The organism is Nitratireductor rhodophyticola, from assembly GCF_019891355.1.
Lineage (GTDB): Bacteria > Pseudomonadota > Alphaproteobacteria > Rhizobiales > Rhizobiaceae > Nitratireductor > Nitratireductor rhodophyticola.
Genome location: NZ_JAHSSF010000006.1, coordinates 1 through 56340 on the forward strand (window position 1 = coordinate 1; position 56340 = coordinate 56340).

Annotated in this window: 55 protein-coding genes, 1 tRNA gene and 2 pseudogenes; 31 read left to right on the top strand and 27 right to left on the bottom strand. The window is 61.6% G+C overall.

Annotation, left to right across the window (positions count from 1 at the left end; all coding sequences use genetic code 11):
* The 3 genes from KUG85_RS19820 to KUG85_RS19830 form a co-directional block, all read right to left on the bottom strand.
* Nucleotides 1-913: copper resistance CopC/CopD family protein (locus KUG85_RS19820; protein ID WP_223006612.1), on the bottom strand; the 913-nt coding region annotated here is incomplete at its 3' end.
* Between the two features lie 24 nt (nucleotides 914-937).
* Nucleotides 938-1459, bottom strand: a complete 522-nt coding sequence (locus KUG85_RS19825) for a YcnI family copper-binding membrane protein (RefSeq protein WP_223006613.1) — start codon at nucleotides 1457-1459, stop codon at nucleotides 938-940.
* A 216-nt stretch (nucleotides 1460-1675) separates the two neighbouring features.
* Nucleotides 1676-2536, bottom strand: a complete 861-nt coding sequence (locus KUG85_RS19830; RefSeq protein ID WP_322098575.1) for a multicopper oxidase family protein — start codon at nucleotides 2534-2536, stop codon at nucleotides 1676-1678.
* On the opposite strand from KUG85_RS19830, the gene KUG85_RS19835 reads away from it, so the two are divergent.
* Nucleotides 2503-2865: a MerR family DNA-binding protein gene (locus KUG85_RS19835; protein ID WP_223006615.1), complete on the top strand. Its 363-nt coding sequence runs from the start codon at nucleotides 2503-2505 to the stop codon at nucleotides 2863-2865. The two genes, KUG85_RS19830 and KUG85_RS19835, sit on opposite strands and share 34 nt — an antisense overlap.
* A 395-nt stretch (nucleotides 2866-3260) precedes the next feature.
* On the opposite strand, the gene KUG85_RS19840 is transcribed toward KUG85_RS19835, so the two are convergent.
* A complete protein-coding gene (locus KUG85_RS19840) occupies nucleotides 3261-3527 on the bottom strand; it encodes a hypothetical protein (protein ID WP_223006616.1) in 267 nt (88 codons plus the stop codon).
* A gap of 363 nt (nucleotides 3528-3890) precedes the next feature.
* On the opposite strand from KUG85_RS19840, the gene KUG85_RS19845 reads away from it, so the two are divergent.
* Nucleotides 3891-4889, top strand: coding sequence for a L,D-transpeptidase family protein (locus KUG85_RS19845; RefSeq protein WP_223006617.1), 999 nt, complete (start codon nucleotides 3891-3893; stop codon nucleotides 4887-4889).
* A gap of 17 nt (nucleotides 4890-4906) precedes the next feature.
* Here the strand turns inward: KUG85_RS19845 and KUG85_RS19850 are convergent, their stop codons facing one another.
* On the bottom strand, nucleotides 4907-5641 hold the full coding sequence (locus tag KUG85_RS19850) for a DUF1624 domain-containing protein (RefSeq protein WP_255606501.1): 735 nt from the start codon (nucleotides 5639-5641) through the stop codon (nucleotides 4907-4909).
* 727 nt (nucleotides 5642-6368) lie between these two features.
* On the opposite strand from KUG85_RS19850, the gene KUG85_RS19855 reads away from it, so the two are divergent.
* From KUG85_RS19855 to KUG85_RS19870, 4 genes are read left to right on the top strand one after another with little or no spacing between them, the layout of a single operon-like run.
* Entirely contained in the window at nucleotides 6369-7061 is a 693-nt protein-coding gene (locus tag KUG85_RS19855; RefSeq protein WP_255606529.1) for a L,D-transpeptidase, read from the top strand.
* Between the two features lie 52 nt (nucleotides 7062-7113).
* Nucleotides 7114-7416, top strand: coding sequence for a hypothetical protein (locus tag KUG85_RS19860; protein WP_223006618.1), 303 nt, complete (start codon nucleotides 7114-7116; stop codon nucleotides 7414-7416).
* A gap of 53 nt (nucleotides 7417-7469) precedes the next feature.
* Complete coding sequence (locus KUG85_RS19865) at nucleotides 7470-8036, top strand: L,D-transpeptidase (RefSeq protein ID WP_223006619.1); 567 nt, start codon at nucleotides 7470-7472, stop codon at nucleotides 8034-8036.
* Nucleotides 8036-9100, top strand: a complete 1065-nt coding sequence (locus tag KUG85_RS19870) for a flavin-containing monooxygenase (protein ID WP_223006620.1) — start codon at nucleotides 8036-8038, stop codon at nucleotides 9098-9100. Before KUG85_RS19865 ends, KUG85_RS19870 begins: the two co-directional genes overlap by 1 nt.
* A 32-nt stretch (nucleotides 9101-9132) precedes the next feature.
* Here KUG85_RS19870 and KUG85_RS19875 read toward each other — a convergent pair whose 3' ends face one another.
* Nucleotides 9133-9489: an alkaline phosphatase gene (locus tag KUG85_RS19875; RefSeq protein WP_322098571.1), complete on the bottom strand. Its 357-nt coding sequence runs from the start codon at nucleotides 9487-9489 to the stop codon at nucleotides 9133-9135.
* Here KUG85_RS19875 and KUG85_RS21145 point away from each other — a divergent pair.
* Nucleotides 9397-9657 carry an alkaline phosphatase gene (locus KUG85_RS21145; protein ID WP_255606503.1) on the top strand — a complete coding sequence of 87 codons (261 nt, stop codon included), beginning with the start codon at nucleotides 9397-9399 and terminating at the stop codon, nucleotides 9655-9657. The two genes, KUG85_RS19875 and KUG85_RS21145, sit on opposite strands and share 93 nt — an antisense overlap.
* A 66-nt stretch (nucleotides 9658-9723) precedes the next feature.
* On the opposite strand, the gene KUG85_RS19880 is transcribed toward KUG85_RS21145, so the two are convergent.
* Nucleotides 9724-10176, bottom strand: coding sequence for an alkaline phosphatase (locus tag KUG85_RS19880; protein WP_255606504.1), 453 nt, complete (start codon nucleotides 10174-10176; stop codon nucleotides 9724-9726).
* Here KUG85_RS19880 and KUG85_RS19885 point away from each other — a divergent pair.
* Nucleotides 10081-10362: a class I SAM-dependent methyltransferase gene (locus KUG85_RS19885; RefSeq protein ID WP_223006622.1), complete on the top strand. Its 282-nt coding sequence runs from the start codon at nucleotides 10081-10083 to the stop codon at nucleotides 10360-10362. The genes KUG85_RS19880 and KUG85_RS19885 overlap by 96 nt on opposite strands.
* A gap of 141 nt (nucleotides 10363-10503) precedes the next feature.
* Here KUG85_RS19885 and KUG85_RS19890 read toward each other — a convergent pair whose 3' ends face one another.
* A complete protein-coding gene (locus tag KUG85_RS19890) occupies nucleotides 10504-10968 on the bottom strand; it encodes a hypothetical protein (protein WP_223006623.1) in 465 nt (154 codons plus the stop codon).
* Entirely contained in the window at nucleotides 10955-11332 is a 378-nt protein-coding gene (locus KUG85_RS19895; protein ID WP_255606505.1) for a hypothetical protein, read from the bottom strand. Before KUG85_RS19895 ends, KUG85_RS19890 begins: the two co-directional genes overlap by 14 nt.
* A gap of 133 nt (nucleotides 11333-11465) precedes the next feature.
* Here KUG85_RS19895 and KUG85_RS19900 point away from each other — a divergent pair, with 133 nt between their 5' ends.
* From KUG85_RS19900 to KUG85_RS19930, 7 genes are all read left to right on the top strand, one after another.
* Nucleotides 11466-11939, top strand: a complete 474-nt coding sequence (locus KUG85_RS19900; protein WP_223006625.1) for a MerR family transcriptional regulator — start codon at nucleotides 11466-11468, stop codon at nucleotides 11937-11939.
* A gap of 42 nt (nucleotides 11940-11981) precedes the next feature.
* Complete coding sequence (locus tag KUG85_RS19905) at nucleotides 11982-12944, top strand: arsenic resistance protein (protein ID WP_255606506.1); 963 nt, start codon at nucleotides 11982-11984, stop codon at nucleotides 12942-12944.
* 343 nt (nucleotides 12945-13287) lie between these two features.
* Nucleotides 13288-14232, top strand: a complete 945-nt coding sequence (gene msrP, locus KUG85_RS19910; protein ID WP_223006627.1) for a protein-methionine-sulfoxide reductase catalytic subunit MsrP — start codon at nucleotides 13288-13290, stop codon at nucleotides 14230-14232.
* A 35-nt stretch (nucleotides 14233-14267) separates the two neighbouring features.
* Nucleotides 14268-14879 carry a protein-methionine-sulfoxide reductase heme-binding subunit MsrQ gene (gene msrQ / locus KUG85_RS19915; protein WP_255606507.1) on the top strand — a complete coding sequence of 204 codons (612 nt, stop codon included), beginning with the start codon at nucleotides 14268-14270 and terminating at the stop codon, nucleotides 14877-14879.
* Nucleotides 14880-15030: 151 nt separating this feature from the next.
* Nucleotides 15031-15342, top strand: a complete 312-nt coding sequence (locus KUG85_RS19920; RefSeq protein ID WP_223006629.1) for a hypothetical protein — start codon at nucleotides 15031-15033, stop codon at nucleotides 15340-15342.
* A 95-nt stretch (nucleotides 15343-15437) separates the two neighbouring features.
* Nucleotides 15438-15887: a pseudoazurin gene (locus tag KUG85_RS19925; protein ID WP_223006630.1), complete on the top strand. Its 450-nt coding sequence runs from the start codon at nucleotides 15438-15440 to the stop codon at nucleotides 15885-15887.
* Between the two features lie 37 nt (nucleotides 15888-15924).
* Nucleotides 15925-16428 (top strand): cupredoxin domain-containing protein, encoded by a 504-nt coding sequence (locus tag KUG85_RS19930; RefSeq protein ID WP_255606508.1) that lies wholly within the window; start codon nucleotides 15925-15927, stop codon nucleotides 16426-16428.
* Between the two features lie 349 nt (nucleotides 16429-16777).
* Here the strand turns inward: KUG85_RS19930 and KUG85_RS19935 are convergent, their stop codons facing one another.
* From KUG85_RS19935 to KUG85_RS21150, 6 genes are all read right to left on the bottom strand, one after another.
* On the bottom strand, nucleotides 16778-17260 hold the full coding sequence (locus tag KUG85_RS19935) for a DCC1-like thiol-disulfide oxidoreductase family protein (RefSeq protein WP_223006631.1): 483 nt from the start codon (nucleotides 17258-17260) through the stop codon (nucleotides 16778-16780).
* 240 nt (nucleotides 17261-17500) lie between these two features.
* Nucleotides 17501-18001, bottom strand: coding sequence for a cytochrome b (locus tag KUG85_RS19940; protein WP_255606509.1), 501 nt, complete (start codon nucleotides 17999-18001; stop codon nucleotides 17501-17503).
* Nucleotides 18002-18118: 117 nt separating this feature from the next.
* Complete coding sequence (locus tag KUG85_RS19945; protein WP_255606510.1) at nucleotides 18119-19975, bottom strand: glycoside hydrolase family 15 protein; 1857 nt, start codon at nucleotides 19973-19975, stop codon at nucleotides 18119-18121.
* Complete coding sequence (locus tag KUG85_RS19950) at nucleotides 19932-20423, bottom strand: SDR family oxidoreductase (protein WP_223006632.1); 492 nt, start codon at nucleotides 20421-20423, stop codon at nucleotides 19932-19934. The genes KUG85_RS19945 and KUG85_RS19950 overlap by 44 nt, the downstream gene beginning before the upstream one ends.
* A complete protein-coding gene (locus KUG85_RS19955) occupies nucleotides 20386-22680 on the bottom strand; it encodes an NAD-dependent epimerase/dehydratase family protein (protein ID WP_223006633.1) in 2295 nt (764 codons plus the stop codon). Before KUG85_RS19955 ends, KUG85_RS19950 begins: the two co-directional genes overlap by 38 nt.
* Before the next feature lie 30 nt (nucleotides 22681-22710).
* A complete protein-coding gene (locus tag KUG85_RS21150) occupies nucleotides 22711-22839 on the bottom strand; it encodes a hypothetical protein (protein WP_255606511.1) in 129 nt (42 codons plus the stop codon).
* A gap of 311 nt (nucleotides 22840-23150) precedes the next feature.
* Here KUG85_RS21150 and KUG85_RS19960 point away from each other — a divergent pair, with 311 nt between their 5' ends.
* Nucleotides 23151-24254: a permease gene (locus tag KUG85_RS19960; RefSeq protein ID WP_223006634.1), complete on the top strand. Its 1104-nt coding sequence runs from the start codon at nucleotides 23151-23153 to the stop codon at nucleotides 24252-24254.
* A gap of 89 nt (nucleotides 24255-24343) precedes the next feature.
* On the opposite strand, the gene KUG85_RS19965 is transcribed toward KUG85_RS19960, so the two are convergent.
* The 3 genes from KUG85_RS19965 to KUG85_RS19975 form a co-directional block, all read right to left on the bottom strand.
* Nucleotides 24344-24886 carry a CBS domain-containing protein gene (locus KUG85_RS19965; RefSeq protein WP_255606512.1) on the bottom strand — a complete coding sequence of 181 codons (543 nt, stop codon included), beginning with the start codon at nucleotides 24884-24886 and terminating at the stop codon, nucleotides 24344-24346.
* A 498-nt stretch (nucleotides 24887-25384) separates the two neighbouring features.
* Nucleotides 25385-25996: a class I SAM-dependent methyltransferase gene (locus KUG85_RS19970; protein ID WP_223006635.1), complete on the bottom strand. Its 612-nt coding sequence runs from the start codon at nucleotides 25994-25996 to the stop codon at nucleotides 25385-25387.
* A gap of 93 nt (nucleotides 25997-26089) precedes the next feature.
* Nucleotides 26090-26485 carry a hypothetical protein gene (locus tag KUG85_RS19975; protein ID WP_223006636.1) on the bottom strand — a complete coding sequence of 132 codons (396 nt, stop codon included), beginning with the start codon at nucleotides 26483-26485 and terminating at the stop codon, nucleotides 26090-26092.
* 1154 nt (nucleotides 26486-27639) lie between these two features.
* On the opposite strand from KUG85_RS19975, the gene KUG85_RS21155 reads away from it, so the two are divergent.
* Both KUG85_RS21155 and KUG85_RS21160 read left to right on the top strand, forming a co-directional pair.
* Nucleotides 27640-28314 (top strand): cysteine desulfurase family protein, encoded by a 675-nt coding sequence (locus KUG85_RS21155; RefSeq protein ID WP_255606513.1) that lies wholly within the window; start codon nucleotides 27640-27642, stop codon nucleotides 28312-28314.
* Between the two features lie 50 nt (nucleotides 28315-28364).
* The gene (locus tag KUG85_RS21160) at nucleotides 28365-28766 is read left to right on the top strand and encodes an aminotransferase class V-fold PLP-dependent enzyme (RefSeq protein ID WP_255606514.1); all 402 of its coding nucleotides are present in this window, start codon (nucleotides 28365-28367) and stop codon (nucleotides 28764-28766) included.
* Between the two features lie 80 nt (nucleotides 28767-28846).
* On the opposite strand, the gene KUG85_RS19985 is transcribed toward KUG85_RS21160, so the two are convergent.
* The 5 genes from KUG85_RS19985 to KUG85_RS20005 form a co-directional block, all read right to left on the bottom strand.
* Nucleotides 28847-29002, bottom strand: coding sequence for a hypothetical protein (locus KUG85_RS19985; RefSeq protein ID WP_223006637.1), 156 nt, complete (start codon nucleotides 29000-29002; stop codon nucleotides 28847-28849).
* A 215-nt stretch (nucleotides 29003-29217) separates the two neighbouring features.
* Nucleotides 29218-29517, bottom strand: a complete 300-nt coding sequence (locus tag KUG85_RS19990; RefSeq protein ID WP_223006638.1) for a hypothetical protein — start codon at nucleotides 29515-29517, stop codon at nucleotides 29218-29220.
* 29 nt (nucleotides 29518-29546) lie between these two features.
* Nucleotides 29547-32840: an error-prone DNA polymerase gene (locus tag KUG85_RS19995; protein WP_223006639.1), complete on the bottom strand. Its 3294-nt coding sequence runs from the start codon at nucleotides 32838-32840 to the stop codon at nucleotides 29547-29549.
* On the bottom strand, nucleotides 32837-34360 hold the full coding sequence (locus KUG85_RS20000) for a Y-family DNA polymerase (RefSeq protein WP_223006640.1): 1524 nt from the start codon (nucleotides 34358-34360) through the stop codon (nucleotides 32837-32839). The genes KUG85_RS19995 and KUG85_RS20000 overlap by 4 nt, the downstream gene beginning before the upstream one ends.
* The gene (locus KUG85_RS20005; protein ID WP_223006641.1) at nucleotides 34275-35036 is read right to left on the bottom strand and encodes an ImuA family protein; all 762 of its coding nucleotides are present in this window, start codon (nucleotides 35034-35036) and stop codon (nucleotides 34275-34277) included. Before KUG85_RS20005 ends, KUG85_RS20000 begins: the two co-directional genes overlap by 86 nt.
* Before the next feature lie 191 nt (nucleotides 35037-35227).
* On the opposite strand from KUG85_RS20005, the pseudogene KUG85_RS20010 reads away from it, so the two are divergent.
* The 3 genes and pseudogenes from KUG85_RS20010 to dinB all read left to right on the top strand — a co-directional run bounded on the left by KUG85_RS20010 (nucleotide 35228) and on the right by dinB (nucleotide 39144).
* Nucleotides 35228-37298, top strand: a pseudogene (locus KUG85_RS20010) (ATP-dependent helicase).
* 14 nt (nucleotides 37299-37312) lie between these two features.
* Nucleotides 37313-37984, top strand: coding sequence for an SOS response-associated peptidase (locus KUG85_RS20015; RefSeq protein WP_223006642.1), 672 nt, complete (start codon nucleotides 37313-37315; stop codon nucleotides 37982-37984).
* Between the two features lie 119 nt (nucleotides 37985-38103).
* Nucleotides 38104-39144, top strand: coding sequence for a DNA polymerase IV (dinB, locus tag KUG85_RS20020; protein ID WP_255606530.1), 1041 nt, complete (start codon nucleotides 38104-38106; stop codon nucleotides 39142-39144).
* A gap of 77 nt (nucleotides 39145-39221) precedes the next feature.
* On the opposite strand, the gene KUG85_RS20025 is transcribed toward dinB, so the two are convergent.
* Both KUG85_RS20025 and KUG85_RS20030 read right to left on the bottom strand, forming a co-directional pair.
* Entirely contained in the window at nucleotides 39222-39809 is a 588-nt protein-coding gene (locus tag KUG85_RS20025; RefSeq protein ID WP_223006644.1) for an RES family NAD+ phosphorylase, read from the bottom strand.
* Entirely contained in the window at nucleotides 39806-40522 is a 717-nt protein-coding gene (locus tag KUG85_RS20030; RefSeq protein WP_223006645.1) for an antitoxin Xre/MbcA/ParS-like domain-containing protein, read from the bottom strand. The genes KUG85_RS20025 and KUG85_RS20030 overlap by 4 nt, the downstream gene beginning before the upstream one ends.
* 243 nt (nucleotides 40523-40765) lie before the next feature.
* Between KUG85_RS20030 and KUG85_RS20035 the strand changes: the two genes are divergently transcribed.
* The 5 genes and pseudogenes from KUG85_RS20035 to KUG85_RS21165 all read left to right on the top strand — a co-directional run.
* Nucleotides 40766-44332: an AAA domain-containing protein gene (locus KUG85_RS20035; RefSeq protein ID WP_223006646.1), complete on the top strand. Its 3567-nt coding sequence runs from the start codon at nucleotides 40766-40768 to the stop codon at nucleotides 44330-44332.
* Nucleotides 44329-46077, top strand: coding sequence for a phospholipase D-like domain-containing protein (locus tag KUG85_RS20040; RefSeq protein WP_223006647.1), 1749 nt, complete (start codon nucleotides 44329-44331; stop codon nucleotides 46075-46077). Before KUG85_RS20035 ends, KUG85_RS20040 begins: the two co-directional genes overlap by 4 nt.
* 317 nt (nucleotides 46078-46394) lie before the next feature.
* Entirely contained in the window at nucleotides 46395-48014 is a 1620-nt protein-coding gene (locus KUG85_RS20045) for a Mu transposase C-terminal domain-containing protein (protein WP_223006648.1), read from the top strand.
* A 12-nt stretch (nucleotides 48015-48026) separates the two neighbouring features.
* A complete protein-coding gene (locus tag KUG85_RS20050) occupies nucleotides 48027-48908 on the top strand; it encodes a TniB family NTP-binding protein (protein ID WP_223006649.1) in 882 nt (293 codons plus the stop codon).
* A 34-nt stretch (nucleotides 48909-48942) separates the two neighbouring features.
* A pseudogene (locus tag KUG85_RS21165) lies at nucleotides 48943-49101 on the top strand (hypothetical protein); the annotation flags it as partial.
* A 372-nt stretch (nucleotides 49102-49473) separates the two neighbouring features.
* On the opposite strand, the gene KUG85_RS21170 reads toward KUG85_RS21165, so the two are convergent.
* Complete coding sequence (locus KUG85_RS21170) at nucleotides 49474-49740, bottom strand: hypothetical protein (protein ID WP_255606533.1); 267 nt, start codon at nucleotides 49738-49740, stop codon at nucleotides 49474-49476.
* Nucleotides 49741-49862: 122 nt separating this feature from the next.
* Nucleotides 49863-49938: transfer RNA gene (locus KUG85_RS20060), tRNA-OTHER, on the bottom strand.
* Between the two features lie 199 nt (nucleotides 49939-50137).
* On the opposite strand from KUG85_RS20060, the gene KUG85_RS20065 reads away from it, so the two are divergent.
* From KUG85_RS20065 to nadE, 5 genes are read left to right on the top strand one after another with little or no spacing between them, the layout of a single operon-like run.
* Nucleotides 50138-51301 (top strand): hypothetical protein, encoded by a 1164-nt coding sequence (locus KUG85_RS20065; RefSeq protein WP_255606515.1) that lies wholly within the window; start codon nucleotides 50138-50140, stop codon nucleotides 51299-51301.
* A 16-nt stretch (nucleotides 51302-51317) separates the two neighbouring features.
* Entirely contained in the window at nucleotides 51318-53255 is a 1938-nt protein-coding gene (gene asnB / locus KUG85_RS20070; RefSeq protein WP_223006651.1) for an asparagine synthase (glutamine-hydrolyzing), read from the top strand.
* Between the two features lie 12 nt (nucleotides 53256-53267).
* The gene (locus KUG85_RS20075) at nucleotides 53268-53522 is read left to right on the top strand and encodes an acyl carrier protein (RefSeq protein WP_223006652.1); all 255 of its coding nucleotides are present in this window, start codon (nucleotides 53268-53270) and stop codon (nucleotides 53520-53522) included.
* A gap of 10 nt (nucleotides 53523-53532) precedes the next feature.
* The gene (locus KUG85_RS20080) at nucleotides 53533-55071 is read left to right on the top strand and encodes a class I adenylate-forming enzyme family protein (protein ID WP_223006653.1); all 1539 of its coding nucleotides are present in this window, start codon (nucleotides 53533-53535) and stop codon (nucleotides 55069-55071) included.
* A complete protein-coding gene (gene nadE / locus KUG85_RS20085) occupies nucleotides 55068-56078 on the top strand; it encodes an NAD(+) synthase (RefSeq protein WP_223006654.1) in 1011 nt (336 codons plus the stop codon). The genes KUG85_RS20080 and nadE overlap by 4 nt, the downstream gene beginning before the upstream one ends.
* The last annotated feature ends 262 nt before the right edge of the window (nucleotides 56079-56340 follow it).

Consider the following 56340-nt stretch of genomic DNA (forward strand, 5'->3'; position numbering starts at 1 on the left):
GCAGCGAGCCGACCCAGAATGCGGCAATGGCGACGTGCAGCAGAAGAGGCGGAACCGTCAGCTTGGGCGGCCCCGCAGTAACAACGTGTCCACTGAGCGCAAAGCTCGCCAGGACCAAGATCGAGCCTACCGCGGAAATGCTCAGCGTTATTGCCGATCGGGCAGTCCGGACGGCAATCCAGATCAGGGCGAAGCCCATGATTGCGGAGATCGCCGTTCGTCCGAAGGGCGACTTGGCTCCGATCAACCAGGTCTCTGCATCGAGCAGGAAGCCGGGAGGGCCTCCTAGCAGCATGCCGCCCTGCAGACCGAGCCCGATCAACGCGGCGGTGACGCCGGTGACGGACGACACAGCGATGATGCGCCGCGTTGCGTGTCGAAGATGATCGGATGGCTTAGCAACAAGGAGGAGCGCCACCCCGCCGACCGCTCCAAACATCCCGAAATACAGGGCCACTCGGATCGCGAGGAACGCATATCGCCAGACGGATGGTTCACTCGCCGCCTGCTCCCCCGGTGCGCGCGCCGCCTGCTCCCCCGCTACCTGGCCGGAGATCTTCCCGAAGCTGAAGATCATAGAGCCAGCGACGGGATGTCCGTCGAGCGACATTACGTGGTAGCTGACCGTGTAGGTGCCTTCGACCAGCGAGGCGGGGAGCCCGAGGCGGAGTTCGCCGTCGTCGCTTCGGGTGCCATCCGACACGAGGACATCGCGGCCGGCCGGGTCGAGAATCTGAGCCCGCACGAGCGACACCGGCTCGTTAAAGCGGACAATGACCTCCGGCGGGGCGTCCGCCAAAACCACACCGTCGGGCGGATCGGCGCCGGTCACGACGGCATGGGCATGCACCGCTCCCGCTCCTGCAATGAGCAGGAGGAGCGGCAGGATAAGGAGCCGTATGCCCTTGAACATCCGATCAATCCTGACAGATGGTGCTTATTTCCCGGCCGGAGCCGTCAGTGTGACGGCGGGCGCAGGCTCCTGGAGATCCTCGACGCTCTGCCCTGCGGCGGGCACCTGGATCCATCGGCTGACAGCTGAACCGCACTCCTGGATGCTAGGAAAATAGATGATCTGTCCGACTTGCCCCTCCGGCAATTGGGCACGGAAGACGAACTCGTCGTACCATTCATCGGGAAGGCTGCCGCCGCTCCAGGTGATCTCGCGAACGCCTTCGGTGAGGGTCCGGTCACGGTACTGCACCGGCTCGGAATAGGCGGCGACGGAAGTCTCGAGCGTCCAACCCGGCTTCGGCATAGGCTTGACGGCAACGACACCTTCAGGGATCTGCACGCGGACGGCAGTGGTGGGAGCGCCTTCGCAGCCGTGTCCCACACGAATGACCCCCTTGTAGGTGCTCCCCGCAGGCGCCTCCGCGGTTTCCAGGGTGAGGTGTGCCAGAGCGGGGCTGGCTGCGAACATCAGAGCAGAAAGAAGCGCAAGTTTCTTGATGGTCATCGTTGTCTCCGAATAGTTGGTTGGTGTTGAGGGTTGCGCCCGGCTCCAGCTGTGCCAGGCGCGAGCGTGTCAATGAGGCATTCCGTCGGTCCTTCTTGTGTCGAGCCTTTTCGGCGTTTCAAACTTCGCCGCCATTGCGGGCGCGTTGAACGTCCGATGCGTTCCCAGATCCTGCGGCGAAGGGCCATGGTCTTGTCGTGGCGAAGGCCTCCCTGATCATGATGAGTCGACGTAGGAGAGGACCGTCGCCATCCCGGTCGGCAGGTGGTAAGCGTTGTGGCAGTGAATGAGCCACTGGCCGGGATTGTCGGCGGTGAAGTCGACGTCGATCCGTTGACCGGGCGGGACGAGGAGGGTGTCCTTGATTGCGCCGTGTTTGATGTTCGCGACCGGCGGACCCCTGCCATAATTGGCGGCGACAGAGCGGATCGCGAAGCTGTGCCCGTGCAGATGCACCGGGTGATACATCGGTGTCTGGTTAATCAGCGCCAAGCGTACGCGCTGTCCGTAGCGGACCTCGAGCGGCGTGATCCCGTCGAAGGGCGCGTGCGGGTGGTAGGTCTCGGCGTTGATGCGCCATGCAAACTCTTCCATATCGCCCGTGAGGTAGACCAAGTGGGTCACGTCCGGATCCCGTGCGGACACGCGCACCGGGGCCGTCGCCGCCATGTCGGTGAGCGCCAGAACCCGGCCAGCGAGCTCGCGCGGCGCGGCATCCGGCGGAGGGGCGGCACCCCTACCGGTGCGTACGACGCCCATCGCCTGTGCCAATCTGCCTTCCGCCACGGCAACCAGCGGGAAGACGCCGTCGTCCAGCGTGACCATCAGGTCGTAGCGCTCGCCCGAGGAGATCAGCAGAGTGTCCACGTCCACGGGCCGCATCGGGAAGCCGTCGCTGTGCGTCACGGTGAGCCGGTGCCCACCCAAGGCAATGCGGAAAACCGTGGCGCCGGCAGCGTTGATAATCCGGAACCGGGCCCGCTGCCCCGGCTTGGCGTTGAAGGTTTGTGGGGCGGTGGGCAGGCGTCCGTTGAGCAGGTAGAATGGATATTCCCGCTGCCGGACGCACCGAGGCAGGCTATCGCCTCTACACCAATAAGGACGTCAACACACTGCGCTTCATCCATCGTGCCCGACAACTGGGGTTTTCGATGGAAGATATCCGCCGGCTCTTGGGGTTGTGGCAGGACGACAGCCGCACGAGTATGGACGTCAAGGCGCTCGCGCGGGCCCACATCAGCGTTCTCGATGAGAAGCTGGCGAAACTCAAGGCTATGAAGCGGACACTAAAGCACCTCATTGACCATTGTGAGGGTGATGAACGCCCGGATTGTCCGATCCTGGACGATCTGGCGGGAGAAGACACCGAGCTTCCACCCGGCCAAGTCGGGCCACGGTTCAATTAATGGTCTCCTGCTCACTGTCCTCTTGGATTTGCCGGCACGTTACGCGTAAGGATCAGGATCACTCCAAGCGCACCGGACAGGATAATCGGCGTGGAGTACATATGCAGCATGACCAGGCCGCTATGTTCGGAAAGGTAGCACGCGACTGACAGCAGAGCGTACATCCCAAATAAGGAGGCAAGAACAGCAAGGAGGATTTTGGACGCCAGTATGAACATAAGGGGAAGGTGCATCATTTGAGGTCCAGATCAAGGAGGCCGTGACCGAGTGCCGAACGAAAGCCGTTCAAGTTTGCGTTACATCGCGATGCTCAACGTTTGGGGTATCCTTTCACTGCGCATGCTGGCGCAAGTCCCACCTCTATGGCGGCCGTCAACGCATCCGGAACTTATCCGTCAAGGTGGGCAACTCGCGGCGGTTACGATCCGTCGTTCCGCAAGGCGTTGATGCAGGTCGCGGGATCTGTCGACGAGGCTTGGCTCATGGCCGGCGCCAAAGTGTCTGTCCATGATGTCGAACAGCTCTAAGCCAACACGCAGGATCCCGCGATCGACGCCGAGATCGAGGGCAATCTCAAGCTCGCCCAAGCGCGGCGGATCAACGGCACGCCGGGCTTCGTCGCCGGCGATGAAATCCTGCGCGGCGCCACCCCTCGAAATCATCGGCCTTGAAAGGAGATGATACGATGAGCGTCATACTGGTCTTTCTCTTCATGATCATTAGCTTTGCAGTGTGGTGGCTCGCCCGCCAAAGAATCCTGTCGAAGCCGTGGCTGGAACCTGGAGTGGCTGGGCCGTATGCGCATGGACACTATCAGTGCCGTTTTTTCTCGATCTGCGGATTTGTGGTTAGCGGCGGCCACCGTAAAACCTCCAGCGGGTTGAGGTGCAAGCCGCTCCGTCAATCGTCCGTTAATCATGCTGACGAACAATAGATATGTTGCTATCAGGAGCGGGGGACAGTTCACGCTGCAAAGTGCTGGTCCTTCGTGATGCTGCAAACAGGAAGGGGTTATCTTGATCTCGATGCTGCTCAGACTCGTCTCGCTTGCCTTACTGGCAGCGCTGGTATCGGGATGCGTCTCATCCGTTCTCAATGTCGACAAAAAGGCCGCGCAACCAATTCCCACCAGGCTGGTTAACGAGATGGGTGGGAAGGGAATGTCGCCGACGGACCCAATCCTCGTTCGCATCTTCAAGCAGGAGAGCGAACTCGAGATTTGGAAACGCGACCAGACCGGCCGCTACGCGCTGTTGAAGACCTATCCGATGTGTCGATGGTCGGGAAAGCTCGGACCCAAAACGCGTGAAGGCGATAGGCAGGCGCCGGAGGGCTTCTACCACGTTTCCGCCGGCATGCTTAATCCGAATTCCCAATACTATCTCTCGTTCAATCTCGGCTATCCAAACAGGCTCGAGGACGCGCTTGGCTATACCGGTGATGCGCTGATGGTGCATGGCGCCTGTTCATCGTCGGGTTGCTATGCCTTGACCGACGAGGGGGTGGCGGAAATCTATGCTGTCGCGCGCGAAGCTTTGGAGGGCGGACAAAGGGTCATTCAGGTTCAGGCGTTCCCGTTCCGGATGACCCCTGAGAACATGGCGAAGAACCGCGGCGATCCCAATTTCGAATTCTGGATGAATCTGAAGGGCGGTTACGATATTTTCGAGGTGACCCGACGCCCGCCGAAGGTGTCGTATTGCGGCGGGCGGTACGTCTTCGATGCACGGTTCAAGGACGGCGAACCGGCAGATCCTCTTGCGGCTTGTCCACCCACGGTGACAGCTAAGAACCCAGCAGTGGCATCGCGTGCCGAAGCGGATTGGCTTGCGATGGAGCAATTGCTGTCGGCAAGCACCACGCTCTCAGCGCACGCCTACGTGGATGGTGGCATGCACCCCTATTTCCGCGAGTTGCTTGGGCGAATTGGTCCGGAGGCGTTGTCAAAGAGGACGTCGGTGAGTTCCGTCCCGGTAAGCCGGCCCGAGGCAGCGCTCGCCGATACCCATGTCGAGGGAGAATAGCGAACGACACTGCTGCGTCATTTCACAAGCCATGCCGTCGGCAAGATCAGCGCAAGCAAAATCGGTTGGTGCAGCAGATAGATCATCAGGCTGTGCCGTCCCAACCAGCCGAGCGCCATCACCGTCGGACCTGCGGGCTCGTGCTTCAGAAACCAGGTGTCGTATCCGCGCGCGATGCCGGCCTTTGTAAGGCCCAGGCCCATAAGCGTGAGACCAGCCCATGGAAAGATCGGCACGTAGTCATTGCTGATGGGCGGGGTTTCCGCAAAACCGATCCACGCAAGCCAGCGTGCGTCGAAAAGCGAATCCGAAAAAAGTGAAGGGAAGATCAGCATCGCGGCGCCCGCGCCGAAACTCGTCAGTGCGGGAAGCGGGACAAAGAAGACGCCGATCAAGCTCGCGGCTGCTATGGCATGCAATATCCCGAAATAGATGAAGGCTTCAGGAAATACCAGCCGCGTAGCTGCCGAGATGGCCACCGCGGCCGCCACGATAACCCAAAGCCGATTGAAGAACGGACGCCATCGGATCCGGCTTCCGTGCGCCAATGCAAGGCTCACGCCCACTAGAACCATGAATGTTCCGGCGAGCGAGCGACCGAACAGCAGCCAGGCCGGATGGCGTGACAGGTTCCCTGGCAAGAGGCCTGAAAAATCGAGATCCCAACCAATATGGAACAGAACGACGCCGGCAATTGCCAAACCACGCAGGGCATCAATGGAACGCAAGCGCGCGCGCAGCGGTTCGGTCAACAAAGTACTCCCTGTTGCTGGAATCACTTCACGGGAAGATTGACCCTCATCCCGCTAGAGGTTCAACCCTGCCCTCACAACAAACTCAATCCTTCAAGAGCACCTGCTTTCGGCGTAGATTCAGCTTTGTTTAACCATGCTGCTGCTTTAATTCGATATCATGGTCCGAGCCGTCGTTGCGATACTGCTGGCACTTGCGCTTTCCGTCCACGCGGCAACCTGGGCGGTCGCCGCGACATCGGGCGTGGGCATGGTATCCGACTTCGAGATCACGACCGATTTCCAGGCCGCACAAACCACTGCTCAAAGCGTGTGCAGTCTCAGCGACCCTGCAGAAGGGGGCAGCACTGAAGACGACGGTGTGCAGCCCAGTCAGCATGTTTCGCCATACCAGGATCACTGCGGATGGCTTGCCCCCACCATGCAGATGCGCCTCTGCGGGGCCATGAATGAAGCGCCCCACCCTGCGCTCGCACGATTGGTTTCGTTGCCCATTTTGGTCTCGGTACCACCGCCCCAGGAAAACAACGCCTCAGAACGCAGAGCCTCCCGCCGTCTCTAGGAACTGCCGCAACGGCGCATGTCTGCTGCCCGAGTAGTCCCCCGGCGGCGACAGAATACGCTTTGGCGGATCGAGAGATCGTCCCGCCGGCGCGTGTCGGGCTCTCCCGAAAAGGTCCCGCTATTCCCAAACATTTTTTCAAAGAGTGTCGTCTTGAGCAAAAACATGCAATTCAACGAAGCCCGCCGGAGCTTCCTGACAGCCTCCGCTGCCGCGAGCGTCCTCGCTCTCGGCGGATGCGCGACGGTCGAGACGAAGGATTCCGCTCCGGCGGAACCCGAGATCGATCGCTCCTATCTTTCGATGTATCGCGCGATGCCGGAGGAAAAATTCCCGATTCCGGCGGTCGATCTGTCAAAAGTCGACCCGAAATTCTATCGGCGCCTGGTCGATGATCCGACCGGCGAAACACCGGGAACGATCGTCGTCGATACGAGATCCTTCTTCCTCTACCTCGTGCGGCCGGGCGGAAAGGCGCTGCGATACGGTGTCGGATTGGGAAGGGCCGGCTTCGAATGGTCCGGGCACGGCGTCATTGCCTGGAAGCAGAAATGGCCCAAATGGACGCCGCCGGACGAGATGATCGAGCGGCAGCCCGAACTGGAAAAATATAGTGTGCGAAACGGTGGGATGCCTCCCGGCCTGGACAACCCCTTGGGTTCGCGGGCGCTCTACATCTTCCAGAACGGCAAAGACACTCTCTACAGGCTGCACGGAACACCCGAATACTGGACGATCGGCAAGGCGGTTTCCAGTGGTTGCGTGCGTCTTCTGAATCAGGACGTGATCGACCTTTATGAACGGGTCCCCGCCAATACCCCAATAGTCGTCCGCAACGGGACAGGAGTTCATGCCTAAGCACAATCGCTTGTCTCTCCAGCCCCTAGAGGATGCATCATCTGCGAATCGCATGAAGGAATATCCAATGATACGTCGCCAATTCATCGCAGGCGCAGTGATGCTGGCCATCGCCGGCATCGCAGCCCCAGCCCTTGCCCAACCCACGATGGAGCAGTTGCTTGCGCCCGTGAAGCTCGAAGAACGCCGCCAGCGCCCGGCACCTGATTGCGAGGGGGTTTCACCGCGAATTCGGGCGGCCCTCGAGGCGGCGGAAGCAAGGCATATCATCGCCGAACTGCGCGCGAAGGCCAGGATCGAGAAGCTGATCCCGGATGTATCGCCGCCTGCCTCGAACGATGATCATAAAGATTGATGACTGCCGTTTTGCAGAACTCTTTCCATTCTGAAACCATGGGCGGGGGCAAGATGATTGATCGACGCATATTCGTCCTTTCTGTCGCGGCAATTTTGGCTGTGCCTGGGGCGGCGCATGCGCATCCGGCGAAAAAGCCGGTCGCACTCGACCCGCGCTTTCTGCCGCAACTGGTCGACATATCGGTTGAACATGAAGTCGGAACGCTCGTGGTCGACCCGAACAACCGGTTCCTCTACCTTGTCGAAAAGCTAGGAATCGCCCGCCGCTACGGTATCGGCGTCGGCCGCGCCGGGCTATCATTCACCGGCACCGCAGTGGTGGGACGCAAGGCGAAATGGCCGAGCTGGCGGCCGACCAAGAACATGATCCGGCGCGATCCGCAGAAATACGCCAAATACGCCGACGGCGTTCCAGGCGGACCGACAAATCCGCTCGGCTCACGCGCCCTGTATCTCTACCGGGATGGCAGAGATACGCTCTACCGCATTCACGGCACGACCGAACCGTCAAGCATCGGCAAGGCGGTCTCCAACGGATGCATCCGCATGCTGAACGAGCATGTCGAGGACCTATTTGAGCGAGTTCCGGTCGGCACGAAGGTCGTGGTGCTTGAGTGATGTCGAAATTCGTGCTGGTCATCGGCGCCGGTCAGGCGGGCCTTGCGACCGGATACCACCTCCGAAAAGCTGGGCTGCCGTTCCAGATTGTCGATGCTGCCGGCCGGGTCAGCGACAGCTGGAGAAATCGCTACGCTTCGCTCACGCTGTTCACTCCGCGTCAGTTCAGCGCCTTGCCTGGACTGCTTCACACCGGAAACCGGGAGCTCTATCCCTCTCGAGACGAGTTCGCCGATTATCTGCAATCCTACGTTGCCCATTTCGATCTGCCGATCCGCCTCGATAGTCGCATCGTCCGGCTGGTCAAGGAGGCCACAGGCGGTTTCGAGGCGCAACTGCAGAACGGGGAACGAATTCGTGCCACACATGTTGTGATTGCCACAGGCGCATTCCAAAAGCCCATAATCCCTTCAACCGCATCGCAATTCGCACCCGACGTTGTTCAGTTCACAGGCGATTCCTACAGGGATCCGTCCCAGGTTCCGGCCGGGCCTGTACTGGTGGTTGGCGATGGAGCGACCGGGAGGGATATCGCAGCTGAGCTTTCCGCAGGCCACACCACATTTCTCTCCGTCGGCAAGCCACGAAAGCTGTTTCCCGAACGCATCCTGGGCAAGAGCGCCTGGTGGTGGCTGCACTGGTCCGGCTTGATGCAAGCGCCGAAAGAGTCGCGCCTGGGGCGCTACATGCAGAAAGCGGATCCCTTTCCCGACCGGGACCGAAATCTCGACAGCCTGGCGCGCAACGGTGTCCGGATCATGCCGCGACTTATGAGTGCCGCCGGCTCCATCGCACAATTCTCCGACGGATCGGCGACGGAGGTTGTCTCGGTCGTGTGGGCGGTCGGCTTTCGCGATGACAGCTCTTGGGTCGAAATCGCAGGTGCGGGCGGTTCCAACGGATCATTTGTTCACACCGAAGGCGTATCCGAAATCCCGAATCTGTTCTTCGTCGGGAGACCTTGGCAGCGAAATCGCGCTTCGGCGTTGATCATGGGAGCGGGACCCGATGCGGCCGCGATCGTAAAACGGATCGTTTGTTTAGTCACGGCCCCTTGGCCATAACAGCACATCCTCGCCCGAATGGGTCTCTGAGGTCATCGGGACCAGCTGCCGTCGGTGAGCGTGCGGTGAAGATTGCCGTCATGGTTCGCATGATCCACGCGGCCGGCCTCGACATTGAGATAGCCGTTCTCGTTGTTCTTGAGCGCCTTGATGGCGGTCTCGGTCATCTCGGCCAGCGACGGCTCGCCGGTACGGTCATGCTCGTAATTCATATGCGAGGACTCGAACAGGCCGAGGATCGGGGCGTTGCTGCCCTCCGTGTTCAGTTTCGCAAAGGTCCTGTCATCCCAGACATATTGCCCGCCGAGTGTCTTGACCTCCTCGACGAGGCCGACGAGCTGACCGACGACGCCGACACGCTGATCATCGTCACTGCCGACCATGAACATGCGATCGCCTTCAACGGCTATTGTGGACGCAGTTCGGCGGTCACGGGCCTGTGCTATGGGATTGATGATGAGGGCACCAAGCATCTCGACACGCTGAACAACGGCATCGACGGTAAGCCCTGCACGGTGGCCGGCTATCTGAACGGCCACCGGCTCGATCCTGCATGAGCAGAGTGACGGCGCCTATTCCGGTTCGCGCCCCGACTTGACCAACGAGGAGACGATGGACCCGGACTATCTGCAGCAGGCGCGATGCACGGTCTTGGCGTAGACTGCAGCGGGCGTGGCGTGGGTGATGCGAGCGGCGGCCACGACGCCCACCGACTTGCCGGCGGCGCTGGCCACCTCGGCGAAGGTGGTCAGCTCATTGCCAGTGATGCCCGCGCAGTCGCCGACATTCACGTCTTCGCCGACATTGATCATCGTGTTCTTGGTCTTGACCCCGGTGTTCATGGCGGTTGCCGTGGGCGCCGAGTCGGGCGTCTGGCCGTTGGTCGTGTAGGTCTTCACGAGCGCCAAATTGGGAAAGGCTTCCTGGGGCAGCACGTAGTCATCGCCCAGGCCGCCCGCCTTCTGGCCGGCAAAAGACGGATGGCGCAATTGGTGCCGACGCCGTTGCCGTCGGCGGTGAACAGGATCACGTTCTTGGCGCGGCCGGTATTCGGCTGGCGGGCTTGCTTCGGACACAAGAATTTAGACATACTCGAAGTCGGTTGCGGGTCCGGCTGGCTCTGTCCCCGATTGTTGCCCTATGGCCGCGTGACTGGAACCGACCTATCCGACGCGGTAGTGGAGCGTGCGCGACGGCGCCCGCCGGAGGTTGCGTTCGTGCCCGGCGACTTCATGGATTTGGACTTCGGGTTGAGAGATTGAAGGAAGCCATGGGTTTGGGCTGGGCGCTGATGGTCCTGGTAAGGCGACTTGAGTGGCGAACATGATACCGCTCTCGCCCACGGGGCCATCCGTCGCGCCACCGCATGCCTCAAATCAGGTTGGCTCGGCCAGGATGCCAGGTCAGCCGGCGGCGGAGCGCGCGGAACGGGACGCCGGAAGGTACTTGTCCAATGCCCACAGCAGAAGTCCGAACAAAAGATGGGGCACGAATGACGCCGGGATCAGCCTGAGGCTGACGGAGACGCCGGCAAATCCCCAACCCACAACAGGGAAAAACACCACCAGGATCACGAGCCACAGGACGCCGGCAAGCCCCAGCGCCGTCCACAGGTCCCTGTGCGGAATGTACCGGACAAAGATCACCGACCAGAAGGTCACATAGAGGGTATGAAACAGGAGCCCAACCGGCGGGGGCAGAGTGCGCCCAAGCATCGTCTCCGCGAAGGCGAGCGAAGGTGGCTTCGGGAACGGTGACAGGCCGGCGGCAGTCAGCGCAAGCATCATCGCCGCGGTGATGATGGAGACCAGGAGGCCGATCCCGACGGCTTGCGGCCAGGACCTTGCGTTGGGTTCAGCAGCAGCCATTGTCTTCTCCCTTCCGGTTGGACGTCCCCGCGCACGCGCAACCTCTGCTCTGGGGTGAGCCCATCAGGAAAGGCTCGAATTTTGCGTCCAAGGCATCGGCGGCGCCCTCCGGCGCCTTGATGACAAGCGTCACACGGCCCTCGTCCTCCCTGAGGTCGAAGCCGAGAAAACCGCAACATTGCTGTTCCCGACGGACCATCTCGCGGACGCGGTCCGCCTGTTCCCGACGATAGGTCAGGATCAGCCGCTGTCCTATCCGCTGCACGTCCAGCAATGCGGCCCGGTTAAGCTCTGCAATCCAGTCGAGGCGCTTTCCGAACTCTCCAGCCTCAAGGGTGCAGGCGATCGGTTCTGCTTCAGACATTGTTCCGTCCATTCTTTACTCCACCAGTTTTGCCGTGACGCGTCGGAGGCATCGCGGCGATTACTGGCGCAAAGGTAGGTCTTCAAGTAACTTGAGGTTCAAGAGGCGAATGTAAATTGTAAGGAAACGAGCGATGCCCGCATTGAAGATCGGCGACCTCGCCACACGCACCGGCACGAATGCGCCGACGATCCGCTACTACGAGGAGATCGGCCTCATACCGCGCGCCGATCGCCAGGACGGGGGACAGCGCCGCTATGGCGACGAGGATGTCAAGCGGCTAACCCTGATCCGCCGCTGCCGCGCGTTCGGCTTCCCGATCGAACAGGTGCGGTCGCTGGTGGCGCTCGCTGAGGAACCTGGCCGTTCCTGCCTGGAAGCACGCGACCTCGCCCAGGAGCATCTGACAACCGTGCGCGCCAAGCTGCGCGAGCTTAAAGCGCTGGAACAGAGCCTCGCGCGCTTTGTCGAAAGCTGCGAGACCGCCTGCGCCGGCGGTCCCGGCCCTGACTGCACGATACTGAAAGACCTTGCCAAACCGTCCGGTCAGGCGAGAACCGCAAGCGAAGCCGGGCGGCCGGCAAGACGACGTCGTGCCCGCCGGTAGCATCAAGCGCCCTCAGTCGAAGCCGAAAGAATGGAGGCATGTGTGGAGCAGGTTCGCTCGGTTCTCGAAGAGCACCAGGTGGCGATCTATCTGGGTGCGATCGCCATCGGGGCGCTTGCCGGCCTCGGCGTCCCGCGGGTCAGCGCGCTTGGGGCAGCGATCAACCCCGCTCTTGCGTTCATGCTCTTCGTCACCTTCCTCCAGGTTCCACTGGCGGAACTCGGATCGGCGATGCGCAACACGCGCTTCCTGGGTGTGCTGCTTGCGACGAACTTCATCCTGATGCCGGCGGCCACGGCGCTCTTGGTGCAGCTGCTGCCCGACGAGCCGATGCTGCGGCTGGCGGTGCTGTTCGTGCTTCTGACGCCGTGCGTCGACTATGTGGTGACGTTCACACATCTCGGACGTGGCGACGCCAGGCTTCTGCTGGCGGCGACGCCGGCGCTCCTGCTCGTGCAGATGGCGCTGCTGCCGCTCTATCTGCACCTGCTGCTCGGTAGCGACGCCTCCGGTCTCGTCCGCCCGGAGCCCTTCCTCCACGCCTTCTTGTGGCTGATCGCCGTGCCGCTGCTGCTTGCGGCGGGCGTGCAGCTCGTGGCGGCCCGGACGGCAACCGGCGAGCGCGCATTGACTGCCCTCGGCCTGCTGCCGGTGCCGGCCACGGCCCTCGTGCTCTTCCTCGTTCTGGCCGCCGTCATGCCGCAGATCGGAGAGGCCGCGGGCGCGGCGCTGACCGCGGCGCCGATCTACCTGGCCTATGCCATCGTGGCGCCGGTGCTTGGCTGGATCGCCGCGCGCAGCGGCCGCCTTGCCCCTGGCGCTATGCGGGCCGTGGCGTTCAGCGCCGCCACGCGCAACTCGCTCGTCATCCTTCCGCTCGCCTTTGCGGTGCCGGGCGGTGTACCGCTCGTTCCGGCCGTCGTCGTCACGCAGACGATGATCGAGCTGGTGAGCGAGCTCGTCTATGTGCGCTGGATACCGATCATGGCCGGGTCGCCGAACTGAAAGGCCGAGAACAAGGAAGCTGTACGTCAGTGCGGCGATCGCACCCTGCCTCTCCAACCATGTCGCGCGCAAGCTGTCAAAGCCGGCAGCTACGCGAGTCGATCGGGGATTTTGCCAAGAGAGCGTGCGAGCCCGGTAAGCAGGAGAAGATTTCTCGCCCGAAGAGCTGCCTATGGTGCCTCCGGTCTGCTCTTTGATTGGCGACACTGTTCATGCCCGGGTCTGAGCCAACGAGACGCGGCCGCAGACACGACATTGTGTGCAGATATGAATTTCCAGAAGCGGGCCCGATGCTATTATATGACCAGCCTTCCTTAGGGATCGCTACCTCAGGGATTCATCGATGTTGATTTCGCATGCACCACTTATCCGTCCGTCGGAGATCACGCCGCGCGGCGTCTATCTCAACCGTCGCAGCCTGATGCTGGGTGCAGCCGCCGCAGGGCTTTCCGCCGCCATGGCGCCACGGGGCGCGGAGGCGGCGCAGCTTGAAGCATCGCCCAGCCCGCTGTCGACCGACGAGGAGCCGACCGCGCTCGAACACATCACGAACTACAACAACTACTACGAGTTCGGCACCGGCAAGGAAGACCCGGCGAAAAACGCCCACACCCTCACCACGGAACCGTGGACGGTGAAGGTGGACGGCCTCGTCTCTCGGCCGGCCGAATTCGACCTGGACGACCTCCTGAAGCCGGTGACGCTGGAGGAGCGCATCTACAGGCTGCGCTGCGTGGAAGGATGGTCCATGGTCATCCCATGGGTCGGGTTCCCACTGTCGGAGGTGCTCAACCGCGTGGAGCCCCTGGGCAGCGCCAAGTTCCTGGCGTTCGAAACTGTCGTGAGGCCGGACGAGATGCCGGGCCTGCGGGCGTTTTTCAACGTGCTCGACTGGCCCTATGTCGAGGGGCTCAGGCTCGACGAAGCCATGCATCCGCTCGCCATCCTGGCGGTCGGCCTTTACGGGGAGACCCTGCCCAACCAGAATGGCGCGCCGATCCGGCTGGTTGTACCGTGGAAATATGGCTTCAAGAGCATCAAGTCGATCGTCAGGATCACGCTCACCGAGGGGCAGCCGCCGACCTCGTGGAACAAGCAAAACCCGCGCGAATACGGCTTCTACTCGAACGTCAATCCGGAGGTGGACCATCCGCGCTGGAGCCAAGCGACGGAGTTGCCGATCGGGCAGGGTCTCTTCGCCAAGCGCAAGCCGACGCTGATGTTCAACGGCTACGGCGATGAGGTGGCTCAGCTTTACGCCGGCATGGACCTCACCAAGTTCTACTGATGCTTCAGATCACTGACGTCGCGAGGAAGCCAAGATTGTCCAAAGCGCTGCGCTTCCGCCTGTTGCGCGCCGCGCTCTACTGGGTAGGGTTCGCACCGGCCGTATGGGTCTTCTATCTGGGCTTCACCAACCAGCTCGGCGCAAATCCGATCAGGACGTTGGAACAGGAACTCGGCATCTGGACGCTGCGCTTCCTGATCGCCACACTCACGGTGACGCCGCTGCGCGACCTCATGGGCATCAGCCTTCTGCGCTACCGGCGCACGCTCGGACTGCTGACCTTCTACTATGCCCTTCTGCATTTCGCGACATACATGCTGATCGACTACCGGCTCGACCTGCAGGCGATCGCGGCCGACATCGTCAAGCGCCCCTACATCACCTTCGGCATGCTGGCCTTGGCTATCCTGGTACCGCTTGCCGCCACATCGAACGACATCATGGTGCGGCGCATGGGAAGCGCCTGGACCAAGCTTCACCGCTGGGTCTATTTGGCAGCCGCGGCGGCGGCCGTGCACTATCTGCTGGTGGTGAAATCCTGGCCCATAGAGCCGCTCGTCTATTTCGCGATCGTCGCTGTGCTTCTTGCCTATCGGCTCGGAAAGCACCTGCACCGTCGCAGGCACCGGCGGCCTTCCGCAGCGTGAAGCAAGCTAAGAAGACATTCAACCCTGCCACAAGAACACGCAAGCTCGTGGAAACGATAATCATCGAGTTTACACATTCTTATCACATTCATGCTGTTTGGTAGCGAGCCGAACCATGATGAAATGACCAAGGAATTGCGCCCCTTCAAGCATGCGGCAGATTCTCTTCACGTTCATGATTGTTCTGGGACTGATCGGAACCCAGATATCCGCCATCGCACATGGGCATATGGGTGGGGCAGTCGCGATTGCCCAAACACAGGGTGACGCCAATGGCCATCCGCGGGGACAAAGCACTGGTCATTGTCCGGCGAAAATTTCCTGTGCGCACGCGCTGCTGACTCTAAAGCCAGTCCCGGATTCCGCACTGGCGGGTAACTCGGGCGGATTTGCTCTGTCGCTTGCCGAGCGCGAACCACGCCCTTTCTTGCCAGGAATCGACCCGCCGGTGCCGCGGAGCTGATCCACGCAGGCCTCTAGAAGCGACCGTTCGGCGCGTCCAAAACGCAGTTGTCGAGCGGTCGATATTCAACCGAACAAATGAATATGGAGAATGCAATGCGCGCAAAACGCATGCGAGCAGCCTTGTTGTTCGCCGCCGCCACAGCTGTGGCTGGTGTTGCTTCGGCATCGGCGGAAACGGCGACTATCGAAATGCTGAACAAAAAGGGCGATGAGCGGTTCGTCTATTCCGCGCCATTGGTTCGCGTCGAACCCGGCGATACGCTGAGGATCGCCGCCACTGACAAAGGGCACAATGCGGTCTCGATAGGCGGCATGCTTCCCTCCGGTGCCGAGCCGATCAATGTCCCGTTCAACAAGGATGGGGAGATCACCCTGACCGAGCCGGGTGTCTACGGCATCAAATGCACCCCGCATGTTGGCTTGGGCATGGTCGCTCTTGTGGTGGTCGGCGATCCAGCCAATCTCGATGCGGCCGCGGCCGCCGCAGACAAGCTCCCTCCCAAGGCAAAGAAACGCATGTCAGAGCTGTTCTCCCAGCTTTGACCGACATCCACTCGTTAAACCCAGGATAAAGATTGTCATGATGAAAAATTCCATTCACAGCCTCCCCATTCTCGCCGCATTCAGTGCTTCGCTTCTCGCCCATGCATCTGTCGCTTGGGCCGATGCCGGGCATGGCACCGTGAGCTTCGGTAAACCGGGCAGTGCCGCTGAAGTCGACCGTACCATCGAGTTGACCGCGGACGGGATGAGCTACGGGATCGACAGCTTGCAAGTACGCGCTGGGGAGACCATCCGTTTCGTGATCGAGAATGGCGGCGAGCTCAATCACGACTTCACGATCGGCGATCAGGCCACGCAGGCGGAACATCGCGCCAAAATGACGGAGATGATGGCGTCGTCGTCCGGCATGATGGATCATGACGACGCCAACGCCGTGTTCCTCAAGCCAGGTGAGACGGGAGAACTGATTTGGACCTTCTCCAAGACCGGGCGATTTGAATTTGCCTGCAATGTCCCCGGCCATTACGAAGCCGGCATGCACGGACCGATCACCGTAGCAGAAGCAGACGTCGACACGTAAGATGACATAGAACGGCTCAACCCCGGTCTGACTGACAGAACGGGGTTGAGCTTTGTTGCGACCCACGTCGTCTTGCTCGTCGGTCGTAGGACGGCCTGCTTGCACCCTCGGCATTGATCGAAAGATGCCCACCGGCAGTACTTTCGTCCCCGCCAGTTGCTCACATATGGTTCTGTCTGGACCTCTCCGCCGTGGGAAGGGTCAACACTCTCGTACGCCCGCAGGCAACTAGAGCCCATGGTGACCGTATCCGTTGTCGGTCACCTTCAATTTTCCTCGGACCCAACTGATCTTTGAACGTCGACCACGAATCCCATTGCCAACCACTTGAAGACAAGCTCTTGGAGCTCTAAAAACGGTCGTTTCCTTCGATCCCCAAATTGTTGATCTTGGCCTTGCCCAAGGCTTTCAGCAGAAGGTTCCGGCATGCCCGGAGAGGCGGATAGAGCAAATGCGCCGCCGTTCTGGAACGAAACAGGTAGTAGCTTATTCTGTTGAAGACGCCGGTCCGGCTACTGAGGCGGGCGAGAACGTGAATGGCCTCGCTGCCGTAATAGAGCCGTCCGTCCTTCTTGACGACCATTCCCTGGTCGATATCAAGCCCGGCCTCGGTTATCTCCTCCATGACCGGGTTCGGGTCACGCGCATTGACAATCCGCAGCGTGCCTGCGGATGGCTGAATGTGCACCATGCGGCAGTAAACATCGCAGGCCGGACATTCCCGATCGTAGACCAGCAGCACTTCTTCAGCCTCTGCCGCCGGTTGCGGATCATCAACTTTGCGATTGGGCAAGCCTTGCGCCATATTTGCCTGATCCGTCTTCCCGTCCACGGTCCACCGTCTTCTTCGACCGCCGGTTCTGGAAGGGCCGCTTCGTCCATTGGCAGCTCTTCCGGCGCGGCGCTCGATACCCTGATTGCCTTCTATATATGGCGCCGAATTGATCCGCGAACCCCAACTGAATTGGCATACATGATACGGCACCGAGCACAGTCCGTTCGGATGACGCCAGACATTTGCCCGCTGCGGCGAACCCGGCCTACTGCTTACCGCGACGGCCGCCCTGCTCCGTCAGCGAGGCCAGGGGACCATGCGCTTGACTACCCCGTCGCACCGAACCGTATGGTAGACGGCCGCTGCTATATGAAGGCCGGCGAGCACAAGTGTGACGTTCCACAACAGGATGTGGATTCGCCCGGCGGGCGCCCACAGATAGGCGGCCGCGAACCCTGCAGCAACCTGTCCGAGCAGTGAGATGTAAAGCCCCCAATGGATGACCTGCGAAAGTCGTTCCAGCCAGCCCTGAATCTGCAATGACGCAGGACGAGGTTGGAACAATCGAAGCCCGATCCGCGCGAGCATCAACGCGCCGATCAGCAGGCCCGCATAGTTGTGGACTGCGTGCAAAAGCAGGTCGGTACTGGATGGTGGCAGAAGCGGATTGTGCGTTCGGGGTATAGCCCGGGAAGTGTACCACTGCTCGATGACCAACAGCGCAACCGCCCAATGCGTGGCGATCTGCAGTCGCGTATATCGGGTGCTTTTTTGGTTATCTGGTGCAACCGAGGACATGGGAGCTCTGTTGTCTTTCGTCTGTGCGGACCAACGCTTCTGGAAAGCCGGCGAATGTGGGATAAATCAGGCGGTGACTAGATGATTCCAAACGCCTGCGATCGAGTTTGAGCTATCCTACACGGCCGCTTCCTGCGATCGCTGTCGTGCCGGCTGACCCGTCTTGGTCAGGTTCAGGGCGGTATCGGCCAATGCCACATGACTGAAGACATGAGGAAAATTGCCGAGATGCCGGCGTGCCCGCGGATCATATTCCTCCGCGAGCAGGCCGACATCGTTGCGCAAGTCGAGCAGCCGCTCGAACAGCGCGCGGGCCTCTTTCTGCCGGCCAAGCAGGACAAGGTTGTCGGCAAGCCAAAAGCTGCAGGCGAGGAACGCTCCTTCCCCTGGCGGCAGTCCGTCCTGTGTGACCGCGGAATCATACCTGAGAACCAATCCGTCGACCATGAGACGCTTCTGGATGGCTTCCACAGTACCCCGTACCCGGTCATCATCCGCCGGAAGAAAGCCGACAATCGGCAGAAGCAGAAGACTGGCATCCAGGGTCTTGCCTCCGTAGCACTGCACGAATGCGCCTAAGTCGGTATTGTATCCACGTCGGCAAACCTCCTCATGGACCCGCGCGCGCAATGCTCTCCAACGCTCAAGCGGTCCCCCGAGCCGGAACTGCTCGGCACTACGGATCGCGCGGTCAAGCGCCACCCAGGCCATCACCTTGGAATGGGTAAAATGGCGTCGCCTGGCGCGAATCTCCCAGATGCCCTCATCGGGCTTGGCCCAGATCGTCTCGAGATGCTCAATAAGCGCCCGCTGCAATTCCCATGCTTCGTGACTTGGCTCAAGGCCGCCGCGCCGTGCCTGGTGCATTGCGTCCATGATTTCGCCGAAGACATCTATCTGGAGTTGGCCGTGGGCAGCATTGCCGATCCGGACCGGCCGGGACTCTTCATATCCGGGCAGCCATGGCAGTTCCCATTCGGTAAGGCGACGTTCTCCAGCGACGCCGTGCATCGGCTGCAAGCGCGTGGGCGTACCGGCGGCCGCACGCAGGAGCCAGTCGCGCCATGCCTTCGCCTCATCGTAGTAGCCGGCATTCATCAGCGAGAGCAGCGTGAACGTCGCGTCGCGCAGCCAGCAGAAGCGGTAGTCCCAGTTCCGTTGGCCGCCGATCAGTTCCGGAAGCGACGTCGTCGGAGAAGCCACGATTCCGCCGGTGGGGCCATAAGTCAGCGCCTTCAGGACAACGTGCGAGTGGACGACCGCGTCTTCCCAAGGCCCTTTGTAGCGGCAGCGCCCTCCCCAGTTCCGCCAAAAGGCTTCAGTCTCGTCGAGCAGTTCCTGGGCATCGATTGGAGCCGGCGGTGGCAGATGGGACGGCGAGTAGCTCAAAACGGAGGCTACGATCTCGCCGGCAGTAATCGTGAATCGAGAGGCGGTCCTCTGGTCCTCGTGAAGGGAAGGGCCACCGCCCTGGACCGTGACCATATCGGGCCCAGCGATCGCACGCAGCCTGCCATCTTCCAGGTGCGTGATCCAAGGCACAACGGCACCGTAGCCAAAGCGGATCACAAGTTCAGACATCATTGCGACGCGCCCGCGGCTGCCCTTCACAATTCGGACCAGCCTGGGATGGTCCCGACCGATCGCCAAGAAGTCGATGAGAGTGGCGGCTCCCTCGTCCGTCTCGAATTGCGTCTCCAGGACAAGCGTCAGGCCTCGGTAGCGGCGCGTGACGCGCGCGGTCTCTGTCGCCGGTCGAACAAGCCATCGTCCGTGCGCGGGGCTGCCCAAAAGCGCGGCAAAGCAAGCGTCGGAATCAAAACGGGGCCAGCAAAGCCAGTCGACCGACCCCTCACAGCTCACCAGCGCGGCGCTCCGGCAGTCGCCGATCAGTGCATAATCTTCTATGCGCGCCGCCACCGCCCCGTCCTCACCCAGCGTCACGGAATTCCGGATAGAGCGCCATGCCACCATCTACAAAGAGTGTGGCGCCGGTGACATAATCCGAAAGGTCTGACGCAAGCCAAAGTGCGGCTTCGGCGACATCCTCGGGCTCGCCGATGCGCCCGTAGGGGATGAGCTTCAGCAGATCTGCTTCCGCCTCAGGTGTCTTCCAGGCCGCGCGGTTGATCGGGGTCCTGATCGCGCCCGGAGCAATTCCATTCACGCGAATGCGCTTTTGCGCTGTTTCCTGCGCCAGCGTCTTCATCATCAACATCAGTCCGCCTTTGGAGGCTGCATAGTTGACGTGCCCTGCCCAGGGAATGAGTTGGTGCACGGAGCTCATGCAGATGATTTTGCCTGCCGCTTTTGAACGGGGGCTGGGTTTCTGCTGGTCGAAGCAGCGAATGGCTTCCCGGGCGCAGAGGAACTGACCCGTGAGATTAACGTCGAGCACACGCCGCCACTGCTCCACCGCCATTTCGGCTGAACATTAGCCAGGCACCGAGCAGGGAGCTCCCAACCAGCGTCCACGGCACAGTCACGCCGCGCGCCGCCGAAAGGACCAGTTCCCAAAGCGGCATATCAAAGCCGGGCCTTTGCACGTCCTTACCGCTTCCCGGCAGTGCATCGCCCCTGAAGAAGGAGCGCCAGAACGGCCGGCCGCGGCGGGTGTTGAGAACGAGGAACTGGCCCATCGCCACGAGCTCGTCGAGCGCGTAGGGGATCATGATGAGCATGGCGAGCGCCGCCAGCAGGCACAGCGTGCAGTAAGTGCCGATCATGATCGGCTGGATGATGATGAAATAGATCGACACGACGCCGAGCGGCACCACGACGATGCCGAACAGAAGCACCATCCAGGGCATGGTGCGCCAGCGCGCTCGTCCGCCCATGATCCCCATTAGGATCTCGAACATATAGCTGGTCGCGCCCAGCCCGCCGTCGGCGATCGGCCAGGCCCTGGAAACGTCGGAGGTGATGATAAACTCGGTGCCGTTCCGGCCGCCCTCGCCCGCGAAGAACGGCTCCCAAACGCTCTCGATATGGCCGAGCTGGTACGCCGCAAGAACGCGCGCAACAACGAAGCCGATTGCGCCGAGCGCGATGATCGGCAGGCGCTGCAGATATGTGGAGGGGCAATAGCTCCAGCCGGGTGGCATGTCGGAGTCGTCCATCATGCCCTCGTGGCTCATGCCGGGCATCATCGGCACGAGGATGGCGAAGGTGATGACAAGCGCGCCGACAAATGTGTCATTTGCATAGACGGCGGCACTCGGTGCCCAAAAGACGAGCGGCGCGAAAAGAAGCCATATGCCCACCGCCGTGTTCGCCCACTGCGCCCAACTGAAGCGCGGCGAAAGCGAGAGCGCCGAGAACGCCATAATCAGCAACCCGCTGGCGAGATCGCTCCAGGCGGTGAGAGAATTGCGCAATGACGGGTCCCAGAGCCCACGCTCTTCCGTGACGCGCATTACGGCGTCACTGAAGGTGTCTGCGCCGAACGTACCGAAGACGAACGGGCTCGTTGCCAGCCACAGGCCCAGCAGCATGTTGAGGAAGTGCACCCAGAGCATGTCGAAATGCATCATGCGCATGTGCTGCATGTGTTTTCTCATCATGGCGCCAAACTGCTCGGGCTCCTGCTCTGCCTCGTTCCATTCGTTTTCTACCTGCTCCGCCGCTACCGCGGCCGAGTTCAGCTTGTTCGCCTTGTACCATCCGACTGGGTCGGCCTTCAGTGCGGCGATCATTTTGGGCAGTGTTTCGCGCAGGGAATGTTTCGGTTCCCAGCCGAGATGCTCCTTTGCGCGCGAGATGTTGATTTCGTAGTGGTCGTCCGAGATGTCGACCATCCAGGGCCGGATGAAGGGGTCCTGATCCAGCACCTCGCCCTGCACCCAGGCGCCGGTTCGGGCGAGGCCTTTCGGAATGTGCCGCGTCTCCCAGTCCTCGTCGTGGATCAAGAGACCAATCTTGCGCTGCAATTCGTCGAATGTGGGCGTATCGGGTTCGCCCAGGAGCAGCGCCATTTCCGGCGGCAACTCTTTCCGGCGCTCAATTATCGTGATCAGGGCCGCGGTGAGGTCGTCGAGATGGAGGAATGGTTGCCCTGTATCGAGATCGCCTGGGTAGAAGTGGCTGACATATTGACGCTCGTAGATGCGTGCGATCTGGTGTGAGAGGAAGGTCGCGCGGCCAATATCGTCATAGACGCCGGCCGGGCGCACCATGACCGCCGGAATTTTTCCCCTCTGCTCCCGGATCAGCTTTTCAGTGCGTATCTTGGACTCCCGATACGGCAGCTTCGCATCGAGCGGCCAGTCCTCATCGATCGGCGCTCCCTTCCTGCCCGGAGCATGAACGAGCATTGTGCTCGAGAAGACGAACTGCTCCACCTCGAATTGCTGAAGCCCGCGCAGCAGCCGTTCCGTCCCGCGCACGGTAACCTCTTCGTATAGCGGATTGCGTTCCCCAGTCAGGTCGAAATAGGCCGCCAGGTGGACTACTGAGGCGATACGGTTGCCATAGCCGAGTCGCACCCGCTCTAACGCGGCCTCAATACTGCTGTCGGAGGTGAGGTCGATGCAGATGCACTCTGCCTCCGCCGGAGGATGCGGCGGCATGTCGCGGTCAAATCCGACCGGTGTAAAGTGTCCTGCCAGCTTCTTTATCAGTGCCGATCCGATAAAGCCGCTGCTTCCTGTGACGACCACCACGTCCTTCTCGGAATTCACCTTCCCCTCCGAAAGCGCAAACAATAAGCCTCAGCTTCTCACATATTTCACGAGCGCAACCATCGCGAGAACGATCAGCGCCAGGAGCAGAATCCAGAATAAGCCTACGCCGGCCATGATCCAGCCCGCGCCCTCGATACCCATGCACTCCATCATCATGGTTGCGCTCTCCGTCTGATCTCCAGCCGTTCCAGATCACCAAGCGCATGCCGGCGCTGAACTGTGCCCGGATTCCCGGACTCGACCTCCGAAACTCTCTACTTCCCCGCGACGGTTCCGCGGCTAAATTCTAAATGAAACCGACGCGTTCCGACATGGTTCCAATTCCGGATGGGCACGACCGCCGACTGCTCCCGTCTCTCGGCGGATCCTTGCGAGCGCGCTAGCGGTAGAAAACAAGTCGGGGGAACGGCATAGCATCCCGCACGTTGGGTGAGGAACCCGGCGACTGCTACCTCTCAGGAAGCACTATGATCGAGCAGATCGGCACGTCACTTTATGTCAGCGCTGGCCTTTTCTGGAAGGCGTTCTGGGCGCTGGCGTTCGGCTATGCCTTTTCGTCGCTCATCCAGGTGCTGGTGCCACGTGAAGTGGTCGCCAGACACCTCGGGCGCCCTGGCCTTAAGGAGACCTCCCTCGCGATGGTTTTAGGGCCAGCATCTTCATCCTGTTCTTTCGCGGCGCTCTCGGCCGGACGTGCTCTCCTGGCAAAGGGAGCAGCACTGATCCCGATGATGGCCTTTCTGTTCGGCGCCACCAACCTGTCGCCCCAAGTGGCAGCGCTCGCCTGGATCTTCCTTGGCTGGCAGTTTGCGCTGGCCGTGGTTGTTGGCTCCATCGCGCACGTTTTGGTGATGGCGGCCGCAGTGCGCCTTACCTATCCAAAAGAGATGGTGGAGCGTGCCCGGCAAGACGCTTCCAAGTCGTCGATGGAGGGAATGGGTGACCCCTCGGAGGGACTGCCGCGCCCTTGGCGCGAGAAGCTGGCAAGCGGAAAGGCTTGGCGCCGCATTGGCACGACCTATGTGCGCGAATGGAACATGGTCTGGAAAGACCTTTTGTTCGGGTTCCTCGTTGCCGGCGCAGTTGCCGTGCTCGTCCCCGACGCGGTCTTTCAGGCGATTTTCCCGCAGGGGCTGACGCCCGTCTTGCTTATTGTCGTCCACGCGTTCCTCGGACCGGTGTTGGCGCTGCTGACGATCATCGGCTCTATGGGAAACGGTCCGCTCGCCGCGGTGCTGTGGGAAAACGGGGTTCTGTTCGCCGGTATCATCGCCTTCTTGTATGCCGACTTTGTCGTGATCCCGTCGCTACGGATCAACACGACCTACTACGGCTGGCGCTTCGCGGCCTACCTGGGGGCGATCTTCACCGCTTCGGCCATCGGCGCAGGTATCATAATGCACACACTGTTCTGGCTTCTTGGTCTCATTCCCGAGCCACAGGCCGGCGCCGTGCAGCAACTCGCGCAGTTCCGCATCGACTATGTCTTCTTCCTGAATCTGGCGGCAATCGCAGTGTCAGGCGCGCTGCTATGGGAATGGTGGCGCAATCGTCGGCACCCTGACCTGTGAGCAGGATCACAAAAGTTCATCTGCGCGATCAGCTGCGATTCCGTCGTTCGGTCGTTCCGAGCTTGCGCACTGTATTCGTGAACGAGGCCTCAGCAGCAGCCTGCCCGTGAAGGTTCGGAACTCGGCTTCGAAACATCTCGGACAAGCTGGGCCGTCTCATGCTCCGAACCATGCAGCGCTATATCGGCCTGCGAGACCATGCCGCAGCAGGCACCTTTTTCGTCCACCACCGGTACACGCCTGATCTGATTTTCCTCAAGGGTGCTGCAGCAATCATCGAGATCCATGTCGGGCGTGGCTGTCACGGCCGGAGATGACATCACCTCGCGTACCGGCGTCGAAGGATTCTTGTCTTCGGCGACACCGCGACAAGCCATGTCTCGATCCGTTACCACACCGATGGGTCGACCCTCGTCGTCGACCACGGGAAGTTCGCCGCAATCATGCTCTGCCATGAGCTTGGCTGCCTCTTTCATCGATGTATCCGGGCCACAGCAGGCCGGATTGCTTGTCATTACGTCTTGCACTTGCATCGCGCTTTTCCTGTTGCTCGTCGAAAATGCTCCGCCTGAATGGCAGACCTTGTCATCGTCATCGAAACCCATCTCCGAACCCAAGGTTCCAATCGACACCAACACTCTCACTTCTCACCGGACCGGGCAGTGATCGAGGCTCTTCCGCAGAGATCCCGAAGTCGGATCGACCAGCTAAGCGGACCAGAATGCTTCCGCTTCGGGCCAGGCGCGAGTTTGTCGCGACAGGCCGACTGGAGAAGTGGTCGCGATCACTCCTAAGCCATCATGCATCGGCAGCTATAAAGACATCATATATGACCTTGGTGCTCGTCTCTGTTATTTGCCAATTTATAGCTAAGTATATGAGCAACTTGGAGCATCCGACCCCGCTCCCTGCTAATGCGCTGCGCAAGATCGAGCGGGGCCGCAACTCGTTCGAAAGGCACGCCTGGGCGAGGTCTACAGGTCGCTGGCATCCGCCGATCAAGCGCTTCAACTTGTCGCTGAAAATCTCGAACTGCTGGCGGTATCGGCGTATCTGTGTTGCAGTCCAAAACAGCGGAAGGATGGCGTTGGCTTCCTCGCCGCTTCATGGACTCAATCTGCCGACTCACGCTACGGTCGGGCGCGGCCTTCGTACATGAAGGCCATTGGTTTCGGGCCTTTCGCGTATCCGGTCTCCATCCGGTCCATGCGGAAGCCGGCCATCTCGATCAGAGACTGGATCGGCCGATTGAGATAGCAGCCGCCGCCGATTCGCTTCCAGACCGGGGTCAGTCTGTTCTGCCAGATGCGCACGCCGGCATCGGGCGAGAGGCCGTGCTCCACGAACAGCAGCTGTCCGCCAGGCCTGAGCACACGGCGCATGTCGTGCAGTGCCTGCATGGCGGCGGGTACCGTGCACAGCGTCCAGGTCGTCACGACGGTGTCGACGCTTCGGTTGTCGAGCGGGATCGCTTCGGCGGATCCCTCGACGAAGTTCACCTCAAACGCCGAGCTATCGGCGGCCCTGCGGGCCATCTCGAGGAGCCGGGCAGAAGGCTCGAGGCCCATGACATCCTGCACCTTCGGACCGTAAAATGGCAGGTTCAAGCCAGAGCCGATTCCGATCTCCAGGACTCGACCCTCGGCCGCGGAGAGCACCCGCTCGCGATAAGGTACAAGATAGCGGTTGCGCATCGAAAGATTGATAAGATGCGGCAGAATGTGGTCGTGATAGAAACTCATCTTTCACTCCCTAGGTCTTGATTTCCGCGTGGGCGTGTTCCTCAGCCGAGATCACAGCATTCCAAGGCGGTGGCTCCCGGGCGGCCCAGCTGCTCAGGACTGCGGCGGCGCTTGCTGCTCGTCTCCGATCCCGTTGGCAAGCCTGAGCAGTTCCTCCAGAACCTTCTGGCGCCTGTCCGCCGCGAGCGGCGAAGTCTTCAGAATTCCAGCAGCCATATTCCGATCGTCACCAGCCACACCACGGCCGCGCGCTTGGGTTCCGCTGCTCTGGACGAGACCATCCAGGTCGGGCCGCTGGTGCTCGTGTACATCCTTGAGCAGCCCCAAGTCGTTGGCAGCCACCGCGAGAAGACCGGCGGCGACGTCGCGGGTCGTGTCGTCCTCGGTGAAGGTGGCGATGACATAAGCCTTAAGTCTATCAGCCGGCGTGGAGCGCTCGGACCTGATCGTCAACTGCGCCACTTCGAAACGGTCGCACAGCCGCTGCACCAGGCCTCCTTGATAGGGAGCGAATACAGCAGCCCGCCTTTGCTCACTCCAGCCTTCGCCGAGACCGCATCAAGGATAAGATGCGCCACGCCTTCCTCGAGCACCACGGCCTCAGCCGAGTCCAGCAACACGTCGCGAGAGGTGATCGGCCTGCGTCCCATGCCTGCAGCCAATTGAATTCCGTCTGGACGGTATTATCGCCAGAGGTTCGGGGTCAAGGGCGGCAGGAATTGTCGGCGGGGATTCGTGGATCATTCTGTTGCCGAGACGAAAAACTTGACCTTCCCCCAGCTGGAAGGTGCACACTTCCCCTATGGCTACGATCTCGAAGCCCGACCGCAGTCTCGATAGTTCGATACTGGCCGCCTTCAAGGTTGCGCACGATCAGGGAAAGCTGGAGGTTGCGGAGCACCTTCTGTCCGCGTTGGAGTGCTTGGACCGCACAGCGGGACGTGGCGGAGTTGTCGAAAAGGCGTACAGGATGATCTGCCCTCACTGCGAGCGCGAGGACGCTGGCACGCCGAAGCCCAGATCAAAAAGCTGATGACAAGCAACGAACCGCAAGAAACATCTGAGCTCCACATCCAATCTTGCTGGGAGAAGAGCCTTTCGAACCTTCAAGTCATTTCGACATTTAGCGATGCTCCTCCGAGGTTGGCAAATACGGCCAGATCTGTCGCTTAATGAATTTGCGCAGCCTTCATTTCGTCTGCTCCCGCCGGCTCAGTTCCGCCCTGTAGGCGCGCTTGCGGTCGGGCCAGGTGCCCTTGATGAATGCGATGACCGCCTGGACTTCCTGATCGGCCGGTCTCATCGCCGATCGCTTTGGCCTCTCGTCCGCGATTTTCTCCATCGCCGCACTGACGTTTCTCTCCGGCCTCGTCGCCGCCGTTTTTATGCGCGGGCTCACGAGCGCGCAAGGCGCCGGACTACAAGGGAGGGCGGAGTAGGAAGGGAGATCGACGAACTGCCGGTGCCTGTGGTGGCGGCCGACAAGGCGCTGATGTTCAAACTCGCTCAATGGAGAAGTAAGCAATGATGATGGACGGAATGCAGGGAATGGGCTGGGGCATGGGCCTGATTGGTCTTCTCGTGCTGATCCTGCTTGTTCTGGGGATCGCCGCGTTGGTGAAGTACCTCATGTCGGGGCGGTGATGAGAACGGGTCCGATCTATCTCGACTACAATGCGAGCACGCCGATCGATCCGGCGGTCGCAGCGGCAATGCGGCCGCTCCTCGACAAGGGCTTCGGCAATCCTTCGAGCGGACACTGGGCAAGCGCACCGGCGAAGGCTGCACTGGATAAGGCCCGCAGCCAGGTTGCGGCGCTACTTGCTTGTGAAACCGATGAGATCGTGTTCACAAGCGGCGGCAGCGAGGCCAACAACCTTGCCATCAAGGGCACGTATTTTGCCCTGAGCGACAAAGGCAACCACATCATCACCACGGCGATCGAGCATCCCGCCGTTCTCGCGCCCTGCCGCTTTCTCGAGCGGCTCGGCGCCACAGTTACCTATTTGCCTGTAGACAGGACGGGCCGCGTCGCTCCTGAAGATGTACGCCGAGCGATCAACCGGCGCACCGTTCTGGTCAGCGTCATGCACGCGAACAATGAGGTCGGCACGGTCCAGCCGATCGAGGAGATCGGGGTTATTGCGCGGGAGCATGGGGTTCGGTTTCACACGGATGCGGCGCAGTCAGTCGGGAAGATTCCAACGAAGATTGAAACGCTCGGCGTCGATCTGCTCGCCATCGCCGGCCACAAGCTCTACGCGCCCAAGGGCGTCGGGGCACTCTATATCCGCCGGGACTTGATCTGGAGCCGCTGATTCATGGCGCTGGTCACGAGCAAGGCCGGCGCGCGGGCACCGAAAGTGCGTTGCTTGCCTGCGGCCTTGGCCGGGCCTGTATCCTGGCTCAGAACCCCGCGCCGATGGCGCGTGTTCAGGTGCTGCGTGACCGCCTGTGGCAGGGACTACAGGAGCACCTTGGTGATCGGGTCGTGCTCAACGGCCATGCGGAGCATCGCTTGCCAAACACCCTGAACGTCTCCTTTGCCGGCCTGATCGGTACCGACGTTTTGGCAACACTCGACGGGGTCGCCGCATCGACCGGCGCAGCCTGCCACTCCGGCCGGGTCGAGCTATCTCCTGTGCTCGCGGCCATGGGGGTACCAGAAAAGATCGGAATGGGCGCCGTCCGCTTCAGTCTCGGACGGGCGACCACCGAGGCTGAAATCGATTCCGTGGTGGACCTGGTCACCGCCAATCTGCCTTCGTGACGACTTCTTGGACGACTTTCGGGAACTAGGAGCATGAACGGCAAATTCCGGCTTGGCACCAGAGTTTCCAGCAGGAGGTGCTACACGATGTCGACGAACTGGATGGGTGGCAAATGAAAAGAGACATGGAGTTGATTCGCAATCTTCTGATCTCCATTGAGGAGCAGGACCAGGGGGAAGACGATGACATAAGGATCGACGCTCCAGGCTATGAACCGGCGATCGTCAATGGCCATTTGAGGCTTTTGAAGGAAGCAGCGCCAAGGGTCGTGAACTGCCTGCATAGGTCACCGGCATCTCCGATATCGGCGCTGGGGCCGCTCCGTGGGTGGCCCGTCGAGGATGGATCAAACTTGCCGACCCTCGGCCTGAGAGGGATCGCCTACCGCGAGCAACCTCGCCGGAGGATCGAGTGCGGGGCAGGTCGCTGTCCGGCGCCGACATTTAGAAATCAAAGAGCATTCAAGATTGCCAGCAGTTCGTCGCCGGGCTTGAAGCGATTGCCTTCTCCGTTTTGCAGCTTGCCGATCTTTCTCCGGTAGCTCAAGGAACTGAAGACCGTCTTGCGAAAAACGTCATTCCCGTCGTAATGATGATCAATGAGCCGGTGGGCGTAGCCCGGCGCCCTCGTGGCTCGGTAGACTGTTTGCGTTCGATAGCCGGAAGCCCGCGTTCGAGTGATGTAGGCATCGACATTGCCTCGAAAGATCCACCCGTCCAATCGTCGCCAAAGCTGGCGGCTGTAGGGCAAAATGCGATTGCGAGCGCGCGCGGCCGTTCTTATCGAAAGTCCCGTGGCCTAGGCAGCTTAGTCGGCATAGTCTCCGGCTCGGGATCAGAGCGCTTATGCCGAATACGGCATAAGGGATCGACCAAGTTCCTCGCCTTCGGCTCTCCCCGCGGATCGGGCATGGGCGAGCCGTGATGGACCTCATCGCCGCGCCCATGCGGCACCGGAAATCCCACCTCCCGCGCACCGATGCTGGCCAGCTCGGCGGAGAGATCGGAGATCTCCTGCGCCACGATGTGCACCACGTCGCCTTCGCGCTGGATGCGGCCCTTGACGCCGAGCATGCCGGACCCGAGCACGACGCGCCGGTACTTCTCAAACACCTTGGTCCAGACCACGAGATTGGCGACCGCGGTTTCGTCCTCGAGCGTTATGAACATGACGCCCTTGGCCGAACCGGGCCGCTGGCGGACGAGCACAAGACCTGCCACATGAACCCAGCGGCGATCGCGGGATGCGACGGCCTCGGCGCAGGTCATGATGCGCCGGCGGGACAGGTCTGCGCGGAGGAAGGATACGGGGTGCTGCCGAAGGGTAAGCCCGGTATGGCTGTAATCCTCCACCACCTCCCTTCCGGCCGCCATGGGGCGCAGCGACACTGTCGGTTCGATCTGCTCGGGCACGATACCGGCTTCGCGCGCCGCGGCGGCGGCAAAGAGCGGCAGCGGCTCGTCGCGCAGCGCCTTGATGGCCCAGAGCGCCTCGCGCCGCGCAAGGCCGAGCGCGGACCTGAAGGCGTCGGCCTCTGCCAGCTCGACCAGGGCCGCGGCGGGAATGCCGGCGCGGCGCCAGAGGTCGTCGACCGAGGCAAACGGCAGATGTTCCCGGCAGGAGACAAGGCGCGCGGCTTCCGCATTGCCCAGCCCCTTGACCATGCGCAGGCCGAGCCGGACGGCGAAATCGCCGTCCTCGCCGATCGCCTCGAGCGTACAGTCCCAGCGTGAGCTGTTGACGCAGACCGGCCGGATTTCGACGCCATGCTCGCGCGCGTCGCGCACGATCTGGGCCGGGGCATAAAAGCCCATGGGCTGGGCGTTGAGGAGCGCGCAGCAGAAGACTTCCGGATGCCAGCATTTCATCCAGGATGAGGCATAGGCGATCAGGGCGAAGCTCGCGGCATGGCTCTCGGGAAAGCCATAGGACCCGAAGCCTTCGAGCTGCTTGAAAGTGCGTTCGGCGAAATCGCGATCATAGCCGTTTGCGACCATCCCCTCGATCAGCTTCTCCCCGAATTTCGAGACGCCGCCGGTGTGTTTGAACGTCGCCATGGCGCGGCGCAGCTGATCGGCCTCGTTGGCTGTGAAGCCGGCGCATTCGATGGCGACGCGCATGGCCTGCTCCTGAAACAGCGGCACGCCGAGCGTCTTGCCGAGCACGGCCTCGAGCTCGGGTTTTGGGTAGGTCACATCCTCCTTGCCCTCGCGGCGGCGCAGATAGGGATGGACCATGTCGCCCTGGATCGGACCCGGCCGCACGATCGCGACTTCGATCACGAGGTCGTAGAAGGTTCTCGGCTTGATGCGCGGCAGCATCGCCATCTGGGCGCGGGACTCGATCTGGAAGGTGCCGAGCGTGTCCGCCTTGCGGATCATCGCATAGGTGCGCGGATCCTCGGCCGGGATGGAGGCGAGATCGAGCCTGATGTCCTTGTGTTCGGCCAAAAGGTCGAAGGCGCGGCGCATGCAGGAGAGCATACCGAGCGCCAACACATCGACCTTCATGAACTTGAGCACATCGATGTCGTCCTTGTCCCACTCGATGACCTGGCGGTCCTCCATGGCAGCCGGCTCGATCGGCACGAGCTCATCGAGCCGGTCACGGGTCAGAACGAAGCCGCCCGGGTGCTGCGAGAGATGGCGCGGCGTGCCGACAAGCTGGTGTGCGAGTTCGAGCGCCAGCCGGAGCCGGCGATCGCTCATGTTGAGGTTGAGACCCTCGGCGTGCTTTTGCTCCACGCCTTCAGACCAGCCCCAGACCTGCGAGGACAGGGTCATGGTCAGATCCTCGGGCAGGCCGAGTGCCTTTCCGACATCGCGCAGCGCGCCCTTGGCGCGATAGCGGATGACGGTGGAGCAGAGCGCGGCCCGCTCGCGGCCGTAGGTTTCATAGACCCACTGAATGACCTCCTCGCGCCGCTCATGCTCGAAATCGACGTCGATATCGGGCGGCTCGCGCCGTTCCTCGGAGACGAAGCGTTCGAAGAGAAGATCGTTGCGGTCGGGATCGACCGAGGTGACGCCGAGCACGAAGCAGACAGCCGAATTCGCCGCCGATCCCCGGCCCTGGCACAAAATTCCCTTCGAGCGGGCGAAGCGCACGATGGCGTTCACGGTCAGGAAATAGGGCGCATAGTTCAGCTTCTCGATCAGGCGGAGCTCGTGTTGGAGATTGGCGCGCACCTTGTCGGGCAGACCCTCCGGATAGCGCTCGGGCACGCCCTCCCAGGTGAGTTTTTCGAGGGCCTGCTGGGGTGTCAGCTCCGGATAGAGCTTTTCTTCCGGATATTGATAGGCCAGCTCGTCGAGCGAAAACCTGCACCGGTCCATGATCTCGATGGTCCGGGCGAGGGCTTCGGGATAGCGGTCGAACAGCCGATGCATCTCTTCGGGTGGCTTCAGGTAGCGGTCGGCAAACCGCTCGCGGCGATGCCCGAGCTCGTCGATGGTGACATTGTGCCGGATGGCGGTCACCACGTCCTGCATGAGCTGCCGGCCGGGTTCGTGGAAGAGCACGTCATTGGTGACGACGGTGGGCACCCGCGCCTGCACCGCCAGGTTCGACAGTTCCCAGAGGCGCATCTGGTCATTGGGCCGCCGCCGCAGCGTCAGGGCCAGATAGGCGCGGTCACCGAAGGTTTCCCGCAGGCGTCGCAATTGCAGCGCGCAGGTCTCGTCCGCGATGTCGGGAACGAGCACGGCGATCAGGCCCTCGCCATAGGCGACGAGATCCGCCCATTCGAGATGGCATTTGCCCTTGCCGGCGCGCTTCTTGCCCAGCGAGAGCAGGCGGCAAAGCCGCGCATAGGCGGGCCGATCGGTCGGATAGACCAGGACCGATATGCCGTCGGCGAGATCGAGCCGGCAGCCGACGACGAGGCGGACGCCGGTGGTTCTGGCCGCCTCGAATGCCCGGACGATTCCCGCCAGTGAGTTGCGGTCGACAATGCCGAGCGCCTCGATGCCCATCAGGGCGGCCTGGGCGAACAGCTCCTCACAGCTGCTCGCCCCGCGCAGGAACGAGAAATGGCTGGTCACTTGCAGCTCGGCGTAGCGCGGCCCGGTCATGCGAAAATCCCGTGCAGGAACCATTTCTGGGACCCGCTCTCACCACGTTCACCGTCGCCGGAGCGGAACAGCCAGTAGCGCTCGCCGGCTTCGTCCTCAACGCGGAAATAGTCGCGAACCGTCGACATCTCGGCGTCGCGTTTCCACCACTCGCCGCGAATGCGCTCGGGCCCGTCGGCACGCCGCACGCGCCGGCGCACGCCGCGCCAGGTAAACCAGACAGGTGGATTGTCGGGCAGCAGCGCCATCGTCTCGATCGGTTCGGGCCGGGCGAGCAGCCGCGGCGGGCGTGGCCAATCCCCCTCCCAGGTGGCGCCGCTCTCCGGCGCAAGCGCCGGCACTCGCGTGACTGCGCGCTCCGGCACATCGCTCTGCACCGGCTTGAACCGGTAGAGCCTGTTCTCACCGACGCGATTGGCAAGCACGTCGACCAGATCCGAGAGATCCGGCTCGGGCTCCTCGACGAGCGAGGAAATCGTCTGCTTGTCCTTGAGCGGTTCGGATTGAACCGCGGCCAGCACCATGATCTCGATGCCGAAGCCTGGATCGACGGTTTCGATCCTGTCGCAGAGGAGACGGGTCAGGCGCCTTGGATCGCGCACCGGCTGGGCCGTGCCAACGCGGATGAACTGCTTGGTGTTGTCGACGCGATGGAACAGCAGATCGAGCCGGCGGGCGCCGAGCCCACGCTTTTCCAGCTCTATGCAAAGGGCTTCGGCGAGCCTGGCCGTATAGCGGGCGATGGTTTCGGCCGCGCCGATCGGCTCTCCGAAGACACGGCGCACCTCGACCAGCTCGGGCGAACGAACCGGATCGACGGGTTCGGCGAGGCGTCCCAGCGCCTGGTCGAGCCGGCGGCTGATCTCGGGGCCAAAGCGCAAGGCAAGCGGCGCCCGCGGTTGCGCCATCAGGTCTCCGATTGTCTCGAAGCCGAGGGTGCGTAGCCCGGCAACCGTGTCGGGCTCGAGCCGCAGCGCTGCCAGCGGCAACAGCCGGAGCATCGCTTCTGTCTCGCCGGGCGCAATGACAGATGTGTAGCGGCGCAGGAAGCGTGCCGCGGCATGGGCCGCACCCCATGTATCGGCAATCGCCGCCCGCGCCTCGACGCCGGAGGCCGCGAAGCGCTGGACGATCGAAGTGAGCATGGCGGCCTCGCCGCCATGGAGATGATCGGCGCCGGTTGTGTCGATCACCAGCCCGTCCGGCGGATCGGGTGCCACCACGGGCGAGATGCGCTGCAACGCCCAGAGCGCGAGTCTGTCGAGCCCTTCGGCGTCGGCCGCGGGGTCGGCATCGAGGACGACGAGACCGGGCACCAGCGCCTGCGCCTTGGTGACGGCCATGCCGACGCTAACGCCCAGGGCCTGCGCATTGGCGTCAAGAGCGGTGATCAGCCGGCGCCGGCCGGTGCGGCCGACAAGGACGAGCGGCGCCTCAGCCGGAAGCGACGCGCCGTCCGACGTCCTTCTGAGGCGATCCGTAGGCCACCTTGGAAGGAAGAGCGATACGACCCTGGGCATCGCAGGCCTCCACTTCGAAATCAGCACTTTCCCCGGCCCGGCACCGGATCAGCTCGACCAGCCAGCGGGCCCGCCCGAGACCGGGAACTGGCAGCGGTGCAGAGGGGAGAACGGAAACCCGCCAGCGCGTGACGCTGGCCGTGGGCTGCCCGAAATCCCCCGCCTCGGTCTGACGCCGCCAGCGCCGGACGGCGAGACCGATCGTGTTCGAGCCTTCCGCCGCAAGCTGCAGCCGGCGGGATGCGGTCATTGAAAGGCGGGCGGTTTCGGCGACCACGGCCCCGAGTCCGCCATGGCGCAGCCCTTCCTCAAAGCAGGCGAGCAACGCCTTTTCATCACCGGCCTCGACATGGATCACGCTGTCGGGCGGCAGACCTGCCTGGGCGATCGCCGGGGCAAAAAGATCGGGTCGGGTTACGATCCAGAGGACTTTGCCTTTTGTACGCGCGGCGATCCCCGCCGCGAACAGCGCGGCGGCCGCGCCGTCCACGGCGCCATTCCCGCCTCCGGCCACCTCATGCAGGCATCCCAACCCCAGACCTCCTCCCGGAAGCCGCCGGTCGATCTCGGCGACGCCGAAGGGCAGGACCTCGCGCGCACGGCCGGCACCGCTGTCCAGGTGCGCAATGCGCTCCTGGAGCTCAGCAATGACAGCGTTTGCCGCGCGATCGGCCATGTAAGTCCAGTTCTCCTGAGGGCTTTGCAACGCCTCAAGGCGCTGTTATGTTCATTATTTGTTCCGTTTCCGATAATGAGTCAATCAGACTCCGCGATGAGTCTTTCCGGTGCGGATGGGGACGAGACGGCAGCAACGGCGCAGTATTGGCCGATTGTCGTTGATTCGCAGGGCGATAGGAGCGGGACGGAATGAATGCGGCGCATCTGGAAAAATTGAACGACGGTCAACGCGCCGCGGTCATTCACGGCATCGGCCTGCCCGATGGCCAGGTGGGCGGCCCGCTGCTGATCATTGCGGGTGCGGGCTCGGGCAAGACCAACACGCTGGCCCATCGCGTGGCGCAGCTGATCATTTCCGGGGCTGATCCGCGCCGCATCCTGCTCATGACCTTCTCCCGCCGCGCGGCTGCCGAAATGGGAAAGCGCGTGGAGCGCATCTGCGCCAGAGTGCTCGGCGACAAGGCCGGCATCCTGACTGACGCGCTCGCCTGGTCGGGCACATTCCATGGGATCGGCGCGCGCATCCTGCGCGAATACGCCGTCGAGCTGGGGCTCGATCCGCAGTTCACCATCCATGACCGCGAGGACTCGGCGGACCTTTTGAACCTCATCCGGCACGAACTCGGCTTCTCAAGGATGGAAAGCCGGTTTCCGGCGAAGGGGACCTGCCTTTCCATTTATTCGCGCACGGTCAATGCCCAGGCGCCGCTCGAGGATATCCTGCGCGCCAACTATCCCTGGTGCGCCGGTTGGGAAATGCAACTGCGCGAGCTCTTCGCATCCTATGTCGAGGCCAAGCAGGTCCAGAACGTGCTCGATTACGACGATCTGCTGCTTTACTGGGCCCAGACCATGAGCGACGCGGCGCTGGCCGACGAGATCGGCGGCCGCTGGGATCACGTTCTGGTCGACGAGTATCAGGACACCAACCGCCTGCAAGCGACGATCCTGACCGGCCTCAAACCCGGCGGACGGGGCCTCACCGTCGTCGGCGACGACGCCCAGGCGATCTATTCCTTCCGCGCGGCCACGGTCAGGAACATCCTCGATTTCCCGAAGGAATTCTCGCCGGCCGCCGAAATCATCACGCTCGAACGGAATTATCGCTCCACCCAGCCGATCCTTGCTGCCGCCAATGGCGTGATCGGCCTTGCGCGCGAGCGGTTCACCAAGAACCTCTGGACCGACCGCGCTTCGAACGAACGACCGTGTCTCGTGACCGTTCGCGACGAGGCCGACCAAGCGAGATTCGTGGCCGACGCGGTGCTGGAGAACCGCGAGACCGGCATGCGGCTCAAGGATCAGGCCGTGCTCTTCCGGGCAAGCCACCATAGCGGTCCGCTCGAGGTGGAGCTCACCCGCCGCAACATCCCGTTCGTCAAATTCGGCGGGCTCAAATTCCTCGACAGCGCCCATGTCAAGGACATGCTGGCCGCGCTGCGCTTTGCCCAGAACATGCGCGACCGCGTGGCCGGCTTCCGATTGATGCAGCTGCTGCCCGGCGTCGGGCCGGCGACGGCACAGACCGCTCTCGACGCCGTTGCCGAGAGCACTGAACCGATCGACACACTTGATAACCTCCCCTGCCCTCCCCGTGCCCAGACCGACTGGCCGGGCCTCATCGAGCTGCTCGGCGGGCTACGATCCGGATCGTCAGGCTGGCCGGCCGAGATCGGACAGGTCCGCGCCTGGTACGAACCGCATCTTGAACGCATCCATGAGGATTTCGAGATGCGGCGGGCCGATCTGCTCCAAGCTCGAGGAGATCGCCGGCGGCTATCCCTCCCGCGAGCGCTTCCTCACTGAGCTTACCCTCGATCCTCCGGACGCCACGTCCGGACAGGCGGGTGTGCCGCTGCTCGACGAGGACTATCTGATCCTTTCGACCATCCATTCGGCCAAGGGCCAGGAATGGCGCTCGGTCTTCGTGCTCAACACGGTGGACGGGTGTATTCCTTCCGATCTCGGCGTCGGAACGTCCGACGAGATCGAGGAGGAACGGCGCTTGCTCTATGTCGCCATGACGCGGGCAAAGGACAGTCTCAACCTCCTCGTCCCGCAGCGCTTCTTCACCCATGGCCAATCCGCGACGGGCGACCGGCATGTCTATGCCTCGCGAACGCGGTTCATTCCCGCTAGTCTATTGGAATTGTTCGAATGCCGTGCCTGGCCCGTCGTTGCCCCCGGACAGGGGCCGCATGTCGGCCCACGGCAGGTTCGCCTCGATGTCGGCGCGAGGATGCGCGGCATGTGGCGATAAAAGGAAGAGGGAGAATGTGCAATCTTTATAATCTCACGACGACGCGCGACGCCGTGATGGAATTCACCAAGGCTTTTGCCGACAAGGCAGGTTGGAACGAACCGTCACTGGACGTCTATCCGAACACCCTGGCGCCCATCGTTCGTGTCGGCGCCGACGGCAAGCGCGAGATCGCGAGCGCCACCTGGGGCATGCCCACGCCTCCAGCCTATATCAAGGGCAATTACGATCCCGGCGTCACCAACATCAGGAACGTCAACTCGCCTCACTGGCGACGCTGGCTCGGCCCGACCAGCCGATGCGTCGTGCCGTTCACCTCTTTCGCCGAGCCCGATCCGGCCAGCAAGGTTCCGGGTGGCCGCGTTCCCAATGCCTGGTTCGCTCGCAATGCCGACCGGCCGCTCATGTTCTTTGCGGGATTCTGGACACCATGGAAGGGCGTCAGAAAGGTTCGTGACGGCGAGCGCGAATTCGAGCTGTTCGGGTTCCTCACGACTTCGCCGAACGAGATCGTCAGCCCGATCCATCAAAAGGCCATGCCGGCGATCCTGACCACGCCGGAAGAGGTCGACCTCTGGCTGACCGGCGAGTGGGACGCAGTCAAGCACCTGCAGCGGCCCCTGCCCGGCAACATACTCGTCGTGGTCGAGCCGCCCGTAAAACACGACGACGAGCTTCTTCTTTAGGCGGTGAGACCGAGGCGGACGGGCGAATGCTCACGATCACCGGAGACAGGCATGCCGATGATGGTGTCAGCGAACCGAAGGCCCAAGATCTTCCGGTTCGAAAGATCATCCATGTCGATATGGACGCCTTCTATGCTTCGGTGGAGCAACGCGACAATCCCGAACTGAGAGGCAAGCCCGTCGCGGTCGGCGGATCGGCGGCGCGCGGCGTGGTGGCTGCCGCGAGCTACGAGGCGCGCGCCTTCGGTGTGCGGTCGGCGCTGCCTTCGGTGACGGCCAAGCGCCGCTGTCCCGACCTTATCTTCGTCAAACCCCGGTTCGACGTCTATCGGGCAGTGTCGGCGCAAATCCAACGGATCTTCGCCGAGCACACCGACCTGATCGAGCCGCTCTCGCTCGATGAAGCCTATCTCGACGTCACGGAGAACAAGCAGAACATGCCGGTCGCCACCGATATCGCAACCATGATACGCGCCCGCATCAAGGAGGTGACCGGCCTCAACGCCTCGGCTGGGATCTCATACTGCAAGTTCCTGGCGAAGATGGCGAGCGATCTTAACAAGCCGAACGGTCAAGCGGTCATCACCCCGAAAATGGGCCCCGAATTCGTGGCCGACCTGCCGGTCAAGAAGTTCCACGGCGTGGGACCGGCGACGGCTGCCAAGATGCAGCGGCTCGGCATCGAGACCGGTGCCGACCTGCGAGAAAAGCCCCTGACCTTCCTGCAGGAGCACTTTGGGAAATCCGGGAGCTGGTATTACCGGATCGCGCGCGGGATCGACGAACGACCCGTTCAGCCCAACCGCCCGCGGAAATCCGTCGGCGCCGAAGATACCTTCGTGGCCGACATCTTCGACCTCGATTCGGCGCGCGCTGAACTGGTGCGGCTGGCCGAAAAAGTCTGGCGGCATTGCGAGGCCAAGGAGATTACCGGACGCACTGTGACGCTGAAGGTGAAGTTCGCCGATTTCCAGCAAATCACCCGCAGCAGAACGCTGCCGAGGTTCATAGGTGGCGCGGACGAGATGATTGATGTTTCGCAATCGATGCTCGCCGACCTGTTTCCCCTCGAGAAGGGCATTCGACTGCTCGGCGTGACGCTGTCGTCATTGGACGCCAGGGATAGCGGCGCGGCACCAGACCAATTGGCGCTTTTCTGATTGGGCAGAGCCAGCACAACCTCCGGCCGACCTCGGGTGTGCCTCAACCCAGGGCGGGGCATCCAGGCTCTCGCTAGTCACGGTCTCTTTATGACCGTGACGTGAAGTTCTTCGACGACGGACGGAAGGCAGGCGAGTTCGGGCAGATCGGCTGCCGGGCTGTCGGCGTCGAGACTGGTCTCGACGGCGCGGTCGTAGACGGCCACGCATTGCTTGTTGGTGATGCGCGACATGTAGATGATTCCATCGACGTCTGTTTGGTCGTAGAGTTTCTGGCTGAAGCGCCTTCCCGCTGCCTGTGCCTTCGCACGAACGGCGTCCGTCGAGACACCCAACAGGCTGGCACCTTCGAACCGCAGATCGAGCAAGAAGAGCGGACGGGCATTGCGGACGCTGGTGATGGAATATCGATCGAACTCCTCCTGCAGGAGCAGGCGCTCGGATTTCCCTTCGAAGCGATCGCGGATAATGGTCTCCGCGACCGCCGTTTTCACGTCCTGCGCCAGATAGAGCAGCTTGAATTTGTCCCGCGGGCTTGAAAAGCGGGTCTTGCCGAACCCCATGCCAAGCGGAGTCGCCGCATGCTCTCGGGCGAGGATGCGCACGTAGTCATCGACGCGAACCCGAACGACCAGCCTCTGCAGGATCTGTTGATCGAGGGTCATTGGGCGGCGAAATACGCCGCGGCGGCATCGACAACCTCACCTACACGATCCTGTTTCAGCAGATCGATAGGTTTGCGGCCAGCTAGAACGGGGTTCCTTTGGCTCAGCCAGAGCCAGGCCGTGCGCTCGCTTTTGGCAAGCTGCATGATCTCCCGAATACCGCGCGCGGGTCGACCATCTATAAACTGCTCGAGAGGATAGACATGTTTCCTGGTCCCTTTGAGCAACCCAATGACGTCGCCCTCGTGTTGCCAGCGGTTGAGGGACGAACGCGCCACTCCATACTCTCGGCTAAGCTCCGTGGCGCCAGCCACGCGTCCCGCCCAGTCCTCAAGCTTCCGGTGGACGGCGATCGCAGCCAGGCCCTTCTGACCCTGATCTGATGTGACCATGGCTCCAAGGCCTTCACCTTTCGAGGGCTCTATTTCATCAGGAACACTCAGAGAGATTCTGCCGGATCGTTCGCGTCCGAAGCTCTCGAACACACGGCGGATGCGCTGCTTGAGCTCAGCGCTGTGCGCGTTGAGTTCCTGACGTTGTTCAGCCGGCAGCCTGGCAACAACCTCAGCAACTTCGCCAGCGATAAGGGCTGACAAAGCCAGCGAACCGGGGCCGAAGCCCTTCTCCGTCTTGAGGGCGTTCGACACCTTAGCGGCTACACGATCGGCGATGTTTTGATCGAGTCGCTCGGTTTGAGCATTTGACCTAACCATAGGAGGCACTCCTTGCGGGTTTCAGGCCATAGATAGGCCCCTTTGTGCCATTTGTCTAGTATGTCTCATTCGTGCAAAAGCCGTCACCATGGATTGTGCGACGACAGGCCAGAGGCTCGTTCAATGCCTCATCTAGCGCGGGACCGGGCCGATTTGAGCGGACGGACGGCGAGATGGTCGGAATTCTAGCTTGCTCTCGTTTTCACACGTTGTAATCGTTCGCGAGTACATATTGGGGGGACCATGGCCCGGCGAAAGTCAAAATCCGGATTTCTTTCAGATTACACACTCGACGACCGTTACCTTCTTAAGCCGGACCGAAAACTCGGAAGGGCGGGTATCGACACCGCACGCACGCGTGAAGGTCTCGATGTACTGATCAAGAGTTGGCCTCGCGCAAAAGGCACTGACGATCAGGATCTCGAGATGATTTGGCGAAGCGAAATCCGGCAGTTACAGCGCCTGTCGGCAATTCCCCGCGCCGACGAGCTTTTCGTTCCAATGGTAACAAGCGGTAAGGACAGAGACGGATTCTATCTCATTCTGGATCCTGGGCAAGGAAGTCCCCTTGAAGTACTGCTCAACGCAAACCGAAAACCGGCTCTGCTGGCGCAGGCCCGACAACCGCGGGTACGCCGGCAACTCTGGGCCAATATTCTGCGGCTGGTGAATGGAGTAGAACTCTTACACTCTCAGGGAATCATTCACAGGAACATCGATCCCTGGTCCGTCGTAACCGCCCTAGGCGAGGAACCGGATTTCTTACTGACCGGCTTCGAATGGTCCATGCGGATCATCGCGATCGGCGCAAGCGGCGGGAAGAATATGAAATCGCCCCGTGAGGAGCGGGTTTTTTCATTCGCGCGAGACTGGCGCGATCTGGCTCATCTTTCGGCGCTCATTCTCGACATTCCACTGGCTCCGTTAAGTGACCTTCGGGTCATCGCCTCACGCGTGGCCGACCACGTCCCTGCAGCTGAGGTCAGACTCCTTAGGGCGATGTTGGGTCTGGAACGCGTCGAGCGTCTCGACGGTGACTACATCGCTGCTCGGGTCCAAGCGATTATTGATGAAATCGCGGCGGAGGTCGCTGGGAAGGATGCCGCCCTTTGCCTCGCGGCCAGACTGGGCTCTGGCAGCCCTTTGTCGGAAGCGATCAGAAAGGCCTCGAACAGCGAAATAGAGGCTTCCGACACCACCCAACAGCTCCGCTTCATCCGAGATGATCTGGGAGATCAAGCCCAACTGATTGGTCTCGGGGAAGGCGCAGCACCACGATACGTGCTGCTTGGAAACAGCCTGACCTACCGTCTCTTGCCCTATCGTCGTCCGAATTCGCAGGATGCGGCCAGTTGGGAATTTGCTTTTTGCGACAGGGTTGAACTCGATCCACCAGCAAAATCGCAGGTCATCGGTGAGACCCTCATCCCGACTGATGCATTGGACATCGTCAAGCATACCGACGCTGGGCAAGCTTTCCCACGCAGGCGAGGAAAAGTTCAGCACTGGGAAGACTATATCAGGCGTACGACTGAGAAACTGACCGAGAGATCCGATCTGGTCAGGATGCATCAGAGTTTCGCGCTACTCTTGATCCTGGAAATGGCCTACGCGGCGGCGGATATTTTCCCGATCGAACTGGTTTCGAAGGGCGTCGGCGAAACAGCGGATCAGAAAGTCATACATGTTGTTTCTAGGAACGAAGGCGCACGCGCGTCCTTGTCGTCACTCCTGGGCTTGGACGCTCCGGCAATCAGGTTGCGCAAGCTGTTGAACTCCGAAACGCCTAGTGCGGAGGAAGGATGGATCTTCTCAGAACCCGGCACACTTGGAGATCGGAGTGCTCCGGGATCGTTGTGGCGCTTTCTGGATTATGACGAACTTGACGATGTCGAGTGCATGAAGTTCGAAGGGCAATCGCTGCCGGAGATGCGCTCCTTTGGGTTTCTCCTGCCAGGCGACATGGCAGGCCGGATCGCACAGTTCAAACGCCGTTTGAAGGCGCTGACAGCCCTCAAGGACCACGGTGAGCTTCTTCGGATGTTTGCAGATCCCCGGCTTCGTATAGAGAACAGCCAAGATCCCTTGGACGAAACGTCGGAAGCGTTCAAACGCCTCGATCAGTCGAAGCAAAACGCTCTGCGCGAGATTTTATCGACCATACCACTCTTTCTTTTACAGGGACCGCCCGGGGTCGGAAAAACCTATCTCGTAGGTGACCTTGTAGAACGCCGCATGGCTGAGGATGGCACTGCACGCCTCCTCCTCTCTGCCCAGAGCAATTCGGCGATCGACCATTTGATGAACGAGGTGCAGGAGATCTTTAAGTCCTCAGACGCGGACAGCGCACCATTGATGGTGCGGGCAAGAGCCGCAGACGATGATGAAGCGGGTGAGCTCGAGGTCGATGTCCAAGCCGACAAGTTGCTTCGTGACCTGGCTGTAAGCCCCTTGATGAACGAGGCCTCTCCCCGTTTGGCCGAAAAGGTGGACGCACTGGTCGCTGCGAGGACAGGCGGCCGGGTTGGTCGTACAGGCGGGGATAATACAACAGGCAGACGAGTAGCCGCCGAGCTGCGTGCCTTTGAGGGAATGATCCTAAGGTCTGCAAATCTAGTCTTTGCCACCACAAACTCGGCCGCGGTCGAAAGGCTGATCGAAGAACAAGGTCTCTTTGACTGGACGATCGTCGAGGAAGCAGGCAAAGCCACGGGTGGCGAGTTGCTGTCTCCACTGCTGCTTTCCCATCGCCGCCTTATGATCGGCGACCACAAGCAGCTCCCACCGTTCGATATCGAAAAGATGTCCCGCCTTCTATCATCGACCTCGTCCGTGCAGGAGGTCGTCAACCTCGTCGACAATTTGATTTCGAGATATCTCAAGGATCCGAGCATCGACGAAACATTCGAGGAGGTCTCAAGGGCTGGCGACGATTTTGGCCGCACTTGCGCCGATGCTATGTCCTTGCTGATCTTGTTCGAAACATTTGTAGAACGGGAGCTGTCCCGCCAGAAAAGGAATGACTCAGGCCCTCGCATCGCACGTCGCCTCAACGAGCAGTATCGAATGCATCCGGCGATCGCCCGGATCGTTTCGAAGTGCTTCTACGATGGTGAACTGGAAACGAATGCCAAGCAGGCCTCAAAGTTCGCGAACGAGGCTTCGCCGGTTGCAAGTACCAACACCGCTGTATTGCCGGACAAGCCGATTGTCTTCATCGATATGCCCTATGCTCAAGCGGAGGGCCCAGGTGGCCGCGGGGGGGAAAGGACCCCGCCCTGGTCAAATCCGGAAGAAGCCAAGGCCGTCATCCGTGCATTGAGCCTCATTGCGCCATCCGATGCGATGTCTAGTCCATCACTCGCAGTTCTATCGCCGTACTGGCAACAAGTCCGTCGCATTGAGCGGGAATTCGATCGAAATCGGAGTGGGCTGCTGTCGAATTTATCCGGATTCACCCCAGCGGTGAACTCGAACACATTTTGCGGCACGGTAGACTCGTTTCAGGGGGGCGAGGCCGATGCCGTCTTGATTTCAATGGTTCGCAATAATCATCATGCCACTCCCGCGCGGGCGCTAGGGTTCCTTAGGGACAACAGAAGGATGAATGTAATACTCAGTCGCGCGAAGTGGCGACTGATCATCGTTGGTAGCCTCTCGTTCTACGAGCATGTCGTCTCAGTGGCCGATCGCTTGCCGGATCAGGACATTGGCTTTCTGTCCGATTTCCTTGCAGCCCTCGAAGCGGAAAGGACCGCCGGGTACGCAGCGGTCGTTCCCTGGGGAACAATGAAGGGGGCCGAGAAATGACGACGGTGCAGGTAGTTATTCCGGTCTTAAAAGGAAGCCGGCGCTTCATCATCGAACGCGGACGGCGATGGAGTGTTATCGAGCACCTCCTTCTAGATGCCGTGTCGCGAGGGGCGGCATCGGCGTCAGACTTGGCCGAGCGGTCAAATCTCCCTCGTCGTGTAGTCGTCGAGGCGTTCATCAGGTTGATGCGAGCTGGCTGGGTCGAAATCGTATCAACACCGCGAGGCCCCCTCTTTCAAATCACTGCGGCGGGTGCTTCCCGCGTCCAATACGAGCAACTTCCTTCAGCGACCGTGCGGGAACCGCGTTGGAGGGGATTTGCTATCGAGCAGGTGAGTGGGAGCGTTTATCGCGGAAGGGAGCTCGACCTCTACCACAAGAGCCGCGTTCCCGCTCACACTGAGGAAACTCCTGTCGTTCACCTCGCCGCGTCACCAACGCATTTTCTTGAGGACATGAGCGAGGTGTTCACCACGATCGAGGGAGAAGATGAGATAATCATCGGCGTGGATCGCGGCTCCGAGAAGCTTGCGGAGAGATATGCGATCGTAACGGTCAAAGACGGTGAGATCGATGGACTACCCGGACGGGCGCCCGAGAAGTTGCGCCTTGCTATCCTGTCAGCGGCAAACCATGCCTCGGCGAAGCTCTCCGAGAATGGCAAAACGGTTGCACCAGTCATAGTAATCAAGGAGGCGGACGAAGAAGTCCCGGCAGCGGTCCCCGGTGCCTACGATTCCTCGGACCTAATCGTTGATGGAGATGACCACTGGCGGTCATTCGAACGCATCATCATGGCTGCCTCGGAAAGAGTTATCATCCACTCGACGTTCATTAGCGGGGAAAGAGCAACGGCAGTATTACCACTGCTGCTGCGCGCTGCCGAACGCGGTGTGAAAGTAGACGTTCTTTGGGGTCAGGACGATCTTGGAAGTTCAACCCGATCTTCGCAGTTTGCCGCCGCAAAAATGCAAGCTGAGATAGAGGCGGCAGGGAGGAACGGCTCGATCAGGGTTCATCAGTTCTCGACGAATTCCCATGCCAAGATCGTATTTGCCGATTCCCACAAAGGCTGGAATGCCCTCATTGGATCCTGCAATTGGTTGGCATCCGACTACAAGAGCTTTGAAACCTCGTTTCGGCTTCGAGAGCCCATGCTTGTCGGGCAACTGATGAGAAAGCTCGCTGGGCTTGCACAAGGCAGGCCCGGGGTTTGGAACGATTTTGCGATCGACCTCGCGGTTCTCGGAAGGCGCATCATGGACACTCCCTCTCCGGGAGGAAGAAAGGTTCCAATGCGCCTTCTATATGGAGCCGATCATGCAAAACTCGTTTTGAAGGCTCGAGACGATGCTATCAGCCGGATATTTGCGCTAAGCCACCGCATCGGAATCACGGCGGAGTCCCTGACACTCCTTCCTGCACTCGCTGCCGTGAAGGAGCGTGGGATCGACGCTTCGTTCTTCTACGGCCGAACGACGGGGCCACTATCAGGTGAAGCTGGCGCCGACCTCGTTAGATCTTTTGCAAAGGCGGGACTTCAGGTGAAGCCGATTCACAAACCGCGGATCCACGCCAAGGTCCTCGGGTGGGATGACGATTACCTAGCAATCTCGAGCTTGAACTGGCTGTCGGCCGATCCGTCCGAGACCAAGCCCTTCAGGGAGATTGGCGTGCTGGTAACCGCTCCAAAAGTCGCGGATAACTACGTCGGGCATTTTAAACACGCGGTCACGACATGAGCGATAGTCAATGTATTGGCCCAGCGCTACAACATCCCCAGGCTCGATAGCGCCAGCGCCAAGCTATGGGTTCAACGCGTGGCTTCTGGGGGCTCGTCTGGCCAGCTTCGGTGGCTATGCGACCGGCTTCGCGGGAGCAAGCGCTGTCGAGCTCAGGTGTGACGTTCCATTAAACCTCAAGAATCTACTTACAATGATATCAATGCGTTACGCCGGCACTTAATTTGATAATTGGCAGTTAATGATGATAATTGCGGCTTGCTTTTGGCACTTAACGCGAGAATGATCGATCTCTAGTTTTTCCGCCGTGAGTCGAGATGTTCGAGCCGTTTGCCGACGAAATCGATGACACTGATTGGGATGAGGCCTGCCGCAAGGCGGATGTGATCCGCCGGTTTCTGCGTCGAGTATCTGAGCCCACAACGACAGGCCAGATACGAGAACTTGCCGACGAGCTTGGGCTTAGCCAGGCATCGGCGTATCGCCTGCTGAAGCTGTTCCGATCGGGCGGAACCGTTCTATCCCTCGTCGGACGCAAGGCTGGTCGCCCCGTCGGCCACAGGGTTCTCGACGCAGAGCGTGACGAAATCATCCGGGCCGAAATCAAGCGCTTCTATCTGAAGAAGAACCGCCCATCTGTATCAGCCCTGGTGCGTGAGGTGAACGCGAGCTGTCGCGCGGCCGGCTTGGCGCCACCCCATCGCAGAACAATCGTCGCACGTATCGAAGACGTTGATCTTGCCAAGCGCGCCAAGGCGCGCGGTGAACCCAAAATTGAGAAATCGACCATGGCCGTTCCGGGCAAGTTCGAAGTTTCGAGACCGCTGCAGGTTGTCCAAATCGACCACACCAAGGCAGACATCTTCGTTGTTGATGAGGAGGATCGCCGACCGCTCGGACGGCCGTGGCTGACGCTGGCCATGGATGTCTGCAGCAGGATGGTCACCGGCTTCTACCTCACCATGGCGGCGCCATCTCGGCTGTCGACAAGCCTTTGCTTGCTGCATTCGGTGTTTGACAAATCTGCGTGGCTTCGCGAACGCGAGATCGCAGACCCTTGGCCCGTCGCCGGCCTACCGGATCGGCTCCATGTCGACAACGGCCGCGACTTTCGCAGCCGCGCATTCCAGCGCGGCTGCGAGGATGCGGGTATCGCGATTGACTGGCGGCCCCCTGGCGAACCGCGCTTTGGAGGGCACATCGAGCGCCTGATCGGCACACAGATGGGCAGGCTTCATCTGCTTCCCGGCACTACATTCAGCGATCCAGACGAACTGGGCGAGTACGATTCGCGTCGACATTCGGCATTCACCTTGCGCGAACTCGAGCGCTACATCGCTCTCGATATTGTCGGCGATTACCATCAATCGATCCACAGCAGCCTGAAGCGGCCGCCGATCGCCGTATGGCGCGAGCATGAGGGGACAATCCCGCTACGGCTCCCTCAGGACCGAATGCGTTTCTGGCTCACCTTCCTGCCCGAAGATGAACGGACGCTGCGGCCAAACGGCATCCACATCTTCGGACTGCGCTACTGGTCCGCCGCGTTGGCTGCGGATGTCGGACGGACCGGCAAGCGGCGGCTGCTGATCAAATATGACCCGCGAGATCTGTCGCGCATATTCGTCCGCCGTCTTTCGGGCAACTTCGTGGAGGCCCGCTATGCCGACATCACCTTGCCTTCGATCACGCTTGCTGAAGCCAAGTCGTCGCGAGAGTGGCTGCTGGCGAAGGGAAAGCGCGAGATCGATATGGGAACCATTGTGCGCACCGCCATTGCCCGGCGCCAGATGATGGATGACGCACAACGAATGACTGCCGCCGCGCGGCGCGGAAAGACCGTCGGCCGCAAGCCAAGAGTGGAAGATCGCGAATGGGGCTCGCTTCGCGGCGTCGACTCCAGCAAACCGGTACCCTTTGTCGAGGATACGGATTGAGCTGGAGCGAATATGAACGATGAAATCTCTCACCTGACCACAGGCGCGGCGGCGTTGCTTGTCGAAACGGACGAGCGGCGCATTCGCGCGATACGGTCGCGCCGCTGGGTGCTCTACCCACGGGCCAAACAGGCTCTCGATCGTCTGAGCGCCCTCCTCGACCACCCGCGTGGCACGCGCATGCCTTCGATTGCGATCTATGGCGATAGCGGCATGGGCAAGACGATGATCATGAAGCGCTTCCGCGACGAGCACCCGCCGAGCTTCAATCCGGTGACGGGAACGCTGAAGACCCCGGTCCTCGCCATGGAAATGACCAGCCGGCCCGGCGAACGGCGGTTCTATGCCGAGCTCCTGACCCTTCTCGGCGCGCCCCAGCGGCCGCGCGCTGACATCGCCCAGATGGAACAGGCCTCCCTGCGCATCATGGAGGCTATCGGCGTGCAGGTTCTGGTCATTGACGAGGTGCACAACATCCTCGCCGGAACCTACCGGGAGCAGCGCATAGTGCTGAACACGTTGCGCTTCCTCAGCAATCGTCTGCATATCTCGCTGGTCTGCTTCGGCGTCAACGAGGCGCGTGAGGCGATCAGCGGCGACGTCCAGCTTGCCCGTCGGTTCGAGCAGTTCACCCTGAACAGATGGGCTGCGAACGAACAGTTCGAGACCCTGGTGGCGTCTATCCTGCGCAACACACCGCTACGCCGGCCGTCGGTGCTCACCCCGAAATCGTTGCGGCGGATGCTGCAGATCACCGAGGGCATCACGGCCAACATCTTCCACATGGTCAACAGCCTGGCGATCGACGCCATCGAAAACGGCAGCGAGCAGATCACGAACGAGGCCGTCGAGATCTGGGAGCCCGAGTTTGAGGCAGAAGCGGCATTCGCATGACGCAGAGGCGGCGCAACGGCAGCTGCCGGTACTTTTGCCACCAATCCCCGACGAGCTGCTGTCGTCTTGGATTAGCCGCCATGCCGCCTTCTACGCGGTTCCACCGCTCCTCATGCTGCGGCATTGCCTGCCGGAAGTTCGCTCGCTGCGTGTCGCCGATCTCCATTTGAGCGAAGATCAGGAAATCCGGCTGGCCAAGGTGTTCTTTACAGCGCCGGCCGACATACGTCGTATGACCTTCGCCAACGTCCCGTCGTCGTTCCATCGGTTCATCGCGGCGAGGCCGGTGCAACGCTGCACGAACTGTAACCCAATCCAAGCCGCGCCCCTACCCGTGCTGCGAGACCAATTGACGGGTTGGCGGATCACATGCCTTCGCTGCGGGGACCTCCTTCGAGACCAGGATTGGCACGGAGCCCCCTCCCCGTTCCGACAGTATCACAGCGCGGCCATGCGGGGCGAGAAGCTGCTCCACAATGAGATCGAGCACGGCGTCCGACGTTGGACTTCACCGACCGAGATTGCCCGTCTTCTGCTCATGCGGCGGATAGTCTTCCCCGTTCCATCAGAGCAGCAGCTCTATCTCTTCCGCGTCCTCGGCGTCATCATTCCCGATCTCGATCGCGTCCTCGTCGCGAGTCGAACGGATCTCCCTACGCCTGCACGACCAATCCTGCCACTCCACCTGCGAGCGGCCCTTCTCGCGGGCGTCGCCATGGTAGAAAGTGCCGGACCCGAGATGCTCCGCATGCTTCGCCGTCACACGATTGGCGACAACATGACCCGCTTCAGCGACGCCGCCGAGAAGCTCATCGCACAGGCTGGCAGGCATAGGCACGCCTCGCAAAGGCAGCTAATTTGAGAATCCCATCAAACAGATTCTCATGATTAAATGGAAAGCCACGCCGAAACGAGCGCATTCTTACGGTTAAGTGCAAAGCGACAACGTGAAATTGGGGCCCTCGGCAGGGTTCGAACCTTCAACCTCCTGTCAACAATACAGGTGCTCTACCGATTGAGCTACAAGGGCCCATTGACCACCAAATCTAGTTTGAACCAGTAAACAACAAGTTTCGAACTCACCAGACCCGCGAAATCAATTGCCTCCGGTTGTCGTACTGATGAATTGGGGCCGTGTATACGTTTTTTGTCTCCCGTCGCAGTCACTCTTACGAAGCTGCTAAGCGAAACTTTACCGTGTTGCCCTATGGAGTTGCAGTTGCCGGTTTGTGCGCTGGACGCAGCGTTCCGACCGGCTCTGGCATGACGGGACCACGCATGTGTCACAGGTAAGGCCATTCGAGCACGACGACGCCCCGGCGGTGGCGGAGATGTTCCTGCGCATCCTGCGCCGTGAAACCTCTGCCGATGGCGGCGCGGCGCTCGCGGTCTATCTCGACGATCTTTTCTGCGGGCCATACAGGTGCGACGGGGAGATCGTTTCGCGCGTTCACGTCACCGAAGACGGCCGGCTGAACGGCTTCATCGGCGTTCTGCCGCAGGTGATGGAACTGGACGGCGAGCACCTGCGCGCCGCCATCTGCACCACATGGATGGTTGACGGTCACCAGGCCGATCCCTTCGCCGGCGCGCGTCTGCTGAAAGCCGTTCTGTCCGGTCCGCAGGACCTGTCCTTCAGCGAGACGTCCAACGATCTTTCAACGGCGATGTGGCGCCGCATGGGCGCCCATGTGCTGGCGCCTTACAGCTTGGAATATCTGCGCGTCATCCGTCCGGCCGCTTTCGTCACGCGCATGGCCGCCAACCGCTTCGGCCTTCTGGGAGCATTTACGCCGCTGGCCCGGCTGGCCGACCGCGCGGCGGCCGCCGGCGTTAACGGTCTTTCCTGGGCGGGTTTCCAGCCGCGTCCCGGCAAGACAGATGCGCTTGCCGAGACCGAACCGGACGAGGACGCGCTTGCCGGCGCCATCGGGGAACTGGTGGTGCATCATCGCCTGCATCCGCGCTGGAGCGACGAACAGTTGGCGCGCATGCTCGCCCATGCCCGCGTCAAGGCCAGGCACGGCACGCGCGTCCAGCGCATCCTGCGCACGCGTGGCGGCAAGCTCGCTGGCCTGTTCGTCTATTACGGCGACCGCGGCGGCATCGGCCGCGCGATGCAGGTCATGGCCGCGCCCGGCATGGAAGGGCTGGTGCTGGAACGCCTGCTCGCCGATGCCCATGCGCGCGGCCTTGCAGCCATTCGTGGCCGTACCCAGCCGGCGCTGCTCGACGCTATGCTCGACCGCAAGTTCGCCTTCCTGCACGCCTCGTCAACCGTGTTCCATTCTTCCAGGCCGCAACTGGCGGATGCCGCCACGCAGGGCCGCGCCTTCCTCAACGGCCTGTCGGGCGAGAGCTGGACGCGGCTCATCGGCGACCGCTTCGATTGACGGGCGGGCAAGCGCGATGTGCGGCATAGCAGGTTTTTTTGGCTCCACCGTTTCGCCCGATGCGGCGCCGGCGCTGATGCAGCGCATGGCCGTCAGGCTCGGCCATCGCGGGCCGGACGAGAAGGGCATCCATTCGGCACCCGGCATCGGGCTTGCCCATGCGCGGCTTTCCGTCGTCGGCCTCGCCGACGGCCAGCAGCCCATGGCTGATGCGCGCGGCGATCTGGTCATCTCTTATAATGGCGAGATCTTTAATTACGTCGAACTGCGCGAACGCCTGCAGGCGCGCGGGCGGCGCTTTTTAACCGGCAGCGACACGGAGGTGATCCTCCATCTCTATGACGAGATGGGCACGGCCTGCCTCGACGAACTCAACGGGGATTTTGCCTTCGCGCTGTGGGATGCGCGGCGTCGGAGCCTGTGGCTGGCGCGCGACCGCATGGGTGTGCGCCCGCTCTATTACACGGATATCGGCGGCACGCTGTTCTTCGCCTCCGAGGTCAAGGCGCTGATGGACGTGCCGGGCTTTGTGGCCGAACTAGATCCCGTCGCGCTTGATCAGGTCTTCACGCTATGGGCGCCGATCGCCCCGCGCACCGCCTTCAGGAGTGTCAGCGAACTGCCGCCCGGGCATATGATGATCGCGCAGGGACGCGAGCGGATGGTACGCCCGTGGTGGCGGCTGGAATTTCCCCGTGACGGCGATTTCGAGAATTCGGAGTATCCGGTGGGTGAACTCGGCGCGTTGCTGGAAGACGCCACGCGTATCCGACTGCGCGCCGACGTGCCGGTCGGCGCCTATCTTTCGGGCGGGCTCGATTCCTCGCTCGTCACCGCCCTTGCCGCGCGGCTGGCGCCGGGGTGCCTCGAGACCTTCTCGGTCGGTTTCCGCTCCGCCGAGCACGACGAAAGCCGCTGGCAGGCTGAGGTGGCGGAAAGGCTCGGCGTCGCGAACCATCGCGTATTCTGCGGGGAGGAGGAAATCGCCGCCGATTTCCCGGATATCGTCGCGCATGCCGAATGCCCCGTCCTGCGCACCGCGCCTGCGCCGCTTTACAGGCTGGCCGGGCTCGTTCGCGGCAACGGCATGAAGGTGGCGCTGACCGGCGAGGGAGCCGATGAGGTGTTTGCCGGTTACGACATCTTCCGCGAAGCCGCCGTGCGGCGCTTTTGCGCCCGCCAGCCGGGTTCGGTGCGCCGGCCCCTGTTGTTCCAGCGACTCTATCCCTATCTGCCGCAATTGCAGCGCCAGAGCGCCGACTATCTCGCCCGTTTCTTCTCTGCCGGCTCGGATGAGCTCACCGATCCGCTGTTCTCGCACCGTCCGCGCTTCCGCTCCACCACGGCGGCGAAGCTCTTCTATTCCCCGGCGCTGAAAGACACGCTCGGCACCTATGACGCGGCGGCCGACCTCGCCGCGCAACTGCCCGCAGAATTCGGCCGCTGGCATCCGCTAAACCAGGCGCAATATCTCGAAACCCGCTTCCTGCTTCCGGGCTACATCCTGTCGAGCCAGGGTGACCGGGTGATGATGGCGCATGGCGTGGAGGGCCGGTTTCCGTTTCTCGATCACCGCGTCGTCACTTTCGCCGCCGGGCTTCATCCGGGCCTTAAACTGCGCGGCCTGAAAGAGAAATTTATCCTGAAAGAGGCGGCACGCGGCCTGGTGCCGGATGCGGTCGTCGACCGCCCCAAGCAACCCTATCGTGCGCCTGACAGCCAGACATTCTCAGTTCCCGCCGCCAGGCCCGTAGTGGATGGGGCGCTTTCCGACAGCGCGCTGGTCGAGGCGGGCTTGTTCAACTGCAAGATGGTGGAGATGCTGAAACGCAAGGCGCTTAACGGAAGGGCAACCAGCTTCAAGGACAATACGGCCTTCATGGGCGTTCTCTCGACGCAGCTGTGGCACCGGACCTTTGCCGCAGGCCAGCCGCGCCGAACGAAAACAGGGTGAGAACCAGACAATATGTCTGATGTAGTGCAAACAAGAATCCGCGATTTCATTGTCGAGAATTTCCTGTTCGGTGACGACAGTCAGCCTTTGCCCGGCGATCTTTCGTTGATTGAAAGCGATATGGTCGATTCCACCGGCATCCTCGAACTGGTCGGCTTCCTTGAAGAAGGGTTCGGGCTGACGATCGCCGATGCCGACATCGTGCCGGCCAATCTCGATTCCATCGACCGAATCGCCGCCTTCATCGAACGCAAGAAGGCGGCCTGAAAGCGCGGCGATGCGTATTGAAAGCCATCTCCGAGTAAGCTGCCTGCGCCATGCCGGCAAGACCGCCATTGTCGACGGCGCGCGGCGGGTAAGCTACGCGGAACTTTGCAACGCCTCCGATGGCCTCGCCGCATGGTTTATCGAAAATGGTGTCGGCAGGGGCGACCGCGTCGTTGTGTTCGCCGGCAATGGCTGGCAGACCGCCGTCGCTTTCTATGCCGTGTGGAAGGCGGGCGCCGTGGCCTGCCCGGTCAATCCGTCCACCAGGGCGAAGCGCCTCGCCTTCATCATCGCGGATTGTTCGCCGGCGGCTATCGTCGCCGACGCCAGAGGCGCTCCGACGGTCGCGGATGCGCTCGCCATCAACCCCGAAGCGCGCCCGGCAACGGTCCTGACTCGCCCGCATCCGGCGCTGCCTGGGGCCGCCGATTTCGAGCAATGCCTGGAGACCGGGCCGTTCTCCGCCGACCCGGCCCTTTGCGACGACGATCTCGCCGCCATCATCTACACATCGGGGTCCACGGGCGATCCCAAGGGCGTGATGATGGGGCATGACAACATCGATGCCGCGACCGCGTCCATCGTCTCCTATCTTGGAAACGTCGAGGGCGATGTCATCCTCAACGTGCTGCCGCTGTCGTTTGGATACGGGCTGACGCAGTTGTTAACCAGCGTACGTGTCGGAGCCACGCTGGTGCTGGAGAAATCCTTCGCCTATCCGGCCGCCGTGCTGGAGCGCCTGCACGAAGAGCGCGTCACCGGCTTCCCCATGGTTCCCTCCATGATCGCCCTGCTGCTGCGCATGGACGAGCTGGACCCGGCCCTGTTTGCGGGCCTGCGCTACATCACCAGTGCGGCCGCTCCCCTGCCGGTCGCCCACATCCGCAGACTGCGCGCGCTGCTTCCCGGCGTGCAGCTTTATTCCATGTACGGCCAGACCGAATGCGTGCGGGCGACATGGCTGCCGCCGGGCGACATCGACCTGTGCCCGGCCTCCGCCGGCATCGCCATTCCCGGAACCGCCATCCAGGTCGTCGACGAGGCCGGTATCGAGGTTGCGCCCGGTATCGTCGGGGAACTCGTTGTTTCGGGGCCGCACATCATGCGCGGCTATTGGAACAATGCCGATGCGACGGCGGATGCCCTGCGTCCTGATCCGCTGACGGGAAGCCTGCGCCTCCACACCGGCGACCTGTTCTTTGCCGACAGCGACGGCTACGTTACCTTCGTCTCGCGCCGCGACGACATCATCAAGACGGGCGGTTTCAAGGTGGCGCCGCGGGAAGTGGAATCCGCGCTCTACGATCTGGAGGGCGTGGTCGAGGCGCTGGTCGTCGGCATGCCGGACCCGGTACTGGGCGAGACGCTCAAGGCGATGATCGTCAAGTCGGCCGATACACTGACCGCCGAGGACGTCCTGCGTCACTGCGTCCGCATGCTGAACGATTTCATGGTACCGCGGCAAGTCGAGTTCTGCCAGGCACTGCCGAAGACCGGCAGCGGCAAGCTCAGCCGCCGTCTCGCATCGGACGGAGGCACCACGCCATGAACGAAACGAGCGCACGGGCTCCGGCCTTCACCCTTGCGGCCCTTTCCATTGAGGCCGAAGCCGAGGCCGACCGCATCGCTGCGCGCATGCGCGACATCCTGCGCGGTGACCTGCGCAAGCGCGGCTTCGTTATCGGCATTTCCGGCGGAATCGATTCCGCCGTCTGCGCGGGGCTGGCGGTACGCGCCGTCGGTCCCGAACGCGTTTTCGGCCTGCTGATGCCGGAACACGATTCCGATCCGGAAAGTAACCGGCTGGGCGAGGCCGTGGCTGAAACCTTCGGCATCGGGCACGCAGTCGAGGATATCGGCCCGGCGCTGGATGCGATGGGTTGCTACCGCCGCCGCGACGACGCCATCCGCCGGGTCGTACCGGACTACGGCGCGGGCTGGTCGAGCAAGATCGTCTTCGACAATGCGCTGACGGCGGACGGTTACAACATCTCGTCTCTGGTGGTGCGCGCGCCCGATGGCGCCATGCGCAAACTGCGCCTGCCGGCCGACGCCTATCTCGGCATCGTCGCTGCCACCAACATGAAGCAGCGCACGCGCAAGCAGCTCGAATATTACCATGCCGACCGGCTGAACTTCGCCGTCATCGGCACGCCCAACCGGCTGGAATACGATCAGGGCTTCTTCGTCAAGAACGGCGACGGCGCCGCCGACATCAAGCCGATCGCCCATCTCTACAAGTCGCAGGTTTATGAGCTGGCCGCCCATCTCGGCGTGCCCGAAGAGATACGCAAGCGCCCGCCGACCACCGACACCTATTCGCTGCCGCAGACGCAGGAAGAGTTCTATTTCGCGCTGCCCTACGCCAAGATGGACGCCTGCCTCTACTCCCTCGACAACGGCGTTCCCGCGGTCGAGGCCGGCGCCTCCATCGGTCTCTCCGAAGCGCAGGTCGAGGCTGTGTGGAGCGACATCGCGGCCAAGCGCAAGGTCGCCCGCTATCTTCACATGTCGCCGGTGCTTGCAAATCATGGACTCTTGAGACCGTTTGACTAGGCTAGTCCGTTCCAATCGAAACGTCTATCAATGCGCAGCACACGAGCTAAGCAGGTGTCATGAACAACCCTATTTGACGGATCCAATGAGATTGTTAGTGCATGGCCGGTCTACAGTCCAACGGGATGATGGTTTCGGGTATCGGCGGGCGGAAACTCTGACTCCGAACGGGGACACGTTGGGTAGCACTTCAAACGTAAACAGGGCTAACTCATAGACGCGGACAAAACGGGGGGCAGGTCAACAAGTACACACCGACCTG

Coding starts and splice junctions, on each gene's coding strand:
- KUG85_RS19925 (WP_223006630.1), top strand. CDS start 15,438: ATGCGCGCAAAACGCATGCGAGCAGCCTTGTTGTTCGCCGCCGCCACA.
- KUG85_RS20050 (WP_223006649.1), top strand. CDS start 48,027: ATGAACGATGAAATCTCTCACCTGACCACAGGCGCGGCGGCGTTGCTT.
- KUG85_RS20030 (WP_223006645.1), bottom strand. CDS start 40,522: ATGGTTAGGTCAAATGCTCAAACCGAGCGACTCGATCAAAACATCGCC.
- KUG85_RS19940 (WP_255606509.1), bottom strand. CDS start 18,001: ATGTCCTCGGTTGCACCAGATAACCAAAAAAGCACCCGATATACGCGA.
- KUG85_RS19870 (WP_223006620.1), top strand. CDS start 8,036: ATGTCGAAATTCGTGCTGGTCATCGGCGCCGGTCAGGCGGGCCTTGCG.
- KUG85_RS19970 (WP_223006635.1), bottom strand. CDS start 25,996: ATGAGTTTCTATCACGACCACATTCTGCCGCATCTTATCAATCTTTCG.
- KUG85_RS21155 (WP_255606513.1), top strand. CDS start 27,640: ATGAGAACGGGTCCGATCTATCTCGACTACAATGCGAGCACGCCGATC.
- KUG85_RS19855 (WP_255606529.1), top strand. CDS start 6,369: ATGCAATTCAACGAAGCCCGCCGGAGCTTCCTGACAGCCTCCGCTGCC.
- KUG85_RS19945 (WP_255606510.1), bottom strand. CDS start 19,975: ATGGTGGCATGGCGCTCTATCCGGAATTCCGTGACGCTGGGTGAGGAC.
- msrP (WP_223006627.1), top strand. CDS start 13,288: ATGTTGATTTCGCATGCACCACTTATCCGTCCGTCGGAGATCACGCCG.
- KUG85_RS20000 (WP_223006640.1), bottom strand. CDS start 34,360: ATGCCCAGGGTCGTATCGCTCTTCCTTCCAAGGTGGCCTACGGATCGC.
- KUG85_RS19995 (WP_223006639.1), bottom strand. CDS start 32,840: ATGACCGGGCCGCGCTACGCCGAGCTGCAAGTGACCAGCCATTTCTCG.
- KUG85_RS19930 (WP_255606508.1), top strand. CDS start 15,925: ATGATGAAAAATTCCATTCACAGCCTCCCCATTCTCGCCGCATTCAGT.
- dinB (WP_255606530.1), top strand. CDS start 38,104: ATGGACGCCTTCTATGCTTCGGTGGAGCAACGCGACAATCCCGAACTG.
- KUG85_RS19900 (WP_223006625.1), top strand. CDS start 11,466: ATGCCCGCATTGAAGATCGGCGACCTCGCCACACGCACCGGCACGAAT.
- KUG85_RS19985 (WP_223006637.1), bottom strand. CDS start 29,002: ATGGCCATTGACGATCGCCGGTTCATAGCCTGGAGCGTCGATCCTTAT.
- KUG85_RS20075 (WP_223006652.1), top strand. CDS start 53,268: ATGTCTGATGTAGTGCAAACAAGAATCCGCGATTTCATTGTCGAGAAT.
- KUG85_RS19875 (WP_322098571.1), bottom strand. CDS start 9,489: ATGTTCATGGTCGGCAGTGACGATGATCAGCGTGTCGGCGTCGTCGGT.
- nadE (WP_223006654.1), top strand. CDS start 55,068: ATGAACGAAACGAGCGCACGGGCTCCGGCCTTCACCCTTGCGGCCCTT.
- KUG85_RS19950 (WP_223006632.1), bottom strand. CDS start 20,423: ATGGCGGTGGAGCAGTGGCGGCGTGTGCTCGACGTTAATCTCACGGGT.
- KUG85_RS21170 (WP_255606533.1), bottom strand. CDS start 49,740: ATGCCTGCCAGCCTGTGCGATGAGCTTCTCGGCGGCGTCGCTGAAGCG.
- KUG85_RS20005 (WP_223006641.1), bottom strand. CDS start 35,036: ATGGCCGATCGCGCGGCAAACGCTGTCATTGCTGAGCTCCAGGAGCGC.
- KUG85_RS19835 (WP_223006615.1), top strand. CDS start 2,503: ATGGATATTCCCGCTGCCGGACGCACCGAGGCAGGCTATCGCCTCTAC.
- KUG85_RS20025 (WP_223006644.1), bottom strand. CDS start 39,809: ATGACCCTCGATCAACAGATCCTGCAGAGGCTGGTCGTTCGGGTTCGC.
- asnB (WP_223006651.1), top strand. CDS start 51,318: ATGTGCGGCATAGCAGGTTTTTTTGGCTCCACCGTTTCGCCCGATGCG.
- KUG85_RS19865 (WP_223006619.1), top strand. CDS start 7,470: ATGATTGATCGACGCATATTCGTCCTTTCTGTCGCGGCAATTTTGGCT.
- KUG85_RS20080 (WP_223006653.1), top strand. CDS start 53,533: ATGCGTATTGAAAGCCATCTCCGAGTAAGCTGCCTGCGCCATGCCGGC.
- KUG85_RS20015 (WP_223006642.1), top strand. CDS start 37,313: ATGTGCAATCTTTATAATCTCACGACGACGCGCGACGCCGTGATGGAA.
- KUG85_RS20045 (WP_223006648.1), top strand. CDS start 46,395: ATGTTCGAGCCGTTTGCCGACGAAATCGATGACACTGATTGGGATGAG.
- KUG85_RS19885 (WP_223006622.1), top strand. CDS start 10,081: ATGGCGCAATTGGTGCCGACGCCGTTGCCGTCGGCGGTGAACAGGATC.
- KUG85_RS19920 (WP_223006629.1), top strand. CDS start 15,031: ATGCGGCAGATTCTCTTCACGTTCATGATTGTTCTGGGACTGATCGGA.
- KUG85_RS19860 (WP_223006618.1), top strand. CDS start 7,114: ATGAAGGAATATCCAATGATACGTCGCCAATTCATCGCAGGCGCAGTG.
- KUG85_RS20040 (WP_223006647.1), top strand. CDS start 44,329: ATGACGACGGTGCAGGTAGTTATTCCGGTCTTAAAAGGAAGCCGGCGC.
- KUG85_RS20035 (WP_223006646.1), top strand. CDS start 40,766: ATGGCCCGGCGAAAGTCAAAATCCGGATTTCTTTCAGATTACACACTC.
- KUG85_RS19895 (WP_255606505.1), bottom strand. CDS start 11,332: ATGTCTGAAGCAGAACCGATCGCCTGCACCCTTGAGGCTGGAGAGTTC.
- KUG85_RS19845 (WP_223006617.1), top strand. CDS start 3,891: ATGCTGCTCAGACTCGTCTCGCTTGCCTTACTGGCAGCGCTGGTATCG.
- KUG85_RS21150 (WP_255606511.1), bottom strand. CDS start 22,839: ATGATGATGGAGTGCATGGGTATCGAGGGCGCGGGCTGGATCATGGCC.
- KUG85_RS19960 (WP_223006634.1), top strand. CDS start 23,151: ATGATCGAGCAGATCGGCACGTCACTTTATGTCAGCGCTGGCCTTTTC.
- KUG85_RS19840 (WP_223006616.1), bottom strand. CDS start 3,527: ATGATTTCGAGGGGTGGCGCCGCGCAGGATTTCATCGCCGGCGACGAA.
- KUG85_RS19890 (WP_223006623.1), bottom strand. CDS start 10,968: ATGGCTGCTGCTGAACCCAACGCAAGGTCCTGGCCGCAAGCCGTCGGG.
- KUG85_RS19825 (WP_223006613.1), bottom strand. CDS start 1,459: ATGACCATCAAGAAACTTGCGCTTCTTTCTGCTCTGATGTTCGCAGCC.